Source organism: Streptomyces fildesensis, from assembly GCF_016107395.1.
GTDB lineage: Bacteria > Actinomycetota > Actinomycetes > Streptomycetales > Streptomycetaceae > Actinacidiphila > Actinacidiphila fildesensis.
The window spans coordinates 1-56,416 of the sequence record NZ_JAAIKO010000003.1 but is presented as its reverse complement, the minus strand read 5'-3'; the positions used below and the strand labels follow the sequence as shown (position 1 = coordinate 56,416).

Annotated in this window: 54 protein-coding genes, 4 tRNA genes and 2 pseudogenes (1 of these 60 cut by a window edge); 27 read left to right on the top strand and 33 right to left on the bottom strand. The window is 70.6% G+C overall.

What is annotated here, in order from left to right; translation table 11 throughout:
* The 3 genes from C6N31_RS06130 to C6N31_RS06120 all read right to left on the bottom strand — a co-directional run.
* A protein-coding gene (locus C6N31_RS06130) for a DUF5926 family protein (protein WP_138351096.1) crosses the window boundary here: on the bottom strand, positions 1-595 show its 5' portion. The gene continues 368 nt to the left of window position 1, outside the view; the window shows 595 of its 963 coding nt (coding positions 1-595); the start codon lies at positions 593-595; its stop codon lies beyond the left edge, outside the window.
* A gap of 173 nt (positions 596-768) precedes the next feature.
* On the bottom strand, positions 769-1,314 hold the full coding sequence (locus C6N31_RS06125; RefSeq protein ID WP_138351095.1) for an ATP-binding protein: 546 nt from the start codon (positions 1,312-1,314) through the stop codon (positions 769-771).
* Between the two features lie 143 nt (positions 1,315-1,457).
* On the bottom strand, positions 1,458-2,288 hold the full coding sequence (locus tag C6N31_RS06120) for a glycerophosphodiester phosphodiesterase (protein WP_244809280.1): 831 nt from the start codon (positions 2,286-2,288) through the stop codon (positions 1,458-1,460).
* A 205-nt stretch (positions 2,289-2,493) separates the two neighbouring features.
* Between C6N31_RS06120 and C6N31_RS06115 the strand changes: the two genes are divergently transcribed.
* Positions 2,494-4,269 carry a S1C family serine protease gene (locus C6N31_RS06115; RefSeq protein WP_269282595.1) on the top strand — a complete coding sequence of 592 codons (1,776 nt, stop codon included), beginning with the start codon at positions 2,494-2,496 and terminating at the stop codon, positions 4,267-4,269.
* A 75-nt stretch (positions 4,270-4,344) separates the two neighbouring features.
* Here C6N31_RS06115 and C6N31_RS06110 read toward each other — a convergent pair whose 3' ends face one another.
* The 3 genes from C6N31_RS06110 to C6N31_RS06100 form a co-directional block, all read right to left on the bottom strand.
* Complete coding sequence (locus tag C6N31_RS06110) at positions 4,345-5,010, bottom strand: response regulator (RefSeq protein ID WP_138359515.1); 666 nt, start codon at positions 5,008-5,010, stop codon at positions 4,345-4,347.
* Entirely contained in the window at positions 5,003-6,052 is a 1,050-nt protein-coding gene (locus C6N31_RS06105; RefSeq protein ID WP_138359517.1) for a sensor histidine kinase, read from the bottom strand. Before C6N31_RS06105 ends, C6N31_RS06110 begins: the two co-directional genes overlap by 8 nt.
* A 164-nt stretch (positions 6,053-6,216) precedes the next feature.
* Complete coding sequence (locus C6N31_RS06100) at positions 6,217-6,759, bottom strand: hypothetical protein (protein ID WP_138359513.1); 543 nt, start codon at positions 6,757-6,759, stop codon at positions 6,217-6,219.
* 200 nt (positions 6,760-6,959) lie between these two features.
* On the opposite strand from C6N31_RS06100, the gene C6N31_RS06095 reads away from it, so the two are divergent.
* A tRNA-Ser gene (locus C6N31_RS06095) sits at positions 6,960-7,046 on the top strand.
* Between the two features lie 141 nt (positions 7,047-7,187).
* Here the strand turns inward: C6N31_RS06095 and C6N31_RS06090 are convergent.
* The 18 genes and pseudogenes from C6N31_RS06090 to C6N31_RS06015 all read right to left on the bottom strand — a co-directional run bounded on the left by C6N31_RS06090 (position 7,188) and on the right by C6N31_RS06015 (position 20,296).
* The gene (locus C6N31_RS06090) at positions 7,188-8,615 is read right to left on the bottom strand and encodes a tyrosine-type recombinase/integrase (protein WP_198357225.1); all 1,428 of its coding nucleotides are present in this window, start codon (positions 8,613-8,615) and stop codon (positions 7,188-7,190) included.
* Between the two features lie 57 nt (positions 8,616-8,672).
* Complete coding sequence (locus C6N31_RS06085; protein ID WP_198357224.1) at positions 8,673-8,864, bottom strand: helix-turn-helix transcriptional regulator; 192 nt, start codon at positions 8,862-8,864, stop codon at positions 8,673-8,675.
* 330 nt (positions 8,865-9,194) lie between these two features.
* Entirely contained in the window at positions 9,195-10,751 is a 1,557-nt protein-coding gene (locus tag C6N31_RS06080; RefSeq protein ID WP_198357223.1) for a YfjI family protein, read from the bottom strand.
* Positions 10,752-11,121: 370 nt separating this feature from the next.
* Positions 11,122-12,021: a bifunctional DNA primase/polymerase gene (locus tag C6N31_RS06075; RefSeq protein WP_198357222.1), complete on the bottom strand. Its 900-nt coding sequence runs from the start codon at positions 12,019-12,021 to the stop codon at positions 11,122-11,124.
* 87 nt (positions 12,022-12,108) lie between these two features.
* Positions 12,109-12,267 carry a hypothetical protein gene (locus tag C6N31_RS45505; RefSeq protein WP_306664957.1) on the bottom strand — a complete coding sequence of 53 codons (159 nt, stop codon included), beginning with the start codon at positions 12,265-12,267 and terminating at the stop codon, positions 12,109-12,111.
* A 23-nt stretch (positions 12,268-12,290) separates the two neighbouring features.
* On the bottom strand, positions 12,291-12,920 hold the full coding sequence (locus C6N31_RS45500) for a chromosomal replication initiator protein DnaA (RefSeq protein ID WP_306664956.1): 630 nt from the start codon (positions 12,918-12,920) through the stop codon (positions 12,291-12,293).
* A pseudogene (locus C6N31_RS45495) lies at positions 12,871-13,248 on the bottom strand (DNA cytosine methyltransferase); the annotation flags it as partial. The gene C6N31_RS45500 and the pseudogene C6N31_RS45495, both read right to left, overlap by 50 nt.
* Positions 13,249-13,394: 146 nt before the next feature.
* Positions 13,395-13,772, bottom strand: a complete 378-nt coding sequence (locus C6N31_RS06065) for a hypothetical protein (protein WP_198357220.1) — start codon at positions 13,770-13,772, stop codon at positions 13,395-13,397.
* A gap of 5 nt (positions 13,773-13,777) precedes the next feature.
* A complete protein-coding gene (locus C6N31_RS06060) occupies positions 13,778-14,392 on the bottom strand; it encodes a hypothetical protein (RefSeq protein WP_198357219.1) in 615 nt (204 codons plus the stop codon).
* A 23-nt stretch (positions 14,393-14,415) separates the two neighbouring features.
* Positions 14,416-14,610 carry a hypothetical protein gene (locus C6N31_RS06055; protein ID WP_138356247.1) on the bottom strand — a complete coding sequence of 65 codons (195 nt, stop codon included), beginning with the start codon at positions 14,608-14,610 and terminating at the stop codon, positions 14,416-14,418.
* Positions 14,601-14,897, bottom strand: coding sequence for a hypothetical protein (locus tag C6N31_RS06050; RefSeq protein WP_138356248.1), 297 nt, complete (start codon positions 14,895-14,897; stop codon positions 14,601-14,603). Before C6N31_RS06050 ends, C6N31_RS06055 begins: the two co-directional genes overlap by 10 nt.
* A 139-nt stretch (positions 14,898-15,036) precedes the next feature.
* Positions 15,037-17,289: a P-loop NTPase family protein gene (locus C6N31_RS06045; protein WP_198357218.1), complete on the bottom strand. Its 2,253-nt coding sequence runs from the start codon at positions 17,287-17,289 to the stop codon at positions 15,037-15,039.
* 100 nt (positions 17,290-17,389) lie between these two features.
* Positions 17,390-17,662 carry a hypothetical protein gene (locus tag C6N31_RS06040; protein ID WP_198357217.1) on the bottom strand — a complete coding sequence of 91 codons (273 nt, stop codon included), beginning with the start codon at positions 17,660-17,662 and terminating at the stop codon, positions 17,390-17,392.
* Between the two features lie 23 nt (positions 17,663-17,685).
* Entirely contained in the window at positions 17,686-18,057 is a 372-nt protein-coding gene (locus C6N31_RS06035) for an RRQRL motif-containing zinc-binding protein (protein ID WP_198357216.1), read from the bottom strand.
* Positions 18,057-19,133 carry a DUF2637 domain-containing protein gene (locus C6N31_RS06030; RefSeq protein ID WP_198357215.1) on the bottom strand — a complete coding sequence of 359 codons (1,077 nt, stop codon included), beginning with the start codon at positions 19,131-19,133 and terminating at the stop codon, positions 18,057-18,059. The genes C6N31_RS06035 and C6N31_RS06030 overlap by 1 nt, the downstream gene beginning before the upstream one ends.
* A complete protein-coding gene (locus C6N31_RS06025) occupies positions 19,117-19,353 on the bottom strand; it encodes a hypothetical protein (protein ID WP_198357214.1) in 237 nt (78 codons plus the stop codon). The genes C6N31_RS06030 and C6N31_RS06025 overlap by 17 nt, the downstream gene beginning before the upstream one ends.
* Entirely contained in the window at positions 19,350-20,003 is a 654-nt protein-coding gene (locus C6N31_RS06020) for a GGDEF domain-containing protein (RefSeq protein WP_198357213.1), read from the bottom strand. Before C6N31_RS06020 ends, C6N31_RS06025 begins: the two co-directional genes overlap by 4 nt.
* Positions 20,000-20,296: a hypothetical protein gene (locus C6N31_RS06015; RefSeq protein WP_198357212.1), complete on the bottom strand. Its 297-nt coding sequence runs from the start codon at positions 20,294-20,296 to the stop codon at positions 20,000-20,002. The genes C6N31_RS06020 and C6N31_RS06015 overlap by 4 nt, the downstream gene beginning before the upstream one ends.
* 929 nt (positions 20,297-21,225) lie before the next feature.
* Between C6N31_RS06015 and C6N31_RS06010 the strand changes: the two genes are divergently transcribed.
* The 5 genes and pseudogenes from C6N31_RS06010 (at position 21,226) to C6N31_RS45090 (ending at position 24,232) form a co-directional block, all read left to right on the top strand.
* Positions 21,226-21,600 carry a GntR family transcriptional regulator gene (locus C6N31_RS06010; RefSeq protein ID WP_198357211.1) on the top strand — a complete coding sequence of 125 codons (375 nt, stop codon included), beginning with the start codon at positions 21,226-21,228 and terminating at the stop codon, positions 21,598-21,600.
* A 207-nt stretch (positions 21,601-21,807) separates the two neighbouring features.
* A complete protein-coding gene (locus tag C6N31_RS06005) occupies positions 21,808-22,809 on the top strand; it encodes a P-loop nucleotide/nucleoside kinase family protein (RefSeq protein WP_198357210.1) in 1,002 nt (333 codons plus the stop codon).
* The gene (locus C6N31_RS06000; protein ID WP_198357209.1) at positions 22,809-23,396 is read left to right on the top strand and encodes an ATP-binding protein; all 588 of its coding nucleotides are present in this window, start codon (positions 22,809-22,811) and stop codon (positions 23,394-23,396) included. Before C6N31_RS06005 ends, C6N31_RS06000 begins: the two co-directional genes overlap by 1 nt.
* Positions 23,393-23,821: pseudogene (locus C6N31_RS45095) on the top strand (NAD(P)-binding domain-containing protein); the annotation flags it as partial. The gene C6N31_RS06000 and the pseudogene C6N31_RS45095, both read left to right, overlap by 4 nt.
* Positions 23,822-23,842: 21 nt before the next feature.
* Entirely contained in the window at positions 23,843-24,232 is a 390-nt protein-coding gene (locus tag C6N31_RS45090) for a DUF1932 domain-containing protein (protein WP_307811285.1), read from the top strand.
* Between the two features lie 235 nt (positions 24,233-24,467).
* Here C6N31_RS45090 and C6N31_RS05990 read toward each other — a convergent pair whose 3' ends face one another.
* Positions 24,468-24,698: a LexA family protein gene (locus C6N31_RS05990; RefSeq protein ID WP_138359511.1), complete on the bottom strand. Its 231-nt coding sequence runs from the start codon at positions 24,696-24,698 to the stop codon at positions 24,468-24,470.
* A 165-nt stretch (positions 24,699-24,863) separates the two neighbouring features.
* Complete coding sequence (locus tag C6N31_RS05985) at positions 24,864-25,784, bottom strand: bifunctional DNA primase/polymerase (protein ID WP_198357207.1); 921 nt, start codon at positions 25,782-25,784, stop codon at positions 24,864-24,866.
* 343 nt (positions 25,785-26,127) lie between these two features.
* Here C6N31_RS05985 and C6N31_RS05980 point away from each other — a divergent pair, with 343 nt between their 5' ends.
* The 9 genes from C6N31_RS05980 to C6N31_RS05940 all read left to right on the top strand — a co-directional run bounded on the left by C6N31_RS05980 (position 26,128) and on the right by C6N31_RS05940 (position 34,845).
* On the top strand, positions 26,128-26,436 hold the full coding sequence (locus tag C6N31_RS05980) for a hypothetical protein (RefSeq protein ID WP_138359143.1): 309 nt from the start codon (positions 26,128-26,130) through the stop codon (positions 26,434-26,436).
* 232 nt (positions 26,437-26,668) lie between these two features.
* Positions 26,669-27,865, top strand: coding sequence for an acyl-CoA dehydrogenase family protein (locus tag C6N31_RS05975; RefSeq protein WP_138359161.1), 1,197 nt, complete (start codon positions 26,669-26,671; stop codon positions 27,863-27,865).
* Complete coding sequence (locus C6N31_RS05970; protein WP_244809276.1) at positions 27,862-28,830, top strand: bifunctional MaoC family dehydratase N-terminal/OB-fold nucleic acid binding domain-containing protein; 969 nt, start codon at positions 27,862-27,864, stop codon at positions 28,828-28,830. The genes C6N31_RS05975 and C6N31_RS05970 overlap by 4 nt, the downstream gene beginning before the upstream one ends.
* Before the next feature lies 1 nt (position 28,831).
* Positions 28,832-29,839, top strand: coding sequence for an acyl-CoA dehydrogenase family protein (locus C6N31_RS05965; RefSeq protein WP_138359145.1), 1,008 nt, complete (start codon positions 28,832-28,834; stop codon positions 29,837-29,839).
* The gene (locus C6N31_RS05960) at positions 29,836-30,300 is read left to right on the top strand and encodes a MaoC family dehydratase (RefSeq protein ID WP_138359147.1); all 465 of its coding nucleotides are present in this window, start codon (positions 29,836-29,838) and stop codon (positions 30,298-30,300) included. The genes C6N31_RS05965 and C6N31_RS05960 overlap by 4 nt, the downstream gene beginning before the upstream one ends.
* Positions 30,297-31,481, top strand: a complete 1,185-nt coding sequence (locus tag C6N31_RS05955; RefSeq protein WP_138359149.1) for a lipid-transfer protein — start codon at positions 30,297-30,299, stop codon at positions 31,479-31,481. Before C6N31_RS05960 ends, C6N31_RS05955 begins: the two co-directional genes overlap by 4 nt.
* Before the next feature lie 61 nt (positions 31,482-31,542).
* Positions 31,543-32,388: a DUF1906 domain-containing protein gene (locus tag C6N31_RS05950; RefSeq protein ID WP_138359151.1), complete on the top strand. Its 846-nt coding sequence runs from the start codon at positions 31,543-31,545 to the stop codon at positions 32,386-32,388.
* A 207-nt stretch (positions 32,389-32,595) separates the two neighbouring features.
* Positions 32,596-33,111: a SigE family RNA polymerase sigma factor gene (locus C6N31_RS05945; protein ID WP_138359153.1), complete on the top strand. Its 516-nt coding sequence runs from the start codon at positions 32,596-32,598 to the stop codon at positions 33,109-33,111.
* A gap of 69 nt (positions 33,112-33,180) precedes the next feature.
* On the top strand, positions 33,181-34,845 hold the full coding sequence (locus tag C6N31_RS05940) for a long-chain fatty acid--CoA ligase (RefSeq protein ID WP_138359155.1): 1,665 nt from the start codon (positions 33,181-33,183) through the stop codon (positions 34,843-34,845).
* Positions 34,846-34,865: 20 nt separating this feature from the next.
* Here the strand turns inward: C6N31_RS05940 and C6N31_RS05935 are convergent, their stop codons facing one another.
* Both C6N31_RS05935 and C6N31_RS43600 read right to left on the bottom strand, forming a co-directional pair.
* Positions 34,866-38,705, bottom strand: coding sequence for a hybrid sensor histidine kinase/response regulator (locus C6N31_RS05935; protein WP_198357206.1), 3,840 nt, complete (start codon positions 38,703-38,705; stop codon positions 34,866-34,868).
* 228 nt (positions 38,706-38,933) lie between these two features.
* On the bottom strand, positions 38,934-39,593 hold the full coding sequence (locus tag C6N31_RS43600; RefSeq protein WP_232484876.1) for a hypothetical protein: 660 nt from the start codon (positions 39,591-39,593) through the stop codon (positions 38,934-38,936).
* A gap of 188 nt (positions 39,594-39,781) precedes the next feature.
* Between C6N31_RS43600 and C6N31_RS05925 the strand changes: the two genes are divergently transcribed.
* From C6N31_RS05925 to C6N31_RS05910, 4 genes are all read left to right on the top strand, one after another.
* Positions 39,782-39,872 (top strand) — tRNA-Ser (locus C6N31_RS05925).
* Between the two features lie 202 nt (positions 39,873-40,074).
* Positions 40,075-40,147, top strand: a tRNA-Arg gene (locus tag C6N31_RS05920).
* A gap of 131 nt (positions 40,148-40,278) precedes the next feature.
* Positions 40,279-40,352, top strand: a tRNA-Met gene (locus C6N31_RS05915).
* 101 nt (positions 40,353-40,453) lie between these two features.
* Positions 40,454-40,825: an MmcQ/YjbR family DNA-binding protein gene (locus C6N31_RS05910; protein ID WP_164294837.1), complete on the top strand. Its 372-nt coding sequence runs from the start codon at positions 40,454-40,456 to the stop codon at positions 40,823-40,825.
* Between the two features lie 52 nt (positions 40,826-40,877).
* On the opposite strand, the gene C6N31_RS05905 is transcribed toward C6N31_RS05910, so the two are convergent.
* Together C6N31_RS05905 and C6N31_RS05900 are read right to left on the bottom strand one after the other, a co-directional pair.
* Complete coding sequence (locus C6N31_RS05905) at positions 40,878-41,753, bottom strand: MEDS domain-containing protein (protein WP_138356288.1); 876 nt, start codon at positions 41,751-41,753, stop codon at positions 40,878-40,880.
* A 241-nt stretch (positions 41,754-41,994) separates the two neighbouring features.
* On the bottom strand, positions 41,995-42,888 hold the full coding sequence (locus C6N31_RS05900) for an LLM class F420-dependent oxidoreductase (RefSeq protein ID WP_138356287.1): 894 nt from the start codon (positions 42,886-42,888) through the stop codon (positions 41,995-41,997).
* 172 nt (positions 42,889-43,060) lie between these two features.
* Between C6N31_RS05900 and C6N31_RS05895 the strand changes: the two genes are divergently transcribed.
* From C6N31_RS05895 to C6N31_RS05865, 7 genes are all read left to right on the top strand, one after another.
* Positions 43,061-43,804, top strand: coding sequence for a response regulator transcription factor (locus C6N31_RS05895; protein WP_138356286.1), 744 nt, complete (start codon positions 43,061-43,063; stop codon positions 43,802-43,804).
* Positions 43,801-45,399, top strand: a complete 1,599-nt coding sequence (locus tag C6N31_RS05890) for a sensor histidine kinase (RefSeq protein WP_244809271.1) — start codon at positions 43,801-43,803, stop codon at positions 45,397-45,399. Before C6N31_RS05895 ends, C6N31_RS05890 begins: the two co-directional genes overlap by 4 nt.
* A gap of 25 nt (positions 45,400-45,424) precedes the next feature.
* Positions 45,425-46,732 (top strand): bifunctional glycosyltransferase family 2/GtrA family protein, encoded by a 1,308-nt coding sequence (locus tag C6N31_RS05885; protein WP_138356285.1) that lies wholly within the window; start codon positions 45,425-45,427, stop codon positions 46,730-46,732.
* Positions 46,729-48,975, top strand: coding sequence for an ArnT family glycosyltransferase (locus C6N31_RS05880; protein WP_198357205.1), 2,247 nt, complete (start codon positions 46,729-46,731; stop codon positions 48,973-48,975). Before C6N31_RS05885 ends, C6N31_RS05880 begins: the two co-directional genes overlap by 4 nt.
* A gap of 182 nt (positions 48,976-49,157) precedes the next feature.
* Positions 49,158-50,633 (top strand): MFS transporter, encoded by a 1,476-nt coding sequence (locus C6N31_RS05875; protein WP_232484875.1) that lies wholly within the window; start codon positions 49,158-49,160, stop codon positions 50,631-50,633.
* Positions 50,634-50,694: 61 nt separating this feature from the next.
* Positions 50,695-51,447, top strand: a complete 753-nt coding sequence (locus tag C6N31_RS05870; protein ID WP_198357204.1) for a TetR/AcrR family transcriptional regulator — start codon at positions 50,695-50,697, stop codon at positions 51,445-51,447.
* Positions 51,448-51,516: 69 nt separating this feature from the next.
* On the top strand, positions 51,517-51,981 hold the full coding sequence (locus C6N31_RS05865) for a PPOX class F420-dependent oxidoreductase (RefSeq protein ID WP_138356281.1): 465 nt from the start codon (positions 51,517-51,519) through the stop codon (positions 51,979-51,981).
* Between the two features lie 25 nt (positions 51,982-52,006).
* On the opposite strand, the gene C6N31_RS05860 is transcribed toward C6N31_RS05865, so the two are convergent.
* From C6N31_RS05860 to C6N31_RS05850, 3 genes are all read right to left on the bottom strand, one after another.
* Entirely contained in the window at positions 52,007-52,834 is an 828-nt protein-coding gene (locus C6N31_RS05860; RefSeq protein ID WP_138356280.1) for a YceI family protein, read from the bottom strand.
* A gap of 309 nt (positions 52,835-53,143) precedes the next feature.
* Complete coding sequence (locus tag C6N31_RS05855) at positions 53,144-55,546, bottom strand: MFS transporter (RefSeq protein WP_465269111.1); 2,403 nt, start codon at positions 55,544-55,546, stop codon at positions 53,144-53,146.
* 74 nt (positions 55,547-55,620) lie between these two features.
* Entirely contained in the window at positions 55,621-56,151 is a 531-nt protein-coding gene (locus C6N31_RS05850) for a MarR family winged helix-turn-helix transcriptional regulator (RefSeq protein ID WP_138356295.1), read from the bottom strand.
* Between the last annotated feature and the right edge of the window lie 265 nt (positions 56,152-56,416).

Here is a 56,416-nt window from a genome sequence, read left to right as displayed (position 1 = left end):
CGGCGTTGGCGCGTTCCAGCGAGGCCGCGATGTCGCCGGAGGCGTCACCGGCGTTCTCCAGCCAGAACTCGAAGCCGGTGTGCACCACGGGCTCGAACGGCGCGTCCAGGTCCAGCAGGTCCTGCATGCGCGGGCCGTCGCCGTCGGTGCGCGCGCCCTCGACGGGCGAGCCCGGCTCGGCGGTCAGCGCGCGCTGCAGGATGTCGGCGAGACCGCGGCTGAGGTCGCCGGAGGCCGTGTCGTTCTGCAGGCCCAGCAGGACCTTGCCGCTGTCGCGGCGCAGCCCCGGCCACGCCATCGGCAGCACGGTCGCCAGCGTCAGCGACGGCACGTCGGCGGGCAGCCCGCCCTTGAGCGTCAGCTCGACGGTGGCGGCCGGCACCAGCTCGCGGAGCGCCACCCAGTCGCATTCGCCGGGCAGCCCCTCGAAGGGCCGCAGGACCAGCTCGGTCACCGCGTGCGAGGCCTCGCGGCCGTGGCACGCCTTGTACCGGCGGCCGGAGTTGCAGGGGCACGGCTCCCGCGCGCCGACTACTGGGATCTCCCCGTCGACGATCTGCGGGGCATTCGTCTTCGTCGGGCGCTTCTTGGCCATGGCTCGATCTCTCCCGGTACGGCTACGTTTCGGCCGTGAGCCTAGCGCTCGCCGGGCCCCCAGCCGGAAACGCGCGGGGGAAACCTTCGACGGATCCGGGAAAGAGCGGCGAACAATCGCCGTCAGAACGCTGCCTCGCGGCCTTGTCCGGGACGGGCTCCGCCCCGGGACCGCTACGGAAGATCGTCGAACGGGTCCGCGAAATCGATGGGGATGTCCAGCCGCGGCACCAGGTCGTCGCGCCGCGCGTGGCGGCTTCTGACCGGCAGCAGGGCCCATACGGTGACCTCGCCGGGCCCGTCCCGCACGCCCCAGCGCAGCGACAGGTTGCTGACGATGCCCAGTCCGCGGCCGCCCCGTGCGGTGAGCGACGGGCTGGCCGGCAGCGGGCGGGTCGGGCCGCCGCCGTCGGTCACTTCCACGCTGAGCAGGCCGTCGTCACCGATCCGCCACGCGGCGCGGATGCCGCAGGGGTCGGCCGCGTCGTCCGCCTCGCCGGGTCGTTCGTCCGGGCCGTCGCAGAGGGGACGCGCGTGCCGGTAGGAGTTGCTCAGCAACTCCGACAGGATCAGCACCGCGTCGTCCACCACCGGCTCCGGCACCTCGTGCGCACACAGCTCACTACGGAGCCTGCGCCGTGCCTCCGCCACGCCCATCGGACCATGCGACAGGGCCATGGTCGAGGACGTCGGCACCTCTTGGGCCACCACCAACGCCACCCCCGAGACCTCCTTCACCCCACGCCACGGGATGAATGCCCCCTTGGACTGGACCGGAAACAAGCCAACTGCGATCTATTGGGGCACTCACATCGGTCGAACACGGTCCGAACGCGCCGGTGCACTCCCCGTAATACCGTTATTTACCGCCCCAATTGGGACAGCACCAGCTTCGGCCGATTGGTGATGATCGCATCGACCCCGAGCCGCACACACAGGTCGACGTCCGCCGGCTCGTTCACCGTCCACACATGGACCCGGTGCCCGGCCCGGTGCAGCCGTGCGACGTACCCCGGATTCGCCCGCAGGATCCGCATGCTCGGACCGGCGATGCGCACCCCGGCGGGCAGCCTGCCGTCGCGGTGCCGCGGCGAGACGTACTGCATCAGATAGACGGTCGGCAGCGCCGGCGCCGCCGTGTGCACGCGGCGCAGCGAACGGGACGAGAAGCTCATGACGCGCACCGCGGAGCGCTCCCCCGGCGGCGGCGCGTCGAGGCCGAAGCGGCGCAGCAGTTCCAGCAGCCGCTCCTCGACCTGGCCGGCCCAGCGGGTGGGGTGCTTGGTCTCGATCGCCAGCTCGACCCGCCGTTCGGTGTCCGCCACCAGTTCCAGCAGCCGCTCCAGGGTCAGCACGCTGCTGCGCTCGTCGTCGGTGGTGTCCGGGGCCTCACCGTCGGTGTGCTGCCCCTTCCACGAACCGAAGTCGAGCGTGGCGAGGTCGGCCAGCTCCATCGACGAGACGGCGCCGCGGCCGTTGGACGTACGGTTCACGCGCCAGTCGTGGACACAGACCAGTTCGCCGTCGGCCGTCAGCCGGATGTCGCATTCCAGGGCGTCGGCACCGTCCTCGATGGCCCTGCGGTAGGCCGCGAGCGTATGTTCGGGTACGTCCTCGGACGCCCCTCGGTGGGCGACGACCTGGATCGGGTTCCCGTCCGGGAACGCATCCCGGACCGCATGCGCAGAAGTCACCGGGCTATGGTGCCATCGCTGCGCGTCGCGGTGGAAAGCAGACCGCCCGCGCCTGGGCACCGCCACACCCCCGGCTCCATACGCGGGCCATAATCCCCGACTCCATACGCGGGCCATACACAGCTACCGCTTACGGCGGTCCGACACCCAGTGGGAAATGCTGTGTCCAGTCCGACACCCGCGCTCTGACCATAGGAGAACCGCTGTGAGCACCGAGAACGAGGCCGGCCAGGTCCCGGCTGCGCCCGAGTCCGGCGCGGAGTCGGTCGCGCCGGAGCGCGGCGAGCTCTCGAAGGCGCCCCTCCCGGCCGAACCCGCCGCTCCCGCCGCCCCGCCCGCGCCTCCGGCCGAGCCGCCGACCGCCGTCCTGCCGGTGGTGCCGCCGGCCCCGGCCGAGGTCCCCGCGCCCGCCGCGCCGGTGGCCGACGACCTGCCCGCACCGGTGCCGGCCTCCGTGTCGCACGGGGATCCCACGCCGCCCGCGGCGTACAGCGAGCCCGACACGTCGTACCGCGAGCCCGTCCCGTCCTACGGGGAGACCGCCGCGCCCGCGTCGTACCGCGAGGTCGCCGCGTCCTACACCGAGGCCGCCGCGTCCTACAGCGAGCCCGCCGCGGACCCGTACGCCACGCCTGCCGCGGACCCGTACGCCACGCCCGCCGCCGTGCTGACCGCGGCGCCCGGCCAGTCGCAGCCCGACCCGTCGCAGGCGCACGCCCAGCAGCCGTACCCGGGCGCCCCGCAGACGGCGCAGTTCCCGCAGTACGCCGGTGCCGTCCCGCAGCCCGGCCAGCCGGGCGGTCCCGGCGGCCCGGTGTGGGGCACTCACGTCCCCGTACCGCCGCCCGGTGAGCGCAAGCCGCGCGGCATGGGTTCGATGGTCGCCGCCGTGCTGGTGGCCGCGCTGGTCGCCGGTGGTGTCGGCGGTGGCGTCGGCTACTGGGCCGCACGGCACGAGGACAACTCCAACTCCACCACCGTCAGCTCGTCCTCGGACCCGAAGGTCCTGGACCGCGCGCCGAACTCCGTGGCCGGCATCGCCGCGAAGGCGCTGCCGAGCGTCGTGACGATCGAGGCGTCGGGCGGCAGCGAGAGCGGCACCGGCACCGGCTTCGTCTTCGACAAGCAGGGCCACATCCTCACCAACAACCACGTGGTGGCCCCGGCCGCCGACGGCGGCAAGCTGACCGCGACGTTCTCCAACGGCAAGAAGTACGACGCCGAGGTCGTGGGCCGAGCCCAGGGCTACGACGTCGCCGTCATCAAGCTGAAGAACGCCGGCGACGCCAAGCTCGACCCGATCCCGCTCGGCGACTCCGACAGCACCAAGGTCGGCGACGCCACCATCGCCATCGGTGCCCCCTTCGGCCTCTCCGGCACCGTCACCACCGGCATCGTCAGCGCCATGCACCGTCCGGTCGCGTCCAGCGACGGCCAGGGCGCCAGTGCCTCGTACATGAGCGCCATCCAGACCGACGCCTCGATCAACCCCGGCAACTCCGGCGGCCCGCTGCTGAACGCCAACGGCGCGGTGATAGGCATCAACTCGGCCATCCAGTCCGCCGGTGGCAGCGGCGACGGCCAGACGCAGGCCGGCAGCGTCGGCCTCGGCTTCGCCATCCCGATCAACCAGGCCAAGCGCGTCGCCACCAACCTCATCGCGACCGGCCAGCCCGTCTACCCGGTGATCGGCGTCTCCCTCGACACCCAGTACCGCGGCGAGGGCGCCAAGGTCACCGAGAACGGCAACAGCGGCAACCCGGCGATCGTCCCCGGCGGCCCCGGTGACAAGGCGGGCCTGAAGGCCGGCGACATCATCACCAAGTTCGACGACACCGTCATCGACAGCGGCCAGACCCTGATCGGCGCCATCTGGCAGCGCCAGCCCGGCGACAAGGTCACCATCACCTACACCCGCGGCGGCAAGACCTCCACCGCCACCCTCACCCTCGGCAAGCGCGACGGGGACGAGAAGAACTGACCCTGGCGGTCAGGAACGACAGGAGGTGAGGTGCCGGGCGACCCGGCACCTCACCTCCTGTCGTTTCCCGTGCGCTCAGGCGAGTCCCCCCGCGATGGCGCGGCGCACGGCGTCGGCCCGGTCGCGGATGCCCGCCTTGGCGAACAGGTTGTTGATGTGGGTCTTGACGGTGGCCTCGCTGATGAACAGATTCTCGGCGATGGCCCGGTTCGGCAGGCCCTGGCCGATGAGGGTGAGCACCTCGCGCTCGCGGCGGGTGAGGTCCGCCGGCAGCGGCTGCTCCGGCGCGGGCGGCTGGGTGCGAACGGAGGCGAGGAGCCGGTTCTGGACCTCGCGGTCGAGCACGGACTGGCCGGCGGCCGCCGCCCGGATGGCCCGGACGATGTCCTGGCGACCGGCGTTCTTGGTCAGATAGCCGCGGGCTCCGGCGCTCAGCGCGGCCAGGATCGAGTCGTCGTCGGCGAAGGTGGTCAGCACGACGACGGCCACCTCGGGGTGGTCCTCGGTCAGCCGGCGGGTCGTCTCGATGCCGTCCATGCGCGGCATGCGCAGATCCATCAGCACCACGTCGACCGGCCCGGCGGCGACCGCGGTCAGCACCTCGGTGCCGTCCGCCGCAGCAGCGACGACGTCGATGTCCTCGGCCAGCGCGAGGACCGCGGCCAGCGGTTCCCGGACGGCGGCCTGGTCGTCGGCGACGACCACCCTCAACGGCTGGTGTTCCTCGGTCCGTTCACTCATACGGGATCACTGCCTCCACCTGCCAGCCGCCCTGGTCCGGTCCCTCGGTGACCGGCCCCGCGGTGATGGTGCCACCCAACAGGGCGACGCGTTCGCGCATTCCGATCAGTCCCATGCCGCTGCCGGCGCTCACGGGCGCCGTACGGGTGGCGGGCCGGTTCCGGATCCGCAGCTCCGTCGAGACGGCGAACGCCAGCTCCACCGCGACCTCCCCGCCGGGCGCGTGCCGGGCCGCGTTGGTCAGCGACTCCTGGGCGATTCGCAGCAGGTTCTGGCCCACCTGGGCCGGCACCTCCCGCTCGGTCCCGGTGACGGTGAGGGCGTCGTGGTGCCCGGACGATGCGAGCATCGCGGTCAGGCTCTCCAGCAGCGGCAACGCGTCCTCGCGCAGGGCATGCACGGTCCACTGCGCCTGTTTCAGGCTCTCCTTGACGAGGCTGTGCGCCTTGTCGTTGGCCTCCCGGACCTTCGCCAGGTCACCGGTGTCGAGCAGCGCGTCGGCCAGCTCCAGCTGCATGTTGATCCCGGCCAGCGAGTGCGCCAGGACGTCGTGCACGTCGCGGGCGATGCGGCTGCGCTCGGTCAGCACGGCGGTCCTGGCCTCGGCCCGGGCAGCACGCTCGGCGGACTCCGCCGCCTCGAGCACCGCCTGGAGCGCCCGCTGCCGGCCGCGGCGGACGATACCGGGCAGGACCGGGATGCCGGTGGCCAGGCCGACGGTCCAGGGCAGGACGTGGTAGCCCGGACCGAGGCGGAAGTAGAGGGCGCCGGCGCACAACAGGCTGCACAGCAGCGCGAGAACGAGGGCCGGCCGGGCCTCGAGGCGGTAGCCGATGTGGCCGGCCAGGAAGAAGGCGAAGAGGTAACCCGATCCGCTGCTGCTGACGCCGATCAGCGCGGCCGCCGCGATGATGCCGAACGTCAGCCAGTACAGGGCGAAGCGCGGCGGCACGTCGGTCTCGGGCAGCGTCCGGGCCAGCAGCACCGCGCAGTTGATCACGAAGAGGACGGCGACCGCCAGGCCGCGCCCGCTGAAACCCATGGGCCGGATCGTCACGACTCCGGCGACGATGACCCCGACGGCCACCAGCCAGAGCCCCCAGGGGTCCCGCGCGGGAAACGGCCGGCGGGCCGGCGCCTGGTGGGGCGCCGACCCGGGGCCGGGGGCGTTGTCGGGTATGGGCACGGCGTGACGATAGCCCACGGTCAGGCGGCGCGTTCGAGGGTGGACCTGCCGCGGTTCATGGTCCGGGCCGGCTTCAGGTGGGCCGTGATCCGGCTCCGTATGAAGATCGTGGCGAGGCGGGTGACCACCTCGGTCAGTGCCATCAGGACGAACGCCGCGACCCAGGCCTGGTCGCTGGTGATGTGGTGGGTGATGCTGAACCGGGCCACGTCGTCGGATCCGCCGTGACTGACCCACAGCTGGAAGCCCATCCGGGCTCCCATGCCGAGCACCCACAGAGCCGCCGAGACCAGACCGGCCTTGATCAGGAGGTGCCCGCCCACAGAACGGATCCGGGTGTAGACCCCGCCGGCGATGCCGAGGACGGCGCCCGCGCCCACGAGGGCGCCGATCAGCACCAGGTCGTTGCCCGCGGTGGGGATCGAGTCGAGGTACGTGTAGGCCACGAAGCTCACGATCCCCAGCGGAATCAGGAAGGACCGGAGGTCCAGGCGGCCTTCCCGCAGCTGCCGGAAGACGACGAGGACGAGGGCGATGTCGGTGATCCACTCGGTTGTTGTCATGCCCCAAGCCTGCTGCCGCACGGCTTTTCGCACCTGGACCCATGGGTGGAACCACGGGTGGAGATTCACCGGACGGGCCCGTCGGCGGGTGCTCCGACCGCCCTTTCGGGGAGCGAGCGGGCCAGGTGCCGGCCACCGGCCCTCCCGGAGCGCGTCAGACGCTAGGCTGTAGCCGCTCCACCGCAGGTGGGCGGGGCACGGGAGGATTGCCCGAGCGGCCTAAGGGAACGGTCTTGAAAACCGTCGTGGCAGCGATGTCACCGTGAGTTCGAATCTCACATCCTCCGCCCAGGTCAGAAGGACGCAGGTCAGATGGGGTGTCTCTCTCTGAGAGGCACCCCATCTGTGCTGAGGCTGTCTCACCTCGTTCCGCCCGTATCCCACCTCTGACCAGTGCGTACGGGCCATACGCGGGCCAGTTTGACCGGCTACTCTCCGTGTTCCATGGGTTCTCTGGCCTCTTGGAGTGAGCGCGAGATGCGAGCGTTGTCGTGCTCCTGGCGGCCCTTGATGACCTTCGCGTAGAAGCGGAACAGTACGGTGACGCTGTGGCCGGCGCGACGGGCCACTTCCACCGGATCCACGCCCGCTTCGATCCAGAGCGAGACGCCGGCCTGCCGTGCCGAGTAGGGGACTTCAGCGAGGGGACTCGCGAACTCATGCGGGGTGAGCACCATCTCCCTGGCGACCCGCCACAGATCCGTGTACTCGGTCGAGCGAACGCGTCCACCTTCGACGGCTCGGAAGAGCCGTCCGTCAGCCGCAGTGCCGTATTTCTTCAGGTGCTCCCGCAGCAGGCGAACCAATTCGGGCGGAATCGGTACCGAGCGAGTGGCCTTGCGAGCGCGGTGCTTCAGGCCACGTTTTTCGTATGACAGCCCGTCGTCGGTCCATCCGGAACCCACTTCCGGGCGGCTTTCGCCTAGGATCAATTCCCCCCACGCCTCGGCATCCGCGGCGTCCGGAAGAGCACACGCTTCACGTCCGAGTGCCGCAGCCTCGGAAGGGCGCATAGCCGCGTAGTACAGGCACCCGAAGAACGCCTTCAGATGCTCGCCCCGTTCACGTTGCTCACCAACAGCATTGATGAGCTTGCGGGCCAATGCGGCGCCGGGGACGTAGCGGAAGTCAACTTCATCATCGGTCTCCGGCGGTTCCCAGTCGATCCGTGTGAGGGGATTGACTGGCAGTAGGTCACATTCCACGGCGTACCGGAGAGCATTGCTGAAGACCGTGTACTTCCGGCGGGTGGTGTTGAGAGCGGCCGTCGTTCCATCCTTCTTCCGGGCCAGTGCGTCCAGCGCGGCTCGTACGGTGGTTGACCTGCCCAGTTCGCTGACCTGCATGGAATGCTCAGCGATCCATACCAGCGCGGCGGCCACATCGTCCGGCGGCGGCTCCATGGTGGATCTGGGCTTGAGGACGGCATCGGATCCGTCGCGGATGAAGCGGAACGCCCACGCGTACAAAGCGATTCGGAGAACGTCACGGTGGGGTGCGCCTTTGGTGTCCCGGACGAGTACGGGCGTGAGCGTGGCCAAGGTCTCTGCGATGCTCGCGCGGTGTTTGGCCGAAGCATTGGGCCATTTCATCAGGGCGTATGCGCAAGCATGCGCATACCAGGTAGGTGAATTCAGCGCGCGCAGCTCTGACTCGGGGAGTCCGGTCTCTAGGTCGAATTGCTCGCGACGCCGAAGCGCTTCGAGCAATTGGGACTGCCGTCCCTCGGCTTGGGTCTTCAGTCGATAGCTCTGCGAGTGCTCGCGCTTCTCCACTCTCCAGCGCAGCTCGTACGGCTTGCGGCGGCCCGCCCGCTGACGAATCGACCACACTTCCACTTCGTAACTCAGGCTCATGGGGCTCCCAATGCAAAGGGCCCGACGCTCGGCGTCGGGCCCTTCCGTGTTGATGGATCAGTGGCAGATCTCTTCGCAGGCGCTCAGCCATGCGTCGAGGTCGCGGCGGCGGACGCGAATCTGTCCGTTCGGCAGCTTCATGGTTTTGGGCGCCTTGCCCCGCGCGCGCATCCGGTAGAACGCGGCACGGGAGATGCCGATCTCGGTCAGGACTTCGGGGAGCTTGAGGTTCGGGCAGGTGGTCGCCACGGTGGCACTCCTTGCTGTCCGGGCGGGGTGGTGCCGCAGAAACCGCAGAATCCGCAGAAATACGCGACGGGTGGGCTGACCTGCGGCGATGGTGTTTCGTCGGCGGGCGGTCGGTGAGCCGCAGAAACCCGTGGAAGTCCCGCAGAAATAACCGGGTGGGTGCCGTGTCGGAGTGGATGCCCCAACGGCAGGGTGGTGGGCCCGGGTATTTCTGCGGGGGTTTCCGGGGTTTCTGCGGCGGCGCCCGCTGTGGCGCGTGTTGGTGCGTGTGTGCAGGTCAGGGGTGGTGCGGGGTATTTCTGCGTATTCTGCGGTTTCTGCGGCGGCGGGTCAGGCTTCGGGGTCGGTCAGGTGCGGGTGGACGGTGTAGCGGGGGGAGGGCGGTCGGCCGCGGCCGGTGGTGCGTGGGGCGGCTTGGACGCGTACGTAGCCGTGGTCTTCCAGTACGTTCAGGGCCGCGTCCAGGTCGGTGACCGCGGGGAACTCGGCGCGGCTGACCTTGGCGAACAGGTCGCGTTTGCTGACTTCGGGCCAGTGGTTGGCGCGTAGCAGGTCCAGGACGGTGCGGGCGCGGTCGGCGGCTTCGTTGGCGCCCATGCGGTCGAATACCGCGAGCGCGTGGCCGGCGAAGTAGTCGGCGAGGGTGATGGCGGCCTTCATGGTGTCTGCGGTGACGGGTTGGTTGTGGCCGCGGTCGAGGTGTTCGGCCAGGTGGAGGAGTCCGGCGATGCGGACGGCGGCGCCGGGGAGTTTGGATGCCCAGTCGGAGATGTGCCCCAAAGACCCGCCGCGGGCGGCGAGTTTGGGCTCCAAGCGCTCCTGGAAGCCCTGTAGGACCGTGTCGGCGTCCGGGGTGAGCTGAAGTAGGGCGGGGTCGGTCCAGCCCGCCAGGGACAGCGTGAGCGTGACGACGTTGCGCTCGTACGCGTCCGCAACCGCTTCGGTCACCGGCTCGGGCAGGGTCTTGCGCTGCCCGAGCAGGGATTCCGGCAGGGAGTACAGGAACCTGCCGAGCAGTCCGCGGCCCTTGGCCCCTTTGATCTTGGCCATGCCGTCCAGGACGGCCGGTTGCACCGACAGGCCCATGGTGAGCGCGGGGTGGTCGATGTACTCCTTGCGGGTCTGCCGGTTGACCCGCAGCCGGTCTCCCGCGTGCCCGGCGAGGAAGGGGCCCATGTTGGGGGCGCCGGAGTAGCGTCCGGCGATGATGTCGAAGATCTCGCCTTCCGCGGACATCAGCGAGATGCGTCCGCCTTGATCGGCCATCAACGACGTGATGGTTTCCGCGGTGGCGTCGTCGGCGAGCAATTGGGGTTCGGGCGGGATGGAGAGGGATTCGGCGGCCTGAGCCATACCGACCGCTTCGGCGATCAATTGATCGCGCCCTGTGCCGGATGCTGCGGCGGCCTTGCGGGTGGCTTTGTCCGCAGCGTCCTCGGCGAGTTTCGCGGTCAGGGTGGCTTCGATGATCGCGGGCATGGCCTGGGCTTTGAGCTGCTTTTCCGCTTCGTAGAGCGGGTCGCTCATCGCGGCGAACACGGCGGACTTGCGGTTACCGGGGGGTAGCGCGCACACGGTGAACAGGTTCGTGGGCTCGCGCCAGCGCCCCCGGACGTGCACCACGGACCGGCCGCCCGCGGCGGTGGCCAGCACGGCCAGTGCGACGCACCCGGCCAGGTCTACGGGGGTCTGTGTTTCCTCGGCCACGGCGGCGGTGAAGTCCCGCAGCCATGCGGGGAAGGCCATGACGGGGAAGTCGGGGAGTTGGCGGCGCCGTTTGAGCGGTAGCGGGTCTTCCCACGGCGCGTCGGTCGGCACGGTGTCGGGTGCGTCCACGGCGGGGAATGCGGCCCACAGGTCGGCGTCGTCCACAGGTTGAGTGGTCATGCGGCCTGCCTCCCTTCGACGGGGTTGCGGAGCGGGCATTGGGTGCGGCGCGCGACGTGCTGTTCCACCAGGCGCAAGACGCTTCGCCGGTCGCGGGCGCGGCGCTCGAAGCCGCACGCGCACCACGCGTGCGCGGATACCGGGGCCGTCCAGGGCTTGGGGGCCACGATGTGGATCCACCCGACCACCCACGCGGGCCCGGCGGGGGTGGTCGGGTCAGGGCAGACAGGCTTGAAAGGACGGCCTGCGGCCGGCGACTTTCGGGCAACCACCGCCCGGCCGGCGGTGGGCTTGGCAGGGGACGCGTCCGGGCCGCCGGTGAGGCTCAGTTGTTGGCTCTTAATTGCTTCGGATTCCGCGCCGGTGGCCGTCATGCGGCCCGTCCCGAGTTGCGGGCGATAGACCAGTTCAGGGCCTGCGTGACCGTGGCCCTGCACTCGCGCTCCGACAGCCCGGCCGCCAAACCGGCGCAATTAAGAGCCTGCTCCACTTCGGCGCGGTCGAGATCACCGGAGGCGACGAACCGGCCCATTGCACGGGCGGCGCGGGTGAGCTTGTCGTTCCGCTCACCCACCACGGCGCCCCGCACCGCGGCTTCCTCGTTGCGCAGCCCCACCGCGGCGTAGGAGGAGGCGTCGCGCGCTACCCGGACCGTGGGAGTGTGCCGGGCGGCCGATGTGGGGGTGAGTGCTTCCTGAAGCCATGCGGGCAGTGGTGCTACCGGCAGGTCGTCCAGGACGGTGTACGCCCCGGCCCGGGTGGCGCTGCCGGCGGCGACGACGTACCCGCCCCACGCCCGAGTGTCGATCTTCTTGCCCAAATGGTCGCGGGTGTTGTGCAGCCGCACCGCGTGCGGGGCGGTGAAGTACAGGTGCTGGCCACCGCTCGCAGTCCGCACCCGGTAGGTGGCGGGCACGGCCTGTCCGGCGCGCTCGCAGAGCGCTGCAAAGGTCGTCACGCCGCACGGCGTGCCCTTCGGGTCCTTCGCCTTGGGCATGTCCAGATCGACCACGACCAGCCCGGCCGGGCCGGTCGCAATCCCGATGTTGAACGGGCGCACCGCCCACGCGGCCCGAAGGCGCCCGGTGTCGGTGGTGGCCTGCTGTTCCCACTTGCGGTGCCCGGCCGCACACGGGCCGGACCCGGTACAGGAAGTCTCGCCATGCAGGGCGGGGGGCTTGTCGCCGACGCGCAGGGGGAAGACGGGCCAGCCCCGTTCAGAGGCTTGAAGGGCTGCCGTCAGGAATGGATTGGGGGGTTGATGGGTCATGCTGGGGGTTCTCCTGTTTCTTCGAAGGGACGGAGAAACCGGGGCGGTCGCGGTCTTTGGCGAGAGGCGACCGCCCCGGGCATGTGTTCAGGCGACGTCGGACAGAGCGTCACCATGGGCGGGTTGGAGCAAGGAGCGCAGGGCGTGGGTGGCCTGTTGCGGTACCACCCCGTTGCCCAGCGCTTTGAGTTGAGCGGTGCGCGACAGTGCGGGCACGTCGGTGACGTGACCGGCGGGCAGGCCCATGAGCCATTCGACGAATACGGGGTTCAGGCGTCCCAGAGCGTTGGTTGGAGCGGGTGCGGACCGCCCGCTGAGGTGTTCCCAGCGAGTGATGGCGGGGCCGTAGGCGCCCCAATCCGGTGCGCCGCCGACGGGAGCGTCAGATCCCCCTTGGAACCCCGCTGGTTCGGGCCGCCCTTGTCCCCGTCCGACGCGCGTGGCGTCGGCAGCAGCGCCCCCTTCAGGGTCGGATTGCCCCGCCCGTAGGTGGTGCTGGTCCGGTCCGCGTCGGCTGCCGCGGGTGTCGGCAGTAGCGAGCACACTTCCGCTGCCAGGCTCAGGCCGTGCGTCCCGGCTTCCTGCGAGGGGCTGCGTTTGGTCTGCCGGTTCTCGTTGGCCGACGCCCGTGGGGTGGGAAGCAGCGAGACGACGTGTCGCAGGTTCATCCCGCCCTGTGCCGCGTGCCCTGCTCCGGTCGCCTCCGACGTCGAGGGCGTCGGGAGCAGGGATACCGCGGTGGGAAGCTGTCCGCTCTGCCCGCCACCGCGCCAGTCCCGGGCGGCCGGTGTCGGCAGGCCAGGCGAGGACGAATAGCCGGTTGCGCTGGTGGGCGGCGCCGACATCGGACGCGCGAACAGTGCACCACCGCGCATCGAACCCGAGCGCGGCAAGGTCACCGAGGACGGCATCGAATCCGAGAGAAAGGTGCCCTGCGACGTTTTCAAAGACCGCGAGCTGGGGTCGTAGAACGCCAAGGGCGGTGGCGATGTGGGGCCAGATGTGGCGGGCATCGGCTGTTCCCTTCCTGCGGCCGGCGGTACTGAACGGCTGGCACGGATACCCGCCCAGCACGATGTCGACGGGTTCCACGTCCGTCCAGCGGACGGACGTGATGTCGCCCAGGTTCGGGACGCTCGGGTGATGGTGGGCGAGGACCTTCGCGGCGCCCGGGTCGTTGTCGGCGACCCACGCGAGGTCACCGCCGAACACGGATCGGACGGCCATGTCCAGACCGCCGTAACCGGTACACAACGAACCCAGCCGCAAGGCGGTGGGAGGGCTCATGCCGGGGGTTCTCCTGTTTCTTCGAAGGGACGGAGAAACCGGGGCGGTCGCGATCCTTTGGCGAGAGGCGACCGCCCCGGGCACATTCAGGTGACGGGCGGGCCGTCGGAGTAGGCGGCGTACTGCTGCCGGACGTAGCGGCGTGGTCCGCCACCCCGAATCCAGTCGTTCATTTGCCCGTACAGCGTCCGCAGCACTTCGTCCTGCGGATGGTCGCCGGAGGTCTTGACTTCCCCGTTGTCCAGGTCGAAGAGGGCTTGTGCGGCGTCGGCGGCCACATCGGCGGCGTCGGTGTCGTCGGGGGTGGCCAGGGCGATGCGGTCCAGCAGCGCGGCTTTGCGGAGCTGCAACTCCCGCTCCCGTTCGGGGGTGTAGGAGATCCGCAGTGCCGCTACGAGGTGCAGGACGGTGTTGATCTCGCGGATGATCGGCGGGGCATCGGCGTACTCCTCAGGCGACAACATGCGGGTCACCACTTCCTGTCGGGGTCGTCGTCGGATGCGGTCAGTTCGGGCAGCCCGGCGCGGTCGAGTGCGGCGGGGTCGAAGCCCGGCAGGGCGGCGCGGGCGGTGAGGGCTGCGGCCAGCGCGGTGGCGTAGGCGCCCCCGGCCTGCGCGCTTTCGACCTGCGCCCGTGCGCGGATGACCTCGACTGTTTCGATGTGCCGGTGGTCCTCGTGGCGTTCGGTGGTGCGGCGGTCGTAGGCGAGGGTTTCGCGGCGGTCGGTGCGCCAGTACCGGGCTGCCAGCGTGTAGGCCAGGACGGTGGCGATCGTCCAGAGCGGCAGGGGGAGCGGCAGGCCGTCCGCGTAGGCGGCGACTCCGGCGAATGCCAGGGTTCCGGCGGCGGTGAACGCCATGGCGGTCGCGGTGCCGTCGCCGTTGTACCCGGAAGCCGAGTACCCGCCGGCGATGGCCGCGCCGGTGGCGAGGATTCCCATCAGCCACGCGTCGCCGGTGCTGTGTTCGGCGCCGTTGGCGTTCCAGATGCGGGCCAGGATCAGCACGGTGGACGTGGCGATGGCCGGGGCTGCCTTCGGTGCCGCGTCGGTGAGCCAGTGCCGGGCGGTGGTCTGTTCATTCACGGCGTGGTGCTCCGTTCCGGTGGTCAGGGGCGCATGTGGCCGATGGTCTGGGCGGTGGAGGCGATGCCGTGGTTGATGGGTCCGGATGCGCCGGTGGAGGCGAGCAGGAACCCGAACATCACGGCGACGAAGCAGGCGCCGGCCTTGAGAGAGCCGAACTTGAGCAGCAGGGCAAGGAAGGCTCCGAACAGCAGGACGAGGGAGACGGTCACAGCCACGGGCGGGACTCCGTTCGGGGGGTGGCGGTCGGGGTGGGTCGGGTGCCGCGTTCGTAGGTGCGGCGCCACAGGTTCCACAGGTGGCGTCCGCGGCGTATGCGAATGCCGTGGCCGTCGCAGCGCCGGCAGTGCTTGCCGCGCTTGGGCTTGCCGTTGCGCTTGTGCGTGAGTTGGAAGCCCAACCCGTCGCACTTGTGGCAGCGACCGAAGGGCTGTGCGGCACACACAGCGATATAACACAGTGTGACGATGGCGAGGAAGGTGCTAGCAAGCAGTGGGAGGGTCATGAAGGGGCTCCAGGGCCGGTTTTCGGGGTTTTCGCAGGTCAGTCGCTAGGTGCTAGGTCCCTGCTCAGATGGCGAATGGGTTGCTAGCGAGGTTGCTAGGTCTAGCGAGGGGGCTTGCTAGACCTAGCAACCCTTCGGGCTACTTCTCGGCCCGTTCCTTGTTGCGCTGAGTAATCGCGTCGATGATGTGCTGACGCTCGATCCCGCGCCGGTTGGCGTCCTTACCGGCCTCGGTCTGGCCCCACACTTGGCCGGTGGTGATGCCGAACGGCTTCAGCGCGGTCGCCAGTTGGTCAGCCTTCGCGCGGCCCTTGAGCGCCTTCCAGTCCCCGTACGCGTCGGGGTTCAGCTCAGCGAGGCGGTCCACCACCACTTCGGACCACACCTTGGCCTCCGAGCGACCCAGCACGGCCGCCACCTCGTCCAAGATGGCGTCCGCCCGGCGCGTGGCCCGCTCCTCGCCCGCGGCATCTCCGGTCAGGGTGCCTTCGGCTTCGCGCAGGGCTGCGGCGCGGGTCAGGATCGACTCGGCGTCGCGGCCGTCCGCGAGGTAGGTGCGCACGATCCCGGCGTCGTCGGACATGCCCTTGAGCAGGCCCACACCCTTGTGGGACTTCAGCAGCCGGGACGCGTCCAGCCCTTCGCCGTAGGAACCGGCACCCAGCACCACTTCGGAGACCTGGTAGGAACCGACCCGCAGGCAGAAGCGCGCTTGGTGCTGGTCACGGAGCTTGGACGGGCACGCGGTGTCATCCGGCTTCTGCGTCGAAAGCATCACCGACACCCCGACCGCCGGGGCGACACGGGCGAGGTAGACCAGCAGATCCAGGATGACGTTGCCGTAGACGGGGTGCTGCAAGTACTCCTGCACCTCATCGACCACCACCAAAGTGAGCGGCATGTTCAGCTTCCGGTCCCGGGAGATTTCCGGGGTGAGCTTGCCCTCGGGGCAGATGTGCAACGGCAGCTCCGACAAGCGGTGGTACCGGTCCTCCACATCCCCCTTCAGCTCCTCCAACGCGCGCACCAGCAGCTCGACCGGGTCCAGGCCGTTGCGCGGCACGATCCCGAAGCCGATCCGGTGCGCGACCAGGGAGAACTTGCGCCAGTCCGGAGAGGCTTTCCCGTCGAACACGATCAGCCGCACGAACGGATCGAGCGCCGCGGCCAGCGCGATGGTGCGAGCGGAGAACGTCTTGCCCTGCCGCGGAACGGCACCGACCAGCAGCGACAGCCACAACACCGTGGCCATGACCGGGTTGCCGCGCTCATCGACACCCCACGGGAACGGCTTCCAGAAGTCCACCCGCGTCGCCCCCAACAGCGGGGAACGCCCGGCCGGCACCGCCAGCGGGTCGCGGTCGGCGATCCACATCGACACCCGCCGCTCCGAGGACACATCCGGGTCGAGAAAGAGTTGCGTGGTGGCGATGTCGATCCCGGACGCGAGCGCCTTGCGCTTGCCCAACGCGTCGTTGAAGGACTTGCCGTAGGGCAGGTCGACGATGACGCGCCACCCGTCCCCGTCCCGGCCGATGGGCCGCGGGAACGCGATCCCCTGATCCTTGACGGTCAGCCCGGCCGCGGTGAACGCGCGGGTGATGATGTCGGACGACAGCTTCCGCTTGCGGAACGTGACCTTCGCCCGGTCGATCAGCGGCCGGTCCGCCGGCGCACCCGACACCCCCAACGTGGTCGTCATCGTCGCCACGGCCAGGGCCAGCAACCATGCGGGCGCCATCACCCAGAGTACGAGCGCCCCGGTCAGACCGACGATTCCCGTGAGACTGGCGAGGATGCCGCGCAGGCGAACCCGCGCATCGCGCTGCCGGGACAACTTCAGGTACTCGCCCGCGTCCTCGGCAGCAACCGCGGCCAGGCGCAGGTTCTTGCCTTCGGCGTCGAACACCCAGTGCCCGGCGGCCGTCGACCACCGCCAGGCCCCGCGCGGGGCGTAGGCGAGGAGCTTGGGTGTGTAGATGCACGGCAGGCGCCACGCGTGGTACCCGGCCATGGTCGAGTAGTGCCGCACCGCCCAACGGCGCACCGCCGTGCGCTGGTCAGGCAGCTTCACCCAGTCCGGGAAGACCGGCTGTCGCGCTTTGTCGTGGGCCTGCATCCACTCGGCGATCGAGGGCGGATACACGGCCTTAGGCGGGTCAACCGGGTCACCCTCCGACACCTCCCCCTCGTCGTCGGGGGTCTCGTCGGGAAGGTCTGCCTGCCACTCCCCGGGCTTGATCTCCTCCGGCACGGGCGGCGCCGGGGCGGTGGCCGTCTTCCGGAGCGGGAACGGTAGTACCGAAGCCGAGTCGGTGAGGGTGTCGGTGTCGTCCGGCTGCGGGCCGTCCGGCTTTCCTCGCGGCTGGTCAAAGTCGTGGGTCTCAGACACGGTGGTGGTGCTCCTCATGGTGGGAGTGGAAGGGGGTCCGGACGGCGCTTTGGTCGCCGACCGTCCGGACCCCCGCTTGGCGAAGCAGTGCCTGCGCAGCTCAGATATCGGTGAGCGCGGCGGTCGGGATCTCGTAGATGTCGGTCACGAACTCGGCGTTGGACCACCGGCCCGGGCCGAAGTGGACGTACGCGAGGTGGACGCTGTTTCCGTCCCGGTCGGTCGTCTCGTAGACGAGGACGGTTGCGGCACCGCGCCGACCCCGGCGGATGCACTGGCGGGCGGTATCGACCGTCATCCGCTCGGGACGCCAGTGCCCCGTTCGGCTGCTGCCCGTGTAGCGGACCAGGGAATTGAAGGTGACGGGACGCATGGTGATGCTCCTTCGAGGTGGGGTCAGGCGGCGCGCTGTTCCTCGGGATAAGCGCAGGCCACGCAGGCACCGAGCGACGTGGGGATGACGTGTCCGGCATCCGTGTGGCAGTGCGGGCACGTGCGCCGGGCGGTGTTGGCCGCGGCGAGAGCGGCCCACTTGGCCGGCGTCATGGGCCGGACCGGTAGGGCCCGGTCGATGCGGTACAGGTACGCGACGCGGATGCCGCGGCCGTAGCGGCGCGATGCCCACATCACCTGCGCGCAGATGCCCTGCCCGCCGGGCCGCAGCCCGGTCGCGCGCAGTTGGCGGCGGGTCGCCAGGCCGTCAGGGGCGAGACGGAACGGGTAGGTGGGGATGCCGAACCGGACCCCGTCCGGGTCGTAGAAGCGCATCAGGGCGCGTGAACGAGGACGCGCTCAGCCTTGAGCGCATCGCGCACCACCCGCGCTTTGGCCGGCGCGGTCCGCAGCTCTTTGCGGATCGCTTCGGCGGTCAACTCGGCGTCCGACCATCCCGCGGTGGCTTCCCGGGCTTCGGTCAGGAGTTGATCGGGGGTGCGGGTCGGTCGGGGGTTGCGGGCCGCTGCGGGGACTCGACCGGTCGCCCGACGCTTGGACTGCGCGGCGGCCATAGTCGGCTGCACCGTGACGGGTTCGATCGGGTCGGCGGTCGGGTGCGGGTCGGCTGCTTCGAGCGCCGGATAGGACGGCTGCGGTGTGTCGGCTTCCGGGGTCGATACCGGCAGGTCAGACATCGACTGATTTCCGATTGTTACCGCGTATTCCTCCTGGTTTGCGTCGGAGGTGGTTGGGGCGGGGGTGAGTTCGCCGAACTTCAGCAGGACCCTCGATCGGCGGGAAGTCTTGTACCGCCACAGCAGCCCGTGTTCCTCGCGCAGATCGGCCCGCGCCAACAACCGGTCCCGCTCCAGATCGAGCGCCACGGCGTAGGAGGTGATCTCCCACAACGTCATCCGGCGCCACAGCGCGAACGTCGACGGGAAGGCCAGCAGCCAACGCGAGCGGCGGATCTTCTCCATCCGCCGACCGGTCACCGCACCGATCCGGGCCGCGTAGACGTGCGCGGCGACCTCGGACAGTGCCACCCACAGCAGCGGCATAGTGCCGTGCGCGATCTTCGCCGACAGGGAGTGTCCGGCGGCGATGTTGAGCCAGCAGGTCACGCCGGTCAGGAACCACGGCACGAACCGCACCCACGCAAGCGGCATGTCCATACGGATCAGCAGCAGATTCACGATGGAGAACACCGGAATCGCGGTGTCGATGCCGATCGGGAGCATCTGCGGAGGGGTGAAACCCCACCGCACCGCGGCGGCCGTCACCGTGCCGAACGACACGGCGAACCCGGTCCCCCCGACCCCGACCCCCAACACGATGGCCCCCACGAGCAGGGCCCGTTCGAAGCGGGACAGCGACGGCAACCGGAGCGGCTCAGGAACGGTCGTCATGGCCAGCCCCCTCGATGTCCTCAGGGCCGCACATGCACTCATCCTCGGTGGCGCCCTGCCCGATGGAGCAGGCGCAGCAGATCCCGAACCACCCCATGACCTCGCCCGGTGCCATCGTGCACCGGTCGCACTCGCCGTTGTCCGCGGTCCAGTCGTCGTCCTCGGTCGTCCCGGAGTAGGCGTAGTCGTAGTCGAAATCGTCGTAGTCGAAGGCGGTCACTGGGCACCTCCTGTGCGGGTCAGGTGGGTTCCTCGGCGGCCGGCGCGGCGGCCGTTGACCGTGGCGGCCGGGGCGGTGTCATCGGCGATTTGCCAGCCACCGCCAGCCTGCTTCGCGGCGTACATCGCCTCATCGGCCCGGCGCAGCAGCGCCGACAGGTCGGCGGTTTCCGTGCGGGTGTCGATGGCCACGGCGCCGATGGAGGCGCCCACGGTCAACCGGTGGCCCTCGAAGTCGATCGGCTCACGCAGACAGCGCAGCAGTTCACCGAGCATCCACAGCAGCCCAGCGCGACTGTGGATAACGTTGACGGCCGCGAACTCATCCCCACCTAAGCGGCCGATGACGGGACCGTTGATCTGCCCCCAGAGGGTGAGGCGCTGCCCCACCGTGCGCAGGACCGCGTCCCCCGCGGCGTGGCCGTGGGTGTCGTTGATCTCCTTGAACCGGTCCAGGTCCAGGACGTAGACCGCGCTGCGGCCACCGGTCAGGGCCCGGCCGGCCCGGGCGGTGAACGCGTCCCGGTTGAACAGGCCCGTCAGCGGGTCCCGGCGGGTGGCTTCGATCCGGTGGTACAGCCGCAGCCCATGGACGGACCATCCGGCCGCGAGCGGCAGAGCAGCGGCCAAAGCGGCCATCGCTTGACTCATGCCGCTTCCACCGCCCGGGATACCTGGGCGGTGTGGGTGCGAGAGGAATTCAGGAAATGCACGGTGTGGGTGAGCGCCTCGGCGTACAGCGCGTCCCACCCGGCGATCTCGTCGCCGGCCTCGCCCTGAGCGATGAGGTCCGCGAGGATGTCGCGGGCCGCAGCCTCACGCGCCGCCCGCTCTTCGCCGTTCTCGTCCGGCTCACCGAGGAACAGGGCCCGGTCGATACCGAGTGCCAGCTCTTCGAACTCTTCGCTGCCTACTACCTGCTGATTGCCGATGTACGAACGCATGGCGGAACTCCAGTAGACGAAGGGACGGAGAAACCGGGGGGCCGCGATCTTTGGCGAGAGGCGACCGCCCCGGGGTGAAGCCGAACCGGCTCCCTGCCACCCCGCCCGTACAAGACGGACTGGACGGGCGGGGGAGGCAACCGGCCGCAACGCCGTAGCGCTGCGGAAAGGCTGTTCAGCCGCGCGGGAGCGCCGGACATGAGGCCCGGCACCACCGCCGCAGCGGGTCGTTCAGCGAAGCGGTCGGCGCCGGCGCGGCGGATTGCCGCAGCGGCGCCCGTGTATGTCGTTGGAACACAACAACTCCCAGGTGGACGGAGCAGAGGTCGTGAGCGCGGTCCGCAGCACGGATGCGCTGCGGAGAGGCTGGGGTGCGCTATACGTCACCCGACGTGCCATCGGGTGACCGCCTACTTGGCCGGGGAGAGGCGGTGTGATCCCCATACGTGTCCGGCTGCCGCGGGTCGTCGCGCCCGTCTGCCCTTGCGGGTACGGGTGGCATCGCTCGCCCGGCCGGGCTGTTCCGGTATCACCCTGAAACAACCACCAACCACGTTCTCGGAGCGTTCCGGCCGCTCCGAATGCCGTTCTGATCTGCCCTGCTCACCCCGGGCCCGTCCTAGCGGGCCCGCCGGCTCAACCGCTGTCACCTCCCGGATCACCTCCGGGGTCGTCACCAGCGAGACGCAACAGATCTTCGATTTTCAAGCAACAAGCACTGCCTTCGAGCCCTCAACAAGCGGCCTCCGGGTGCCGTGCAGGTACTGCCACACCGCCGGTACAGGCGGGCACTGAGCAGCTAAAGCAGCTCCCTATCTGCCGGGATCAACTCCGTGCTGTTACGTGCCAGCATGTACCAGCACGAAGGGTTGCGCAAGATGTAGTGAGGAGAGACGTGCTAGGACGTGCTGGCCAGTACGCTCGAAGCTGTGACGATCGCTGAAGACGACCCCAGACAGCCCTTCCAGCAAGCCGCCGACACCCTCCGGCAGGAGATCCGCGGCGGTGGTATCAAGCCCGGTCAGAGGCTTGGATCCGTACGCCAGCTGGCCGACCGCTTCCAGATCTCCCCCACGACGGTTCAGCGCGCTCTCGCAGTGCTGCGGGATGAGGGCCTGCTCAAGACCACCAGCCGCGGGAACTTCGCCCGGGATGAGGAGAGTGCTTCGAAGGCGGCCGAAGGTGGGTTGGCCGGCGGGACACTCACGGACGTTCTGCGGGAGCTTTCGGATCTCCGTAGCCGCGTGGAACGACTGGAGTCCGCTCGCAGCGGGGACAGCGAGCCCGACGAGGGCTCGCAGTAGACGACTTCGCTCGATGTGGTGCATGACACACCTCCTTTGGTGTGTCATCAGTTCAGCGCTACGGCGGAAAATCCTGTATCACGGCGAGCTAACTGACTTGGCATCAGCCGTTTTACACATCCGCTTACACACGCACTATCACGAGTTTCCATACGACTACACGGGCCGCTACAGTCGCGATCCGGAGTAGCTATCTAGGAGGGGAAGATGGCTCGTAAGCACCCGGATTGGAAGCCTGAACTGCTACGTACACACCGAGAGGCGGTGGGACTAACCCTCGAAGACACAGGGGAGAAGCTGCGGGAAATCGCAGAGCGCCACAACCTCAACATCGCAGCAAATTTCCAAACGATCTGGGGTCACGAGAACGGAAGGGTGTACCCCGGGCCGCATTACCGCCGGGCGTACTCTCGACTGTATCGACTCAACGAAGCCCAACTGGGATTTCGTGGCGCCTTGCCGGGAGAGGAGGCGCACATGGAAGTTCTATCCACTCCGGATTGCAAGGACCAATCAGCGGCAGTTAGGGCAGCCCTGGGTAGCGTGCACGCCGGTACGGATGGCGTGGACAGCGACGCTTTCCGTGACCGCGTTGTGGAGGCATGGCGGCGCCACAACGCGGGATCTTCGATCGACGGGCCGACCGTGGTGCTCGTCGGCGGGTTCGCCGGATCGGGGAAATCTGAGTTCGCCAAATTCCTTGGCGGGATGACGGGTTGGCCCATTCTCGACAAAGACTCAATCACGCGCCCTTTGGTGGACCAACTTCTAGTCGCACTCGGCGGGGAAGCCAACGATAGGAGTTCTGAACTCTATCGGGAAAAGGTTCGGCCACTCGAATACCGATGCCTCATGGAGGCTACTTGGGATAATGTGGACTGTGGAATATCCACGATTCTAGATGCGCCATTCGTGTACGAGTTCTCGCGGGCCGATTGGATGCAGAGATTCCACAATCGCTGTCGCTCCAAGCGGGTTTCGGTCGTAACTATTTGGGTTAGGTGCGATCCTGAATCCATGCGTGAGTACATCGAGTTTCGCAGTGCCGCACGCGACATGTGGAAGCTAGATTCCTGGGATGAGTATGTGTCAACGCTCGACCTAGAATTGCGCCCGCAGGGACCCCACTTCGTCGTGGACAATAGGTTGGGAGCGGCGATTGCCATGGTCGATGAAGCTCGTGATGCATTGAACGGGGGTGAACTCTGATGCCGCCCGGCGTCATCCTGTATGGGCCGCCCGGTTCCGGAAAAGACACGATCACTCGGGAACTGATTCGAATCTCCCCTGACTTCGCGCTCTTCCGGAGGCTCAAGGCCGGTCCTGGCCGGTCTTCCGGATATCGAATCACTACTGTCAGCGAAATCGACCGCCTTTCAGACTCAGGGGCGCTGTTGTACCGCAACGCTCGGTATGGCGCTGAGTACGCCATCGACCGTCCGGGGCTCAGTGAACTCCTGATGAATGGGCAGGTGCCGGTCCTACACATGGGGCAGATGGCTGGGTTGACTGCCCTGACCGACTTCCCGATTGAGTGGACGAAGGTACTGCTGTGGTGCCCCCGCGCGGTCACTAAAAAGCGTTGCAAGGGCCGTGGAGACTCGGACTTGGAGGCAAGGCTCAAGGTCTGGGAAGAGACACGCGAAGACCTCTTGGCGCACACGCAATCTACGTGGACTCTGACCATTGCGACGGATAAGCAGGTGCCCACCGAAGCAGCTCAGAGCATCTTCGATGCTGTGGCTACTGGGACGGTAGTGACGCCTCAGGACATCGCGGGATTGGTGGCGGAGTGACAACCCTCGGCGTTCTACACCCCGGCAGCATGGGTGCTGCCGTAGCCGCGGAAGCGACCGGGGCCGCAACCGTCCTTTGGTGTTCGCAAGGCCGCAGCAAGGAAACCTCGGGTCGTGCTGCCCAACGCGGCCTCACGCCTATTGCCTCACTTTCAGCGCTAACGGAGCGCTGCGACATCATCTTGAGTATCTGCCCGCCCGCCAATGCGCACGAAGTCGCGGCGGCAGTCGCTGAACGTGGGTACTCAGGTATCTATGTTGACGCGAACGCAATCTCTCCACGATCGGCGGAGAGGATAGGGGCTCTCGTAGAACGAGGTGGAGCCGTTTTTGTTGACGGCTCTGTAGTTGGCTCCCCGCCTTCCCCCACGAAGGCCGCTCGGCTATACCTCGCAGGTCCGAAGGGCGCGGTCACCGAGACGGCTCGACTGTTTCAGGGAACCCAAGTGGATCCGCGCATCCTTTCCGGCGATACAGGCAGCGCCTCAGCGCTCAAGCTGGCCTATAGCAGCTACCAGAAGGCCAGCCGCGCGTTGGCCGCCGTTGCCCATGCCCTGGCGGCAGACCATGGAGTAGAAGGGGAGCTACTCGATATCGCCCAATCCCACACGACCAGCTACCTCGGCGACCCTGACTACTTCCCGAAGGTTGCCGCGCGCGCGTGGCGCTGGGCGCCGGAGATGCGCGAGGTCGGAGAGGCGCTCGCAGCGAACGGACTTCCCAGGGACTTGGCAGACGGGGCCGCCAAGGTCCTGGACCGGTGGGAAGGCGCAAAGGGCCAATCTCTGACCGTCCTGGAAGCGCTGGAACGACTGCGCTCCCAGGGTGCTCCTTGAGCGGCAGCGCGCTCCGGATTGTCTGCCATCGGGCCATACACGGGCCAGCATCACCCCTAAGGCGCCCCATCCGTGGTTACTTCGCAGGTCAGAGCTCTATTCGTCCAACGGCCGTAATCCTCTTGAAAACCGTCGTGGCAGCGATGTCACCGTGAGTTCGAATCTCACATCCTCCGCAGTACGAAGGGGCGTCCGCAGGTGCGGGCGCCCCTTCGTCGTCTCTCGGGAGCAACTCTCAGAGCCGGTGCACCTGGTAGGAGCGGTGGCGGCCCGGGACGCGGGAGAGGACGCCCTTGCTCTCCATGATCTGCAGATGGTGGGCGACCGTCGCGGGGCTGCGCAGGCCGACGGCCGCGCCGATCTCCCGGACGGTCGGCGGATAGCCGTAGAGGTCCGTCCACTCGACGATGACCTTCGCGATCTGCTCCTGGCGATCGGTCAGGTACCGGGGCCCGTCCGCGCTCATGGCCGCGCCCTCTCGTTCGTCACGCTACTCGTGGGGTCCGGTGCCGTGGCCCGGGTGGTCATCTCTCGGCGGACTCCGTGGAGCGGCGAGCCGGCGCAGGGCCGTGCGAGCTGCGGGCGCGAGCCCGAACGCGTCATGGCTCGGCAATTCAAGCACGTGTTCGAATTATGGCGCAGCCTGGCGGGCGGCGGAGGCGATGGTGGCGGCGGCTTCCTGGCGGGGGAGACCGGTCCTGGTGGCGGCGTCGATGAGGGCGGGGGCGAGGGAGTCGCCGTGGCCGGATTCGTAGGCGCGGCAGGCGGCCCAGTAGAGGCGCGTGTTGCGCTGGCCGCGCGGGGAGTCGCGGACGAACTGGACGAGGGCGAGCGCGTGGCGGGGGGCGGTGCGGCGGGGTAAGGGCGGTGGGGGCGGGGTGAGGAGGCGGAGCAGCCGGGCGGGGACCGGGGCCGCCGGGAGGCCGGGGGAGCGCGGCGCCAGCAGATAGCGGCCGGCGTTGGTGATCGAGCCGGGGCCGACGAGGTAGCCGCCGTGGCCCCGGACGTCGATGCCGGGCCCCGGCGCGGTGCCGGGCCTGCCGACGGAGTTGGGGACGGCGGTCCCGGCGGGGCCGGTGAACCACAGGTGGCGGCCGCCGCTGGGGGTGAGGACGGTGACGGTGTCCGGGACGGCGAAGCCGTGCTCTTGCGCCAGGGCGCCGAGGGCTGCGACGCCGTCCAGGCCGTGCTTGACGTCCAGGTCGAGGCCGATGAGGTGGTGCGGGGCGCGTCCGCAGGCGATGCCGTAGCCGGTGGCCCAGGGGGCGGCGGCGAACAGCGCGCGGACGGCGGCGGGTTCGGTCGTGGCGTCGTGCACCCCGTGGCCGATCCGGCCGCATTCGCCCAGGCAGCGAACGGGCGGGGAGGTGGGCGGGGAGCCGGGTGAGGAGCCGGGTGAGGAAGCGGGCGGTGGGCTGGGCGGGGATTCGCCGCGGTGCGGGGAGCGCACGGCGGGGAGCTTGGTGCGGGACAGCGGGATGACCGCCAGGTGCCGGGAAGCGGCGGCCAGGGCGTTGGCGAGCGCGGCGGCGTGCAGGACGGAAGGGGCCATGGATCCAGTTTCGTACTCACGTTCGAAAAAAGGGAGAGGGCGCAGGTGGGAGATTGCCCGGCGCGGGCGGGCGGCGCGAAGGTTGGCCGAAAATCTGCCTGAACGTTTCCGCGCTTGCGGGGGTGGTGGCGGAGGTGGAGAAAAGACGATGAAGGGTATTTCGATGGCACTTTGAATGTTTGTCGACAGATCGTCACGCTTGCGAGCTAAATAGCCCGTCCGGTCTGGTTCGCCGGGGATTGTGTGGGCAACTCTGATTCCGGCGACGTCGTACCAGTCAGTCGGCGGAGCGGTCGGCCAACCGTCCCGCACACCCCCGTTCTCGGTTCCCTGGAGGAACAACATGGCAAGCATCCGTACCTTCCGCGTCCTCGCTGCGGTGGCGGCACTTCCCCTCGCCGCGGTGCTCTTCGCGGGATCGGCAGCTGCTGACAACGGCGCCTTCGCCGGCGACCACTCGAACGCGACCATCGTGAGCAACTCCGGTGGGAACGTGGGTGGTTCGAACCACGGGAATGTGACCACCACCCAGCAGGGCGCGAGCGGATCGGGCGCTTCGAACCAGAACAACACCGCGAGCGTGAACGGTTCCGGGTTCACCGCGATCGAGCAGAGCAACGTGAACGTGCACTTCACCCCGCTGTGGTGGTGACGGGCCCGTACGACCGGGATCAGTGACACGACCGCGCGGCGGCACGCTCAGTGCCGTCGCGCGGTCGCGTTCTCCCGGGAGGATGGCTCGGTGGCTGCTCCTCCGGCCTGTCGGCGGGCGCGAACGTTCATCCACAGCCTGTGGACAACTTCTCATGCCTTGACAGGGGTGGGGCGGGGCGGAGAATCTGACGGTCAGTCAGAAAATCTGCGAACCCGTGGAGGCCGTCGCCGTGCACCTCGCCCCCACCCCGCGCCAGCACCGGCTACGGGCCGAGCTGCGCGAGTACTTCGGCCGTCTGATACCCGAGGAGACCCGCGAAGCCCTCCGGGCCGAGCCGCCCGGCGGCCCGCTCGCCCGAGGTCTCCTCCGCCGGATCGCCGCCGACGGCCTGCTGGGCCTCGGCTGGCCCACCGAGTACGGCGGACAGGGCCGCGGCCCCGACGAGCAGTTCGTGTTCTTCGACGAGTCCTACCGGGCCGGTGCTCCCGTGTCGATGGTCACGCTCAACACCGTCGGCCCGACCCTGATGAAGTTCGGGACGCCCGCGCAGAAGGAGTACTTCCTCCCGCGGATCCTCTCCGGCGACTGCGTCTTCGCGATCGGTTACACCGAACCGGACGCCGGCACCGACCTCGCCTCCCTCCGCACCCGCGCCGTCAGAACCGGACCCGACAAGGCCGACAGCGACGGTCCCGGCGGAGCCGGTGAGTGGCTGATCGACGGCAGCAAGACCTTCACCAGCAACGCCCAGGGCGCCGACTGGATCTGGCTCGCCTGCCGCACCGACCCCGAGGCCCCCAAGCACAAGGGCATCTCGATCATCCTCGTCCCGACCGACGCCCCCGGCTTCTCCTGGACCCCGATCCACACCGTCGGCGGCCAGACCACCAGCGCCACCTACTACGACGCGATCCGCGTCCCGTACGGGAACCTCGTCGGCGAGGAGAACGCCGGCTGGTCGCTGATCACCAACCAGCTCAACCACGAGCGGGTCGCGCTGGCGGCCATCGGCATGCAGGCCGAGGACTTCTACGACGCGGCCCTCGCGAGCGCCCGTACGCCCGACGAGGACGGCACCCGCCGGATCGACACCCCTTGGGTCGCGTCCCGGCTGGCCGAGGCCCACGCCCGGCTCTCCGCGACCCGGCTGCTCAACTGGCGCCTGGTCCAGGACGTCGGCGCCGGCACCCTCACCCCGGGCGACGCGTCGGGCGTGAAGTTCGCCGGTACCGAGAGCGCGATCGAGGTCTACCGCGCGCTCCAGGAAGCGGTCGGGGAGACCGCTCTCGTCAGAGGCGGGGAGAACGGCGAACTGGAACGGATGAACCGGGCCGCGCAGATCAACACCTTCGGCGGCGGCGTCAGCGAGGTCCAGCGGGAGATCGTCGCGACGATGCGGCTCGGGATGAAGAGGAGCAAGCGGTGACGGACGAGGCAGTGGCCGGGGATCTGTACGAGCGGCTCAAGGTCTACGTGGGGCGGACCGCCGCGGCCGGCGGCGAGGGCAAGGACCCGGTCAACGAGCCGATGATCCGCCACTGGTGCGAGGCGATGGGCCACCCCGTCCCCGCCGACGGATCCGCGCCCGCCACCATGCTCCAGGTGTGGACCATGGGCGGGCTCTCCGGCCACACCGCGGGCACCGCGCGCTCCAGCGCCTACGACGATGTCTTCGCGCTCCTCGACGAGGCCGGCTGCACCTCGGTCGTCGCGACCGACTGCGAGCAGGAGTACCTCCGGCCGCTGCGTCCCGGCGACCGGATCACGTTCGACGCCGTCATCGAGTCCATCTCGCCGCGCAAGACCACGAAGCTCGGCACCGGCCACTTCGTCACGACGCGGATGGACGTCCAGGCGAACGGCGAGCTGTCCGGCACCCACCGCTTCCGCATCCTCAAGTACGCGCCCGCAACCACCGCGAAGACCTCCAACACCGCAACCACCGCGAAGACCTCCAACACCGCAACCACCGCGAAGACCGCCAAGCCCGCCGCGCGGCGCCCCCGACCGGTGATCAACCGCGACAACGCCGCTTACTGGGAGGGCCTGGAGCGGCACGAGCTGCTCATCCAGCGCTGCTCCGGCTGCGGCACGCTGCGGCTGCCGTGGCTGCCGGGCTGCAACGCGTGCGGCTCACCGGACTGGGACACCGTCCGGGCCGCGGGCGAGGGCACCGTCTTCAGCTATGTCGTCATGCACCATCCGCCGTTCCCCGCCTTCGACCCGCCGTACGCCGTCGCCCTCGTCGAGCTGGCGGAGGGTGTGCGGATCCTCGGCAACGTCACGGGAATTCCGTACGACAAGGTGCGCGCGGGTCTGCCCGTGACGCTCGAATTCCTGACGGTCGACGGCGAGTTCACGCTGCCCGTCTTCCGGTCGGTGGAGGACTGACATGGACTTCGCACCCACCGAGGAGCAGCAGGCGGCCCGCGATCTGGCGGCCGGGATTCTCGACCGCAGCGCCGAGCCGTGGAAGGCGCTGTGCGAGGCCGGGCTGGTGGCCGCCGTCGAGGAGATCGGGCTGCTGGGCCTGGTGCTGCTGCTGGAGGAGGCGGGCCGCAGGACCGCCGGGATCCCGCTCGCCGCGACCTGCGCCTACGGTCTGCTGCCGGTCGCCGCGTACGGTACGGACGAGCAGCGCGCCCGGCTGCTGCCCGGTCTGCGCGACGGCTCGTACATCGCCACGGGCGCCTTCCCGCACCGGTCCGCGCGGGCCGTCGCGAGCGGTGACGGCTGGCGCCTGACCGGCACCTTCCCCGTCGTGCCGTGGCTGCGCGAGGCCACGCACGTCCTCGTCCCCGCCGCGACGGGTACCGGGACGCGGCTGTTCTGGCTGCCGGTCCCGGCCGGCGCGGAGCCCGTCGACACCACCGCCCCCTGGGCGGCCGCCCGGCTCGTACTGGACGGCACGCCCGCCGAGCCGCTCGGTGACGCGTCCGCCTACGGGGAGGTCCTCGCACGGGCCCGTACCGCCTTCGCGGGGCTGCAGGCCGGGGTCTGCGCCGGGTCGCTGGCGCGGGCCGTCGCGTACACCTCCGTACGCGAGCAGTTCGGGCGTCCGCTCTCCACGAACCAGGGCGTGCTGCTGCGCGCCGCCGACGCGCACATGGACACCGAGGCGATCCGCGTCACCGCCTACGAGGCGGCCTGGCGCCTCGATAACCACTTGCCCGCTGCCTCCCACGCCCTGACCGCCGCCTGGTGGGCGTCCGAGGGCGGCAAACGCGTCGTCCACGCCGGTCAGCATCTGCACGGCGGAATCGGCGCGGACCTCGAACACCCCGTCCACCGGCACTTCCTGTGGGGACGGCAGCTGGACGCGTATCTGGGCGGCGGCGCGGAAGTGCTCGCCGAACTCGGTGTGCTGCTGGGCGCACCCGACACCGAGGAGGCCGTATGACGCAGTCCCCGGTCCGGACGCCGGCCGGCTCCGTGCGGGCGGGTGACGGACTGCCGCCGCTGCGCGTCCCGGTGACCCGCACGCTGATCGTCGCGGGTGCCATCGCCTCGCGGGACTTCCAGGACGTGCACCACGACGTGGAGCTCGCCCGGGAGAAGGGCTCGCCGGACATCTTCATGAACATCCTCACCACGAACGGCCTGGTCGGCCGCTACATCACCGAATGGGCCGGGCCCGGGGCGGTGCTGCGGGCGGTGCGGATCCGGCTGGGCGCGCCCAACTATCCGGGTGACGAGATGGTGTTGACCGGCAAGGTGACGTCCGTCGAAGCCGACACGTCAGGAGAGAACGTCGAGATCGCCGTCCTCGGCGTCAACAAGCTCGGCCATCACGTCACCGGAACAGCCACCGTCATGCTCCCGACCCCGGTCCCGAGCCCCACCCCGGAGGCAGCCGTATGAGCGTCCGCAACCGCGACAGCCTCGGCGGCCGTGCCGCGATCGCCGGGATCGGGGCGACGGAGTTCTCCAAGGACTCGGGCCGCAGCGAGCTGAAGCTCGCCGTGGAGGCCGTACAGGCGGCGCTGGACGATGCCGGGCTGACGCCCGCCGACGTCGACGGCATGGTCACGTTCACCATGGACACCAGCCCGGAGATCACGGTCGCCCAGGCGGCCGGCATCGGTGAGCTGTCGTTCTTCTCGCGGATCCACTACGGCGGCGGGGCGGCCTGCGCGACCGTGCAGCAGGCGGCCATGGCGGTGGCGACCGGGGTGGCCGACGTGGTCGTCTGCTACCGCGCGTTCAACGAGCGGTCGGGCCGGCGGTTCGGATCGGGGGTGCAGCAGCGGGACCCCTCCGCCGAAGGGGTGGCGCTCGGCGCCAATCTGCCGTCCGGTCTCCTCACCCCCGCGTCGTGGGTCGCGATGGCGGCGCAGCGGTATCTGCACGCCTTCCGGCTCGATCCGTCGGCTTTCGGCCCGGTCGCGGTCGCCGACCGCCGCCATGCCGCGAACAACCCCGCCGCGTACTTCCACGGCAAGCCGATCACCCTCGCCGACCATGCCGCCTCGCGCTGGATCGTCGAGCCGCTGCGGCTGCTGGACTGCTGCCAGGAGACGGACGGCGGCCAGGCGATCGTCGTGACGTCGCCGGAGCGGGCCCGCGATCTGCGGCACGCGCCCGCGGTGATCGCCGCCGCCGCGCAGGGCGCCGGCCGCGCGCAGGAGCAGATGACGAGCTTCTACCGCGACGATCTGACCGGGCTGCCGGAGATGGGGGTGGTCGCCCGCCAGCTGTGGCGGACCTCCGGGCTGACGCCGGCCGACATCGACACGGCGGTGCTCTACGACCACTTCACCCCGTTCGTGCTGATGCAGCTGGAGGAGTTCGGCTTCTGCGGACCGGGGGAGGCGGCGGACTTCGCCGCCGGCGGTGGTCTGGAGATCGACGGCCGGCTGCCGGTGAACACCCACGGCGGTCAGCTCGGCGAGGCGTATCTGCACGGGATGAACGGCATCGCCGAGGGCGTCCGCCAGTTGCGCGGGAGCAGCGTCAACCAGGTGGCGGGCGCTTCGAACGTGCTGGTCACCGCCGGAACAGGCGTTCCGACGTCGGGGCTGGTGCTCTCGGCAGACGGCTGAACGGGTGGTGGGGCGGGCGTGTCTGCCCGGGGTCGCCCCGACGGGCGCGTTGACTCGCGCCATGCGTGGAACCAAGCAGATTACCCGATATGTCCTTTCGGTCCTGACGGCGGTGGCGACGCTGGCCTGCCTGGTCAGCGGCGGCGTCGCGGCGGCCGATCCCTCCGCCGAATCGCTGCAGGGGGCCCGGTTCTTCCAGGGCACCGGCTTCGAGACCTGCGAGACCCCGACCGCCGACACGTTGCAGGCCTGGCACGGCACCTCCCCGTACGGCGCCGTCGGCGTCTACTTCGGCGGCCGGGCCCGCGCCTGCGCGCAGCAGCCGAACCTCACCCCCTCCTGGGTGCGGACCGTGAACACCGGGGGCTGGAGCATCCTGCCGATCTATGTGGGCTCGCAGTCGCCCTGCACGACGAGCAGCACGAAGAAGGCGTACACGATCGACACGGCCAATCCGGGCGGGAGCGGTGCGACCGAGGCCAGGGATGCCGTCCAGCGCGCCCAGGACCTCGGCTTCGTCGAGAACAGCGCCCTGTACCTGGACATGGAGTCGTACGACATCCGCACCGCGTCCTGCACGGCGCCGACGCTCGCCTTCGTCCAGGCCTGGGACAAGGAGGTGCGCCGGCTCGGCTACATCCCGGGCTTCTACAGCAGCGCGGACTCCGGCATCATGCACATGGAGCAGGCCCGCGCCGCCGGCGCCGCCGACCTGCCGAGCGTCCTCTGGTACGCCCGCTGGAACGTCACGCCCACCCTGGAGTCCGAGCCGGTACTCCCCCGCGACGCCTGGACGCCGCACAGCCGCATCCACCAGTACACGGGGAACGTCACCGAGCAGTACGGGGGCCGGACGATCAACATCGACCGCGACCTCATCGACGCCCCGGTCGCCGTGATCGGTTAGCGCGGCCGCGTTCCTCCGGAAGCCCGGACCCCGCCCCCGACCCCGCCCCTGACCCCACCTCCTGACCCCACCCACAGGCCTGTCTTCCTCAGGGGTGGGTCCGCCTACGGGAGGTGGGGACAGCCCCCGTCCTACGACTTCAGGGTGATCCCGCTTCGGCACCTCCGGCGGATCCGCCGGGCGGGCGGCGCTCATAGCGTTGAGTGCATGACCACGCCTGTGTGCACCAGCACCAGCACGATGCAGTTCTCCAGCTACGTACGGGCCAAGGGCCCGACGCTGCTGCGGACCGCGCGCTCGCTCACCGCGAACCCGTGCGACGCAGAGGACCTGCTGCAGACCGCGCTGACCAAGACGTACCTGGCATGGGACCGCATCGACGACCACCGCGCGCTGGACGGCTACGTCCGCCGCACGCTGGTCAACACGCGCACCTCGCAGTGGCGCAAGCGCCGCATCGACGAATTCGCGACCGAGGACGTCCCCGAGCCGCTGTCCACCGCCCCCGACCACACCGAGCAGCAGGCCCAGCGCGACGCGCTGCTGCGTGCCATCTCCCGGCTTCCCGCCCGGCAGCGGGCCATGGTGGTACTCCGCTACTACGAGGACATGAGCGAGATACAGACGGCCGAAGCCCTCGGTGTCTCGGTCGGCACGGTCAAGAGCGCGGTCTCCCGGGCCCTCGGGAAATTGCGCGATGACCCTGAATTGCGCGCCAGGTAGTGACATACCGACTGGTATGGAAGCAGAATCACCGGGACCTTACCCGCACGTAACCCGTGGAGGCTTCCGGTGCTGAGCACGATGCAGGACGTACCGCTGACCGTCACCCGCATCCTGGTCCATGGTGCTCTGGTGCACGGCCGGTCCCAGGTGACCACCTGGACCGGGGACGCCGAGCCGCACCGCCGCTCCTTCCGCGAGATCGGGGTCCGGGCGATCCAGCTCGCGAACGCCCTCCGCGACGAGCTGGGGGTGGCCCGGGACGAGCGGGTCGCGACCCTCATGTGGAACAACGCCGAGCACGTCGAGGCCTACCTCGCGATCCCGTCCATGGGTTCGGTGCTGCACACCCTGAACCTGCGGCTGCCCACCGAGCAGCTGACGTTCATCGTCAACCACGCCGCCGACCGCGTCATCCTCGTCAACGGCTCGCTGCTGCCGCTCCTGGCGCCGCTGCTGCCCGCCCTGGAGTCCGTCGAGCACATCGTGGTCGTCGGCCCCGGGGACCGCTCGCTCCTGGACGGCTGTCGCCCCGCCGTGCACGACTACGAGGAACTGCTGGCCGGCCGCCCGACCACGTACGACTGGCCGGAGCTGGACGAGCGGGACGCCGCCGCCATGTGTTACACCTCGGGCACCACCGGCGACCCCAAGGGCGTCCTCTTCTCCCACCGCTCGATCTACCTGCACTCGATGCAGGTCAACATGACCGAGTCGATGGGTCTCACGGACCGCGACACGACCCTCGTCGTCGTCCCGATGTTCCACGTCAACGCCTGGGGACTGCCGCACGCCACCTTCATGACCGGCATCAACATGCTCATGCCGGACCGCTTCCTGCAGCCCGCCCCGCTCGCCGAGATGATCGAGAGCGAGCGCCCCAGCCACGCCGCGGCCGTCCCGACCATCTGGCAGGGCCTGCTCGCCGAGCTCGCGGCCAAGCCGCGCGACATCTCCTCCATGGCGACCGTCACCATCGGCGGCTCCGCCTGCCCGCCCTCCCTCATGAAGGCGTACGAGGAGCACGGCGTGCGGCTGTGCCACGCCTGGGGCATGACGGAGACCTCCCCGCTCGGCACCATGGCCCACCCGCCGGCCGGCCTCACCGCCGAGCAGGAGTGGCCGTACCGCATCAGCCAGGGCCGCTTCCCCGCCTCCGTCGAGGCCCGGCTGGTCGGCCCGGCGGGCGAGATCATGCCCTGGGACGGCGAGTCCGCGGGCGAGCTGGAGGTACGCGGCCCCTGGATCGCCAACTCCTACTTCGGCGGCGCCGGAGCCGAGCCGCTGCGCCCCGAGGACAAGTTCAGCCCGGACGGCTGGCTGCGCACCGGCGACGTCGGCGTCATCACGCAGGACGGCTACCTCACCCTCACCGACCGGGCCAAGGACGTCATCAAGTCCGGCGGCGAATGGATCTCCTCCGTCGACCTGGAGAACCAGCTCATGGCCCATCCGGACGTCGCCGAGGCCGCGGTCGTCGCCGTGCCCGACGAGCGCTGGGGCGAGCGGCCGCTGGCCACCGTCGTGCTGAAGGAGGGCGCCACCGTCTCGTACGAGGAGCTGCGGGAGTTCCTCGCCGGACGCATCGCGCGCTGGCAGCTGCCGGAGCGCTGGGCGATCATCCCGGCCGTGCCGAAGACCTCGGTCGGCAAGTTCGACAAGAAGGTGATCCGCGAGCAGTACCGGCTGGAGCAGATCGACGTGACGTACGTCGCCGGGGCGGCGAAGGACTGATCGCCGCGGCGGGTCGGGTCCTAGGCCGCCGGCCAGGACCCGATCTTGCCGAGCAGGTCCACGATGCGTGACTGCACGTCCGTACTCGTCGACCGCTCCGCGAGGAACAGCACCGTCTCGCCGGAGGCCAGCCGCGGCAGTTCCGCCGGGTCGATGTCCGCGGACGTGTAGACGACCATCGGGGTGCGGTTCAACTGGCCGTTGCTGCGCAGCCAGTCGATGATCCCCTGCCGGCGGTGGCGCACCAGCATCAGATCCATTACCACCAGGTTCGGCCTGATCTGCGCGGCCGTCGTCATCGCCTCGACCTCGGAGGAGGCGTGCGCGACCTGCATGCCGCGCCGCTCCAGCGTCGCGGTGAACGCCTGGGCGATGTCCTGGTGGCTCTCGATCAGCAGCACCCGCGGCGGATGCTGCTCGCTGTCGCGCGGCGCGAGCGCCTTGAGCAGGACGGCCGGGTCGGCGCCGTAGGCGGCCTCGCGTGTGGCCTGTCCGAGCCCGGCGGTCACCAGGACCGGCACCTCGGCCTCCGCGGCCGCCTGGCGGAGCGACTGCAGCGCCGTCCGGGTGATCGGACCGGTCAGCGGGTCGACGAAGAGCGCGGCGGGCGGCTCGGCGACCTGCGCGTCCACCTCGGCGCGGGACCGGACGATGACCGGGCGGTAGCCGCGGTCGGTCAGCGCCTGGCGCGTCGAGACATCCGGCTCCGGCCAGACCAGCAGCCTGCGCGGCTCGGCCAGCAGCTGGCCGGGCTCGCCCGCCAGTTCCTCGATGACCTCGACGGCGCCGTTCGGACCGTCCAGCGGCTCGGGGCCCTCGTCGCCCTCGGCGGGTGCCCCTATGGCGAACGCCCGGCCCGGAACGACCGTACGGAGCAGTGCCGTCTGGTGGTCGGTGTCCTGGTGCTCGACGCCCTGGCCGTCGCTCCGGTCGTCGGTGGCGGGCGGCCGGGCGATCGGGAGCTGGCCGCTGTCGGGATCCGCCTGCGGGTGCGGGCGGGCCTCCACGTCATGGCCGTCGTCCTGCTGCGGTCCGTTGAGCTTGCGCCGGCGGCCGGACCCGGAGGGGTTCTGCTGGGGGAACGGCTCGGGCTGCGGCTGAGGTTGCGGCTGGGCCTGCGTCGGGACCGGCTGGACGAAGGCGACGCCCTGGCCGAGCGTGCGCACGCTGATGGCCCGGCCGTGGCTCTGGCCCTGCTGCTGGCCCTGGTGCTGGTTCTGGCCCTGGTTCTGGGCGTAGGGCTGGGGCACGCCGCCCGAGGGCGGCATCGGGGTGCGCTGGCCCTGTCCCGGGATCACCTGGGACGGACTCTGGTTCTGGTTCTGGTTCTGGTTCTGGTGCTGTCCCTGGGCCGGGCCCTGGGGCTGCGCGCCCGGTTCGGCCGCGGGCGCCACCGGCCGGCCGGCGTCCGGCCACTGCGGACTCACCGGCTGCGGCGCGCCGTTCTGATCCTGCGGCCCGCCCTGGTGCGGAACCGGCGGGACCGGGGGCACCGGCCGGCCGGGCGCACGCTCCTCCGCCGGCATCGGGGCCGGCACATCGTGGGAGTGCTGTGCGGGCAGGGCGATGGGGCCACTGCCGTTCCCGTTGCCGTTCCCGTCCGACTCCCCCGGCTGGGGTGCGATCCGGCGGGCGCGACGGCCTGCCCCGGGCTCCTGCCCGGCGAGGGAGGCGCCGTTGCCGTCGCTCCCCTGCTGCGGTTCGTGCGGTCCCTGCGGCACGGCCTGCTCGCCGGCCGCCGGAAGGGCGTGCTGGACGGGTGCCGCGGGAAGTTCGGGTGCGGGCTGCTGGCCGTCGGACAGCGTCCGGCGGGCCCGGCGACCGCTGGGCTGCTGGCTCTGCTGCACCGGGTGGTTCTGCTGGTCCGGCTGCTCGGCCGGCGCCAGGTCGGCCGCCGCGCCGCCCGCGGTGTCCCCCGCGCTCGCCTCGTCCGGCAGCGGGCGGCGCAGCGCGCGCCGGCGACCGGTCGGGGTCTCGTGCTCGCCCGGCTGCGCCTGGCCGTGTCCCTCGTTCCGGCCGCGGCCGTCCTGCTGCTCGTCCGGTCCCGCGGTGGGGATCGCCCACGGCGCGACCACGGTGCCGCCGTCGTCCCCGGCCCGGCGCGGCCGCGCCGCACGTTCGGTGCCGGCGACTCCGGGCTCGCCGCTTCCGGCCCAGCCCGTCGCGGGCGTGCCACCGGCGGGCGTTCCGGCCGCGGGAGCGCCCTGGCCTCCCTGGCCGTTCGTACCGTCGGTGCCCGGGGGAGGTGTCGCCGCGCCGCGCGCCGGAGCCTTGGCGCCCGTGCCGTTGCCGGCCGCGCCGCCCGTACCCCGGGCGGGCTTCGCGGGCATCGGCATGACGGTCGTCTCGGACTCGCGAGCCCCGTCCTTCGCCGCGGCGGCCGCCGCACGGCCCGCGGCCGCGATGGCGGCCGAGCCCAGCGGCACCTCGAGGACGTACGCGCTGCCCTGGCCCGGCACTTCGTGCGTCTGCAGGACGCCGCCGTGCCGTTCGACGATGCCGCGGGCGATCGGCAGGTGCACCGCGTTGCCGCCGGCGTGCGGGCCCCGCACGTCGATCCTTATGACGTCGCCGCGCTGGGCCGCCGCCACCACGATCGTCGAGTCGCCGCCGCCGGTGATGACGGTGGCGTTGCCCGCCGCGTCCACACCCGCGACGTCCGCGATCAGGTGCGCGAGCGCCTGGGACATCCGCTCGCCGTCGATCGCCGCCTCGATCGGCGGCGCGTGCACGGCGTACTGCGCGCGCCCCGGGCCGATCAGCTCGATGGCGCCCTCGACGGCCGCCGCGACGACCTTGTCGAGCCCGACGGGCTCGCGCCGCAGCCGGTCCTCGCCGCGGTCGAGGCGCTGGAAGGCCAGCACGTTGTCGATCAGGGTGGTGATGCGGGCGTAGCCGGCCACCAGGTGGTGCAGGATCTGGTTCGCCTCGGGCCACAACTGCCCGGCGGGGTCGGCGGCCAGGCCGGACAGCTCACCGCGCAGCTCGGCCAGCGGGCCGCGCAGCGCCTCGTCCAGCACGGCCTGCAGCTGCTCGCCGCGGGCGACGGCGGCGTCGAACGCGGTCCGGTCGGTGAACGTCATGACCGCGCCGACCAGCTGCTCGCCGTCCCGTACGGGAGCGGTCGTCAGGTCGACGGGCACCGCGCGGCCGTCCTTGCGCCACAGCACCTGGCCGCGGACCCGGTGCTTGCGGCCGGACCGCAGCGTGTCGGCGAGCGGGGTCTCCTCGTACGGCAGCGGTGTGCCGTCGGCGCGCGTGTGGTGCGCGAGCGGGTGCAGTTCCTGGCCGCCGAGGTCGGTCGCCCGGTAGCCGAGGATCTGCGCGGCGGACGGATTGACGAGGACGACCTTGCCCTCGGTGTCGACGCCGACGACGCCCTCGGCCGCGGCGCGCAGGATCATCTCCGTCTGGCGCTGCTGGCGGGCGAGTTCCGCCTCGGTGTCCATCGTGCCGCTGAGGTCCCGCACGACCAGCATCAGCAGCTCGTCACCGGTGTAGCTCTGCGGCTCGTCGTACGGGGTGCGGCCGTCCTCGAGGTTGGCGCTGGTCACCTCGACGGGGAACTCCGAGCCGTCGGTGCGCCGCGCGACCATCCGGGTCGGCTTGGTGCGGCCGTTGTCGTCGCCGGTGTCCTGCGCGCTGCGCATCGATCCGGGGATCCGCTTGGAGTCGAACGCGGGCAGCAGGTCGAACAGGCCCCGCCCGACCAACGCCGTCCCCGGTGACTCGAAGGTCTCGATCGCTATGGCATTGGCGTTGACGACCGTGCCGTTGCCGTTGACCAGCAAGAGTGCGTCGGGGAGGGCGTCGAGTATTGAGGCGAGGCGAGCAGCGCCTCTGGATGGCCTGCTGCTCACGAGACGCGTCCTCCCTGTTACCGCACTTACCGCACTTCCTGCGGTGGCCCCGCGCAACCCGCGCGATCGGCTCTCACCGGCGGCCCATCTTGCCGCTGACGCCATGGCATGTCACTAGAGCGAGTGTACGTGCAGCGGTTGGCCGAGCGGCCGCGGATGCCCATGTACCCCTGTGGGATTCGGTGTTCGAGCGTGTGCGGTGCGAGATCGTCCCTGGTGTGGCGTGCGTCACGCACCCCCGGTGGCGGCGGGCAGAACCGGTGCCATCCGGTTCCACCGGGCGACCTCGCAGCCGTTGGCCCGGCTGTACTTCTCCGTGACGGCCGCTCCGTGCCAGGTCCCTGTGACCTGCGCGGTCTGCGATCCGCCGTAGATCATCGAGCACATCTGCCCGGCCGGAACGGGACCCACGGGACCGCCCAGCCGCTCCAGCTGATCGCAGGAGTCCGTCACGGACCTGGCCGGCCCGATCGGAGCGGGCAGCGTGGAAGGGGCGGGAAGAGGAGCGGGGAGCGTGGAAGGGGCGAGGGGCTCCGGTGCGGCCACCGGTCCGCCGGAGGTCGCGGGCCCGGCCGGCGTGTCCTGGTCGGGTCCGCAGTCCAGCCTGGTCGTGGTGACCTTCCCCGTTCCGTCGTCGACGGTGATGGTCAGCTGGTTGTTCTCCGGGGGAGACGGGGGCGCGAGGAGTGCGGAAGCGGCGGGCGCGAAGGGCGTCGCGCCGGCGTCGGTCGCCAGGAGCAGCGGCAGCCCGGCGGCGAGCACGACACCGAGGACGGCGGCGAGCGGCAGCCGCGCTCCGGGCCGGCGGCGGGCCGCGGGACGGGGCACGAGGTGGGGCACGGGGCGGGAGAGGGGACGGTCGAGGGGGCCGGGGCCGTTGAGTCGCATGCCCCAGTCCCTACCGTCCCGCGCGCCGCTTTCCCCGCAACCCACCCGAACGTGGGCGAGCCACCGCTGGAGGGCGCGCATCCTCTTTGCCCTGCACGCCGACGGGCTTGTACCCTGGTCTGCGATTGGTGACAGCCTGCCGGGCTGTGCCATCATCTGCACACGCCCTCGCTCGCGCGGGTGTGTCTGGAGGCTTCGCCTAGTCTGGTCTATGGCGCCGCACTGCTAATGCGGTTTGGGACTTCAATCCCATCCGGGGTTCAAATCCCCGAGCCTCCGCTCGTTTCCGGAGCCCCGGTCGTCCCAGGACGACCGGGGCTCCGTTGCGTGTCCCGGGCTCCTGAAGTCCCTCGCCGGTACCTCGTCAGAAGCTGTTTTCGCAGCTCAGGTGGGGTGCGGGCAATGGATTTCACCTGAAGCCGCAGGTCATGTAATGTTGTTCCCGCAACGCCAACCGGTGAGAAAACGCCGGAAAGCACAAGCACTCGTAGCTCAACGGATAGAGCATCTGACTACGGATCAGAAGGTTGCAGGTTCGAATCCTGCCGAGTGCACTCAGGTCAGGGCCCCCGAGGAGATCGTCTGAGGGGGTCCTGGTTTGCTTTTCGGAGCAATCCGGAAAAACCGCGTCGAGCGGGACTGGTAGTTGAGGGTCCCGCGGATGGCGTAGTGTTCGGTTCAACGGCGCGGGGTGGAGCAGCTCGGTAGCTCGCTGGGCTCATAACCCAGAGGTCGCAGGTTCAAATCCTGTCCCCGCTACTACGACCAGAGGCCCGACACGAAAGTGTCGGGCCTCTGGTGTTTCCCGTCCTGTGTTCCGTCCCATGGGTCTGTCGTGGGCAGGCGCTAGTGTCGGCCGGATGGTGGCGATGACTGCGCGGGGGCTGAAGGCGGCGTGTCTGGCGATGCCGGGCGCCGAGGAGGAGTTCCCGTTTCCGCGGAACCCGGATCTGTCGGTGTTCAAGGTGGCCGGGAAGATCTTCGCGTTGAGCGTGCTGGAGGCCGAACCGCTCAAAGTGAGCCTCAAATGCGATCCGGAGATCGCCGAACAGCTGCGGGCGGAGTACCCGGCGGTCATTCCCGGCTACCACCTCAACAAGCGGCACTGGAACACCGTGACGGTCGACGGGTCGCTGCCGGTCCGGATGGTGCGGGAGATGATCGAGGACTCCTACGACCTGGTGGTGGCGTCGCTGCCGCGCGCCGTCCGGCTCACCTACGACTCGCGCTGAACCGGTACCGTCCCGACCACCGTCCCACCCACCAGAACGCCCACCGGCCCGGCTACCAGCCCGCCTCGACGTAGAGCGTCAGTTGGCGGACCTCGCCCGCGCCGCACAGCCGCAGTACGCGGGCATGGGTGGCCGGGCAGTGGACGGCGAGCCTGGCGGTGGGGGGCAGGCCCGCGGCGAGCCGGATGAGGGTGGTGGCGCAGTGGGCGTCGATGAACGACAGCGCCGTCAGGTCGACGAGGCGCGGCGGCGGGCCCGGCCCGCCCAGCGACCGGCGCAGCTCCGTGTCGAACTGCTCCCGGGTGGCGAGGTCGGCGTTTCCCGCGAGGTGCAGGATGGTGCCGGTCCTGGTGATGTGCAGGGCGTCGAGGGACTGCAGGACCTCGGTGGGGTGGGAGGCGCCGACCCGGCACATCAGCTCGGGCGGGAACAGTCGGCGGTCGTACTCGCAGATCGCGGTGAAGCCGATGTCGGCGAAGAGCGGGGTGAGCCCCGTCTCGTAGTCGATGAGCTCCTCGTGGTCGACGCCGGGCTCCAGTGCCCAGGCCATGTCGCCGACGGCGCGCAGCCCGCTGAAGCCCATGACGTTCGCGTTCTCGGTGAAGTCGAGCCAGGTCGCGGCACGGCTCTCGGCGTCGAATCCGCGCTCCGGGTCGTAGCCGGGGGTCTCGTTGATGACGAGCAGCCGCTCGTCGCGCAGGGCCTGGGCGGCGGGGACGCCGTGGTCGGCGAGGCGGGCGGCCGCCTTCCCCGGGGTGGTGCCGGGGTCGACGAAGAGGATCACCCGCTCACCGCGGAGCAGGCCGGCCTCGGTGAAGGCGGCCCGGACCGCCCAGCGGGCCCGGTGGCTGTCGAAGCCCAGACAGGCGTGATCTCCGGAGGCCATGCGGTCGACGGAGACGGTGTAAGGGACGGCGCCACTGTCCATGCGGCGAACGTACCTCCGTTTGTCGCGGGGTGGAGGTGCGGCGATCGGTTTCGTACGAAGACGACATGATGCGTTTGCGTGGGTGCTGACAACTGCCGTTATTTGTCGCAAATATGACGATTGATCACATAGTGGACAAACAAGGGCAGTTGATCAACTCGGCAACCCCACAGCATCAGTTGATCAACACCGCTGAACACTCCGTCAGTTGTGGAGCGCGGTGCGCCGAACGCCGTCCGGGTCAGGCCAACACCTCGGCCAGGCGCCGCCATTCGGCACACGGCAGCACGGATCGGTCCTGGCCGGTGACGATTTGCAGGGCCACATGGTCAGCACCGGCCGCGTGGAAGGACTCGATCCGCCGCCGGATGCGGTCCTCGTCGCCCCAGGCGAAGACGGTGTCGATCAGCCGGTCGCTGCCGCCACCGGTGAAGTCCGGCTCCTCGAAGCCGAGTCGGAGGAAACTGTTGGTGTAGTTCGGCATCGCCAGATAGACGGCGAGATACCCGCGGGCGATCTCGCGGGCGACGGCCGGGTCCGTCTCCAGCACGACCTTCAACTCGGGTGCCAGCAAGGGGCCGTAGCCCAGCAGCGAGCGGGCCTGTTCGGTGTGTTCCGGCGTGACGAGATACGGGTGCGCGCCGCCCGCCCGGTCGCGGGACAGCTCCAGCATCTTCGGGCCCAGCGCGGCCAGCACGCGCCGCCCGGCCGGCACCGGCGCGGGCGCGGCGTCCAGCGCGTCCAGATAGGCCACCATCGCCGAGTACGGGCGCCGGTAGCGGTCGGCGATCTGTGCGTGGCTCACCCCGAGGCCGAGCAGGAAACGGTCCGGGTGGGCGGCCTCCACCGCCGCCGTGCTCGCGGCGACCGCGGCCGCCTCGTGCTCCCAGATGCTGAGGATCCCGGTGGCGACCGCGATCCGCGGTGTCGCGTCGAGCACCCGCGCCGCGTGCTCGACGGAGCTGCTGCCGCCCAGCCAGATCGCGCCGAAGCCCAGTTCGTCCAGCTCGGCCGCCGCCTCGGCGATCTCGCCGCGCAGCGCCGGATCGTCCGAGCGCAGCCCGGCGTTCCAGATGCCGTAGCGGCCGACGGACTCCCTGGCGGCCGTGCCGCCGCCGCTGTCGTTGCTCCCCATGTTCCCGGCTCCCTGGTTCTCGGTGCGTGCAGGTGGCAACCCGGTGATCGACTCCCGTATTCCGGCCCCCGGCGGACCCCCGCCCAACCCTCACAGGCCCCACGGGCCGTTTCTCAGGAGATTCACAGGTAGCCGAAAGAATGCTCTCAGGGCCCCCTCCCAGGCTGGTCCCATGCCTTCCTTCCCCGCTGCGGCCTCCGCCGACCTGTCCCGTCCCGACGGGTCCCCGGTGCGTGTCCTCGTCGTCGACGACGAGGCCGCTCTCTCCGACCTGCTGTCCATGGCCCTGCGCTACGAGGGCTGGGAGGTCCGTACCGCGGCCGACGGCGCCGGCGCGCTGCGCGCCGCCCGTGACGCCCGGCCCGACGCCGTCGTCCTCGACGTGATGCTGCCCGACATGGACGGCCTGGAGGTGCTCGCCCGGCTGCGCCGTGACGCCCCTGATGTGCCGGTGCTCTTCCTCACCGCCAAGGACGCCGTCGAGGACCGGATCGCCGGACTGACGGCGGGCGGCGACGACTACGTGACGAAGCCGTTCAGCCTGGAGGAGGTCGTCGCCCGGCTGCGCGGGCTGATGCGCCGCTCGGGCGCCGCCGCGGCACGGAGCGAATCCATGCTGGTCGTCGGTGATCTCGTACTGAACGAGGACAGCCACGAGGTGTACCGCGGCGACGACTCGATCCACCTCACCGCCACCGAGTTCGAGCTGCTGCGCTTCCTGATGCGCAACCCGCGCCGGGTGCTCAGCAAGGCGCAGATCCTCGACCGGGTCTGGTCCTACGACTTCGGCGGCCAGGCCAACGTGGTGGAGCTCTACATCTCCTACCTGCGGCGGAAGATCGACGCGGGACGTGCCCCGATGATCCACACCCGGCGGGGGGCGGGGTATCTGATCAAGCCGGGCGAGACGGCGTGAAGGCCCCGCGCCGGCGGCGCTGGTCGCTGCCCAGCCGCCCGTGGTCGCTCCGGCGCCGGCTCGTCGTGTCGTCCGTCGCGCTGGTCGCCGTCGTGTGCGCGGTGATCGGCACGGTCACCGCGATCGCCCTGCACACCTATCTGTACGGGCAGCTCGACACCCAGCTCGCCGCCGTCGCGCACCGCGCCGAGGGCCCGCCGCCCGGTTCGAATCCGTTGCCGCACCTGCGGTCCGGCAACGAGCTGGGGTTCGTCATCGGCGGCGGCCAGCCGCTCGGCACGATCGGCGCCAAGGTCAGCGACGGGAAGATCACCGACAGCGCGCTCAGCGCTCAGACGGAGAACAGCGAGGCCGGGCCGCAGGTGACGCCCGAGACCCTCGACGCCGCGCAGACCGCGGCGCTGGGCAGCCTGCCGCTGGACGGCGCCGCGCACAGCATCGACGTCCCCGGCCTGGGTACCTACCGCATGCAGTCGGTCACGACGCAGAACGGCACGTACCTCGTCGGCATCCGGGCCTCCGGCGCGCAGGACACCCTCAACACCCTCGTCTGGGTGGAGGTGTGCGTGACCGCCGCCGGTCTCGCGGCGGCCGGGCTCGCCGGCACCGCCCTGATCCGTATCTCCCTCCAGCCGCTGCGCCGGGTCGCCGCGACCGCCTCCCGGGTGTCGGAACTGACGCTGCACCGGGGCGAGGTGGCGCTCCACGAGCGGGTGCCGGAGGCGGACACCGATCCGCGCACCGAGGTGGGGCAGGTCGGCGCGTCCCTCAACCGGCTGCTCGGGCACGTCGGTTCCGCGCTGCACTCCCGGCAGGAGAGCGAGATGCGGGTCCGCCGCTTCGTCGCCGACGCCAGCCATGAACTGCGGACGCCGCTCGCCTCGATCCGCGGCTACGCGGAGCTGACCCGGCGTGGCCGGGAGGACGTCGGCCCCGACACCCGGCACGCGCTGGGCCGTATCGAGTCCGAGGCCGGACGGATGACGTCGCTGGTCGAGGATCTGCTGATGCTCGCCCGGCTGGACGCGGGGCGGCCGCTGAGCCTCGCCGGGACGGATCTGTCACCGCTCGTCGTGGACGCGGTCAGCGACGCGCGGGCGGCCGGGCCCGACCACGTGTGGCGGCTGGACCTGCCCGACGAGCCGGCCACCGTGCACGGAGACGCCGACCGGCTGCAGCAGGTGCTGGCGAACCTGCTGGGCAACGCCCGCACCCACACCCCGCCGGGCACGACCGTGACCGCGCGCGTCACCGGTGACCGGCACCACGGGGTGCTGCTCCAGGTGGTGGACGACGGTCCGGGCATCCCGCCCGACCTCACGCCGTACATCTTCGAACGGTTCGCACGCGGCGACGCGTCACGCGCCCGGGGTGCCGGATCGGGCTCCACGGGCCTCGGGCTGGCGATCGTGTACGCGGTCGTCGCGGCGCACGGCGGCCGCGTGTGGGTCGAGAGCGCCCCCGGCCGCACCGCGTTCACCGTCCAACTCCCGTCACCTGTACGCCAGATGACGGCACACGACGTGCGGACGGACGAACTGCCGGACGCGCGGCCGGACTCACAGCCGGGACTCAGGTTCACCACAAGGTCGTGACAGCGCGGCGGTGGAGCGTCGGGGTATGCGAACTCACCTCGGCACTCTGCCGTCCCGGCAGCACCTGCCGGTCGCACACAGCGACCCGGTGCTCGACGTCGTGATCCCCGTCCACAACGAGGAGAACGACCTGGAGCCCTGTGTCAGGCGGTTGCACGCGCACCTGGCAAACACCTTCCCCTACCCCTTCCGGATCACCATCGCGGACAACGCGAGCACCGACCTCACGGAGGCCGTCGCGAAGAGCCTCGCGACGGAGATCCCCGAGGTCGAGTCCTTCCGGCTCGACCGGAAGGGGCGCGGGCGGGCCCTGCGGGCCGTCTGGACGGAGTCCGAGGCGCCGGTGCTCGCCTACATGGATGTCGATCTGTCGACGGACCTGAACGCGCTGCTGCCGCTGGTCGCCCCGCTGATCTCCGGCCACTCCGACCTGGCGATCGGCTCCCGGCTGGCCCGCAGCTCCCGCGTCGTGCGCGGCGCCAAGCGCGAGTTCATCTCCCGCACCTACAACCTGATCCTGCGCGGCTCGCTCGCCGCCCGCTTCTCCGACGCGCAGTGCGGCTTCAAGGCGATCCGCAAGGACGTCGCCGAGCGGCTGCTGCCGATGGTCGAGGACACCGGCTGGTTCTTCGACACCGAGATGCTGGTGCTCGCGGAGCGCGCCGGACTGCGGATCCACGAGGTGCCGGTCGACTGGGTCGACGACCCCGACAGCACCGTGGACATCGTCCGCACGGCCGCCGACGACCTCAAAGGGGTCTGGCGCGTGGGCCGGGCGCTCGCCACCGGGGCGCTCGCGCTCGACCGGCTGCGCCGGCCGTTCGGCGACGATCCGCGCGACCGCGAACTGGGCGGTGTGCCACCGGGCCTCGCCCGCCAGCTGGTCGGCTTCTGCGTCGTCGGGGCGCTGAGCACCCTGGTCTATCTGGTGCTGTACTCGGGCTTCCGGCTCGGGCTCGGCTCACAGCCCGCCAACGCGGCGGCGCTGCTGGTCTCCGCGATCGGCAACACCGCCGCCAACCGCCGGCTCACCTTCGGCGTCCGCGGCCGGGAGCAGGCCGTCCGCCATCAGGCGCAGGGCCTGGTCGTCTTCGCGATCGGCCTCGCCCTGACCAGCGGCTCGCTGGCCGCCCTGCAGACGGCGAACACCCGTCCTTCGCACGGCACGGAGCTCGCCGTCCTCATCGCCGCCAACCTCGCGGCGACGGTGCTGCGCTTCCTGCTCTTCCGCGCCTGGGTCTTCCCGTCCGGAGCGGCCCCGTCCGACGCCACCCCCACCCCCACCCCCACTCCCACCTACGACTACGACTCCGATCCGAGGAGCGCACGATGACCGTGCCGTACAGCACCCCGGCCGGTCCGCCGCCGGAGCCCGCCGACCTGCCCGGTCCGGTGACCCGGACCCCGGTGCCCGAGCACGCCCCGCCGCCCGGCGGGCACCGGGCGGCCGCACCGTCCGCCCTGTCCTCCCCGTCCGGCCCCCGCGGCTTCGCGGCGCGCGTCTGGCGGGGACGGGCCGAGGACGCCCGCTGGGTGCGTCCCGCGTTCCTGGCGCTGCTGGCGGTGACCGCCGCGCTGTACCTGTGGGACCTGAGCGCGTCCGGATACGCCAACTCCTTCTACTCCGCTGCCGTCCAGGCGGGCAGCGAGAGCTGGAAGGCGCTCTTCTTCGGCTCGTCCGACGCGGCGAACTCGATCACCGTCGACAAGCCCCCGGCCTCGCTCTGGCCGATGGAGATCGCCGTCCGGATCTTCGGCCTCAACTCGTGGTCGATCCTGGTCCCCGAGGCGCTGATGGGCGTCGCGACGGTGGGCGTGCTCTACGCCGCCGTCCGCCGCCGCTTCGGCCCGGCCGCCGGACTGATCGCGGGCGCCGTCCTGGCGGTCACCCCGGTCGCCGCGCTGATGTTCCGCTTCAACAACCCGGACGCGATGCTCGCGCTCCTGATGACGGCCGCTGCCTACTGCGTGCTGCGCGCCCTCGAAGGCGCCCGGACGAAGTGGCTGGTCTGGGCCGGTGTCGCTTTCGGTCTCGCCTTCCTGACCAAGACGCTGCAGGCCTTCCTCATCCTTCCGCCGCTCGCGGTCGTCTACGCGGTCGTCGCGCCGACGGCCTTCCGCAGGCGCGTCGGCCAACTGGCCCTGGCAGGGCTCGCCCTGCTGGTCTCCGGCGGCTGGTGGGTGGCGATCGTCGAGCTGTGGCCCGCGTCGTCCCGCCCGTACATCGGCGGTTCGCAGGACAACAGCTTCCTGTCGCTGACCTTCGGCTACAACGGCTTCGGCCGGATCACCGGCAACGAGACGGGCAGCGTCGGCGGCGGGGGAGCGGGCGGCGGCCAGGGCGGTGGCCAGTGGGGAGCCACCGGCATCACCCGGCTCTTCGACGGTGACATGGGCGGTCAGATCGCCTGGCTGCTGCCGGCCGCGTTCGTCCTGCTCGCCGCGGGGCTGTGGCTGACCCGGCGGGCGCCGCGCACCGACGCCCGGCGCGCCGCGTTCCTCGTCTGGGGCGGCTCGCTGCTGATGACCTTCGGGGTCTTCAGCTTCATGTCGGGCATCTTCCACCAGTACTACAACATCGCCCTGGCGCCCGACATCGCCGCCCTCGTCGGCATGGGCGCGACGCTGCTCTGGGAGAAGCGCACGCACCTCGCGGCGGCGGCCACGCTCGCCGCGACGTCGGCGGGCACCGGGTACTGGGCGTACGTCCTGCTGGGCCGGGCGACCGACTGGCACCCGTGGCTGCGCTGGACGGTACTGGCGGGCGGGCTGCTGGCGGCGGCCGGACTGCTGCTCGCCGTACGGCTCGGCCGGCGGTTCGCGGCCGCCGTGGCGGGTCTCGGTATCGCGGCGGCGCTCGCGGCACCGTTCGCGTACACCCTGAACACCGTCGACACCGGTCACAGCGGCTCGATCGTGACGGCGGGCCCCGCCGTCCAGGGCGGCAGGGGCGGTCCCGGCGGGATGCGCGGCGGCGCTCCCGGCGGCATGCCGGGGCAGGCGGGCCAGAACGGCCAGGCCCTGCCCGGCGGCGGCGGGCAGCCGCCGACGGTTCCGGGCGGCGGCCAGAACGGCCGGCCCGGCCAGCAGGGTCAGCAGGGTCAGCCCGGCCAGGGCGCGCAGGGCTTCCCACGCGGCGGTACGGCCGGTGGCGGTACCGGCGACGGCGGCACGGCCGGTGGTCGCGGTGGCGGCGGGATGGGCGGGCTGCTCGGCGGCGCCACCGTCAGCTCCGCGATGAAGACGCTCATGGAGCAGAACGCCTCGGACTACACCTGGGTCGCGGCGGCCATCGGTTCGCAGAACTCCGCCAGCTACCAACTGGCCACCGGCGACCCGGTCATGGCGATCGGCGGCTTCAACGGCAGCGACCCGTCACCGACGCTCGCGCAGTTCAAGCAGTACGTGGCCGAGGGGAAGATCCACTACTTCATCTCCTCCTCCGGCGGAATGGGCGGTGGCATGGGCGGCCAGGGCACGTCCTCGGCGATCACCACCTGGGTCACCTCCGCGTTCACCGCGAAGACGGTCGGCAGCACGACGGTCTACGACCTGACGAGCCCCGCGAAGAGCTGACGCAGGGCGTTCGGGAGAGCGATCGAGAGGACGCCCGAGAGGACGATCGAGAGGGGTAGGGCGGTATCCGCAGGCATCGTGACCTGCGGGTACCGCCCTTTCCGTGAAATCTCTTGTACACCGTACAGGGACAGCTGTACGGCGTACAACGTATTGCCCCGTACACCGTATAAGGAGTCCGCTTGCCAGCCACGGCAACCACCGCCATCCCGCGAGCGGCCAAGGAACGCCACCCCCAGCGCTGGCTGATCCTCGGCGTCATCTGTCTCGCCCAGCTCACCGTGCTGCTCGACAACACGGTCCTGAACGTCGCGATCCCGTCCCTCGGCACCGAGTTGGGCGCGACCACCTCCGACATCCAGTGGATGATCAACGCCTATGCGCTCGTCCAGTCCGGCCTGCTGCTCACCGCGGGCAGCGCCGCCGACCGCTACGGCCGCAAGCGGATGCTGCTCGTCGGTCTGGCGCTCTTCGGCGCCGGCTCGTGCAGCGCCGCCTTCGCGCACTCCGCCGGGCAGCTCATCGCGGCCCGCGCGGGCATGGGCATCGGCGGCGCGCTGCTGATGACCACCACCCTGGCCGTCGTCGTCCAGATCTTCGACGACGAGGAACGGCCCAAGGCGATCGGCCTGTGGGGCGCGATCAGTTCGCTCGGCTTCGTCGCGGGACCCCTCATCGGCGGGGTCATCCTCGATCACTTCTGGTGGGGTGCGATCTTCCTGGTCAACATCCCCGTCGCACTGCTCGGCGGCGCCGCCGTGGCACGGCTCGTCCCCGAGTCGAAGAACCCGTCGGGCGACCGCCCCGACCTCCTCGGCGCGCTGCTCTCCATGGTGGGGATGACCGGCATCGTCTACGCGATCATCTCCGGTCCCGGGCACGGCTGGACCTCGGCCGACGTCCTGCTCCCGGCCGTCGCCGGCTGCGCCGGGCTCGCCGCGTTCGTCCGCTGGGAGCTGCACACCCCGCACCCCATGCTCGACATGACCTTCTTCCGCGACCGCCGCTTCGTGGGCGCCGTCGCGGGCGGCATCCTCGTCTCGTTCGGCATGGCGGGGTCGCTCTTCCTGCTCACCCAGCAGCTGCAGTTCGTGCTCGGGTACACGCCGTTGGAGGCGGGGCTGCGCACCGCGCCGCTCGCGCTGAGCATCGTCGTACTGAACCTCGCGGGCATCGGCGCCCGGCTGCTGGCGAAGGCCGGCACCCCGGTCGCCATCCTCGCCGGGATGTCGATGCTCGCCGCCGGCCTGGCCGCCGTGGCGCTGCTCGGCGGCCACGGCTATCCGGGGATGTGCGCGGGTCTGGTCCTGATGGGCGCCGGTATCGCCTTCGCGATGCCCGCCATGGCCAACGCGATCATGAGTGCCATCCCGGTGGAGCGGGCCGGTATCGGCGCGGGCGTCAACGGAACGCTCACCGAGTTCGGCAACGGGCTCGGCGTCGCCGTCCTCGGTGCCGTCCTGGCCTCCTCCTTCGCGGCGGGCTCGCTGCCGGCCGCCCTGGCCGGCGCCCGTACGGCCGCCGAGCGCACCTGGCTGGTCGACGACTTCTCCGCCGGCCTCGAAGCCAGCCAGCTGATCGGCGCCGCCGCCGTACTGCTCGGCGGTCTCCTCGCGGCACTCCTGCTGCGCAGGGCCGAGCGTTCGGAAGCGGCATAGCATCGGGGGCGGGCAGCCCTCAGGCCCGACGACCCGGAACACCCGAAGGGAACCGCCCGCCATGGCCGAGGACAGCCGCGCGACCACGCCCGGTGCCAGCGTGTGGCTGCACGAACGTCCGGCGGCCAAGCGCCGCAGCGAGCAGCCGGCCGGACTGGACCGCGACAGGATCGTCGCGACCGCCGTCCGGCTGCTCGACACGGACGGTCTCGCCAAGTTCTCGATGCGCAAGCTCGCCGCCGAGCTGGGCGTGACCGCGATGTCCGTCTACTGGTACGTCGACAGCAAGGACGACCTGCTGGAGCGCGTCCTGGACGCGGTCCACGGCGAGATCGCGCTGCCGGCCGAGGAGCCGGACGCCGACTGGCGCGACGAGGTACGCCAACTCGCCGTCGGCTACCGCGCGATGCTGGTGCGCCATTCCTGGACGGCGCACCTGATCGGCGAATACCTCAACATCGGTCCGTTCGCGATGGACTTCGCGAACCTCTCGATGCGCGCCCTGGCCCGTTCCGGCCTGGCGGCCGAGCAGATGACCGGCGCGCTCGGCTGCGTCTTCCAGTTCGTCTACGGCTACGGCACCGTCGAGGGCCCGTGGGGCGAACGGTTCCGGGCCAGCGGCCAGGACGAGGACGACTTCTACGCCGACTGGGCCGGCACCGTCGCGGACCGTCCCGGCTTCGAGGAGTCGCTCGATCTGCTCAAACACCGCACCGTGTCCGTCGCCGAGCAGCGCGAGCGGGATTTCACCTTCGGGCTGGAGTGCGTGATCGCCGGTATCGAGACGATGCGCGACCGGCACCTGCGGACCTGAAGACCTGAGGCCTCCGGGGACCGGCGTGCGCACCGGCCCGGCAGGGAGCCGCGCCGCTAGTGTTTTGGCATGGCTCCCAAAACGATTGCCACCAACACCAAGGCGTCCCTCGACGAGCTGCTGGAGTTCGTCCGCCCACGCCACCGCGCGATCCTGCTCACCACCCGCGCGGACGGCCGGCCCCAGGGCTCGCCGCTGACCTGCGGTGTCGACGACTCCGGGCGGATCGTCGTGTCCACCTACCCGGAACGCGCCAAGACGAGGAACGCCCGGCGGGATCCGCGCGCCAGCGTCATCGTCCTCTCCGACGACTGGAGCGGGCCCTGGGTGCAGATCGACGGCTCTGCCGAGGTCATCGATCCGCCGGACTCCGTCGAGCCGCTCGTCGAGTACTTCCGCAACATCTCGGGTGAACACCCGGACTGGGACGAGTACCGGGCCGCGATGATCAAGCAGGGCAAGTCGCTGATCCGCATCACCCCGGAGCGCTGGGGCCCGATCGCGACCGGCGGATTCCCGGCCCGCCTCGCGTAACGCCCCCGGCACCCTGGCTCTCGCGCTACGACCCGGGCAGTTCGGTGCCGCGCACCGCCTGGATGGCGAGTTCGACCTTGAGTGTGGTGCCGATGGCGGCGATCCCGGCCTGGACGACCTGGTTGTAGTTCATCGCGAAGTCGGCGCGGCGCAGCTCGGTCGTGGCGCGGAAGGCGGTGCGCACCCCGCCCCACGGGTCGGGGCCGGTGCCGAGGTACGCGAGGTCGAGATCGACGGGCCGCGTGACGCCGTGCAGGGTCAGTTCGCCCTGCACGGTCCAGCGCTCCTCGCCGGCCGGCTCCAGGCCGCCCGTGCTGCGGTAGGTGATCTTGGGGTGGACCTCGGCGTCGAGGAAGTCGGAGGAGCGCAGATGCCCGTCCCGCAGGGCGTTGCCGGTGTCGATCGACGCGGCCTCGATGACGGCGTCGACGGATGACGCGGCGGTCCGCCCGTCGATCTCGATCCGCCCGCCGAACACGGTGAACCGGCCCTGCACGCTGGAGATCCCGAGGTGCTGGGCGGTCGCGGTGACGGAGGAGTGCGCCGGGTCGATGGTCCAGGTGCCGGGCGGCGGCAGTTCCACGCCGCCCGCGCGGTTGAGCGTCACGGTGCCCGCGTCGGCGGACCCCGACGCGGTGACGATCGCGGTCGAGGCGGCCGGCAGATACCCGATCGCCGTCACGATGGCGGTGTAGGAGCCGGCGGGCAGCGGTCCGGTACGGACGACGCCGTCGGAATCGGCCTCCTGGCGGTCGACCTGACTGCCCGTCATGTCGGTGACGGTCAGCACCGCGTGCGAGACGGCCCAGCCGTCCCTGGTGCGTACGCGGGCCCGCAGGCCGTGGCTGCTCATCGAGGTTCGCCTCCCGTGACGTGCCGGTGTCCCGTGGGCCCGGCCGTGGTGCTCTGGTGCGGTGGTGCAGTGGTGCCGCGCTGCTGTCGATCGCCGGGCGGGCCCGTTCGACGGAGCCCGCCCGGCGAGGGGATCCGGTGCGACGGCCTCGGCCGTCCCCTGCTCCGGCCGTCGCTCGGATCCCGATCCCTCCGGACCGGCCCGCACCTCTCCGCAAGGCACGCGGGCCGATCGTCCGGAAGCCTGTCCCCCGAAGTCCGAAGTCCGAAGTCCGACGGTCCGGAGTCCGGGGGCTGGGGGCTGTTCCCGTTACCCCTCGGGGTGGTTGAGCTCGACGTCGAACTCCTCGGCCCCGCGCCCCTGCACGCTCAACGCGGTGGCCAGCGGCGGGTAACCGCTCGCGACGAGCGAGTACTCGCCCGCGTCGAGGTCCGTGAACGCGTACGCGCCGTCCGCACCCGTGGTCGTGGTACCGGCCACGTTCCCGGCCGCGTCGACCAGGACGACCTTGGCGTCCGGCAGCGGCCGCCGGTCGGCGCCCGCCCGTACGACGCCGCGCACCTGCGCGCCGGGCTGGAGCACGACCTCGACGCGGGTGGCGCCGGTGCCGCCGACCTCGACGGGCAGCGCGGCCGGCCGGAAGCCGGGGGCGTTCACGGCGACGGTGAAGTCGCCCGCGGGCAGTTCGGCGAAGGCGAACCCGCCGCCGTCACCGGTCTTCCCGGTGCCCAGCACCTCGCCGCGCACATCGGTCACGACGACCATCGCCTCGACGACCGGCAGGCTGTCGACCGCGCCCAGCACGGTCCCGGTGAGCCCGCCGGCGCCGCTGAGCACCACGTCGAACGGCAGGGGCGCGTCGCCGACCAGCACGGTCGACGCCTGCGGCTGGTGGCCGTCGGCCGCCGCGATCAGGACGTACGAGCCGGCGCCGGGCGCTTCGAGAAGGTAGCGGCCGTCGGAGCCGGTGACGGACCTGCCCAGCTGCTGTCCCTGGAGCGAGATCAGCGTGACCTTGGCGTGGTTGATGGCCGTACCGTCGGTGATGCTGACGATGCCGTGCACGGGCGTGCCGTCGTCGCCGGACGACACCGGCCGGTCGTCCAGTATCGCCACCGGTGTCATGGCGGCCACCTCCTTGGCGAAGGAGGTCGCGGGCAGGGTCACCTCGGCACCACGGGCACTTCCACCGGCGGCGGCAGCCGCTTCCGCTCCCGCGACCTGCTGCAGACCGCTGTTGGTCTTGAGCGCCACCTCCTTGACGAAGATCACCAGCAGCAGCGCGATGAGTGCGAACGGTGCCGCGTACAGGAAGACATCGCCGATGCCACGCCCGTACGCGCTCTCCACGACGCCCTTGACCGGGGCCGGGAGCTTGGCGACGTCCGGGATGCCGCCGCCGTCGCCGCCCTTGATGCCGAGGGCCGCCAGGCCGTCGGACACCAGGCTCGTGACGCGGCTGCCGAGGACGGCGCCGAGCGCCGAGACGCCGACCGCGCCACCGAGCGAGCGGAAGAACGTGACGAGCGAGCTGGCCGCGCCGAGGTCCTCCGGCTTGACCTGGTTCTGCACGGCGAGCACGAGGTTCTGCATCATCATGCCGATGCCGAGACCCAGCAGCGCCATGTAGATCGCGACCTGCCAGTACGGGGTGTCGTAGCGCAGCAGGCCCAGCGTCGCGGCGCCCGCGGTGAGGAGGACTCCGCCGCCGACCAGGAATCCCTTCCAGCGGCCGGTCCTGGTGATGATCTGGCCCGAGACGGTCGAGGAGATGAACAGGCCCGCGATGAGCGGGATGGTCATCACGCCGGACATGGTCGGGGTCTTGCCGCGCGCGAGCTGGAAGTACTGGCTCAGGAAGACGGTGCCGGCGAACATCGCGACGCCGACGAAGAGGCTCGCGAGCGAGGTGAGAGTGATCGTCTTGTTGCGGAACAGCCGCAGCGGAATGATCGGCTCGGACGCCTTGGACTCGACGAACAGGAAGACCAGGCCGAGCAGGAAGGCGCCGGGCACCATCACATAGGTCTGCCAGGACATCCACGGGTAGTTGGTGCCGCCGAGCGAGACCCAGATCATCAGCAGGCTGACGGCCGCGGAGATGAAGAACGCGCCGGACCAGTCGATCTTGACCTTCCGCTTGACCACCGGCAGGTGCAGCGTCTTCTGCAGCACGATGAGCGCGATGATCGCGAACGGTACACCGACGTAGAAGCACCAGCGCCAGCCGAGCCAGTCGGTGTCGACGATGACGCCGCCGACCAGCGGGCCGCCGACGGTCGCGACGGCGAAGACCGCGCCGAGGTAGCCGCTGTAACGGCCGCGCTCCCGCGGGGAGATCATCGCCGCCATGATCACCTGGGTGAGGGCCGACAGACCGCCGGCGCCGACGCCCTGGAGCACCCGGCAGGCGATCAGCATGCCGGGGTTGGTGGAGAACCCGGCGATGATCGAGCCGAGTACGTAGATGACCAGGGCTATCTGGATCAGCAGCTTCTTGCTGACCAGGTCGGACATCTTGCCCCAGAGCGGGGTGGTGGCGGTGACCGCGAGCAGGGCGGCGGTGACCACCCAGGTGTACGCGCTCTGCCCGCCGCCGATGTCCGCGAGGATGGTGGGCAGGGCGTTGGAGACGATCGTGGACGACAGGATCGCCACGAACAGGCCGAGCAGCAGCCCGGACAGCGCCTCCATGATCTGCCGGTGCGACATGGGGGCCGCGGGCCCACCGTGGGCTTCCGCCTCCCGCACACCGGTCGGTGTGGTTGTAGCCATCTTCGTCCTCGTCAATTCGCGTGTGTACGGGGTGTGTGGGCCGTGCCGGTGCCGGCCGTGGTGGCCGGGTGCGCTGCGTGGGCCGTCCGGGCGTGCGGGGCGTGGGCCTTGGGCCGGCAGTCGCCGAAACTCAGGCGCAGCCGGTCCAGCAGGCCGGACAGCAGGTCGACGTCGTCGTCTGACCAGTCGCTCAGATGGGCCGCCAGCACCTCGGCGGCACGGTCCGAAGAGGCGGCCAGCACCTTTTCGCCGTGCGGGTTCAGGCGCAGCAGCCGGGATCGTTTGTCGAGGGCGTCGGGAGTGCGGTCGATCCAGCCGCGCTCGGCGAGATAGGCGACATGTCTACTGGTGACCGATATATCGATATCGAGATATTCGGCGAGCCGGCTCATCCGCATCTCGCCGTACCGGCCGAGCACGGTGAGCACCGCGACGGTCGAGGGCGGGGTCTCGGGCGGCAGTGCCCGGCCCACTTCCCTGCCGACGCCCATGACGACGCGCAACTGGCGGGCGAGCTCCGCGCAGTGCTCCTTCGTCGCCACAGCCCCGCCGATCGTCTCATCGTCCAATTGGTTGCCTTGAGCAACTGTAGGGGTGGTTGGTTGCTACAGGCAAATGAATCTGCGCCCTAGGCGGTCAAGAATCCCCAAAGGAATCGCCCGCCTCCAGTAAAGCGAGACGGGCGATCCCCCCGATGGGATAAGCGAGTGCTACGTCATATCCGCAGGTCAGGCGGACGCGGCCGTCAGCCGCAGGGCTGATGCGTTCTCAGCTGGCGGGATGAGCGTTTTCGCCCGTTTCGCTGCG

Coding starts and splice junctions, on each gene's coding strand:
- C6N31_RS05870 (WP_198357204.1), top strand. CDS start 50,695: ATGGCCGAGGACAGCCGCGCGACCACGCCCGGTGCCAGCGTGTGGCTG.
- C6N31_RS06035 (WP_198357216.1), bottom strand. CDS start 18,057: ATGCGCTTCTACGACCCGGACGGGGTCCGGTTCGGCATCCCCACCTAC.
- C6N31_RS43600 (WP_232484876.1), bottom strand. CDS start 39,593: ATGCGACTCAACGGCCCCGGCCCCCTCGACCGTCCCCTCTCCCGCCCC.
- C6N31_RS05945 (WP_138359153.1), top strand. CDS start 32,596: ATGACCACGCCTGTGTGCACCAGCACCAGCACGATGCAGTTCTCCAGC.
- C6N31_RS06105 (WP_138359517.1), bottom strand. CDS start 6,052: ATGGGTTTCAGCGGGCGCGGCCTGGCGGTCGCCGTCCTCTTCGTGATC.
- C6N31_RS05980 (WP_138359143.1), top strand. CDS start 26,128: ATGGCAAGCATCCGTACCTTCCGCGTCCTCGCTGCGGTGGCGGCACTT.
- C6N31_RS05965 (WP_138359145.1), top strand. CDS start 28,832: ATGGACTTCGCACCCACCGAGGAGCAGCAGGCGGCCCGCGATCTGGCG.
- C6N31_RS06110 (WP_138359515.1), bottom strand. CDS start 5,010: ATGAGTGAACGGACCGAGGAACACCAGCCGTTGAGGGTGGTCGTCGCC.
- C6N31_RS06065 (WP_198357220.1), bottom strand. CDS start 13,772: ATGTTGTCGCCTGAGGAGTACGCCGATGCCCCGCCGATCATCCGCGAG.
- C6N31_RS05910 (WP_164294837.1), top strand. CDS start 40,454: ATGGTGGCGATGACTGCGCGGGGGCTGAAGGCGGCGTGTCTGGCGATG.
- C6N31_RS05880 (WP_198357205.1), top strand. CDS start 46,729: ATGACCGTGCCGTACAGCACCCCGGCCGGTCCGCCGCCGGAGCCCGCC.
- C6N31_RS05900 (WP_138356287.1), bottom strand. CDS start 42,888: ATGGGGAGCAACGACAGCGGCGGCGGCACGGCCGCCAGGGAGTCCGTC.
- C6N31_RS05905 (WP_138356288.1), bottom strand. CDS start 41,753: ATGGACAGTGGCGCCGTCCCTTACACCGTCTCCGTCGACCGCATGGCC.
- C6N31_RS06090 (WP_198357225.1), bottom strand. CDS start 8,615: ATGAGCCTGAGTTACGAAGTGGAAGTGTGGTCGATTCGTCAGCGGGCG.
- C6N31_RS06100 (WP_138359513.1), bottom strand. CDS start 6,759: ATGACAACAACCGAGTGGATCACCGACATCGCCCTCGTCCTCGTCGTC.
- C6N31_RS05960 (WP_138359147.1), top strand. CDS start 29,836: ATGACGCAGTCCCCGGTCCGGACGCCGGCCGGCTCCGTGCGGGCGGGT.
- C6N31_RS06075 (WP_198357222.1), bottom strand. CDS start 12,021: ATGACCCATCAACCCCCCAATCCATTCCTGACGGCAGCCCTTCAAGCC.
- C6N31_RS06015 (WP_198357212.1), bottom strand. CDS start 20,296: ATGCGTTCGTACATCGGCAATCAGCAGGTAGTAGGCAGCGAAGAGTTC.
- C6N31_RS06005 (WP_198357210.1), top strand. CDS start 21,808: ATGGCTCGTAAGCACCCGGATTGGAAGCCTGAACTGCTACGTACACAC.
- C6N31_RS06000 (WP_198357209.1), top strand. CDS start 22,809: ATGCCGCCCGGCGTCATCCTGTATGGGCCGCCCGGTTCCGGAAAAGAC.
- C6N31_RS06080 (WP_198357223.1), bottom strand. CDS start 10,751: ATGACCACTCAACCTGTGGACGACGCCGACCTGTGGGCCGCATTCCCC.
- C6N31_RS05855 (WP_465269111.1), bottom strand. CDS start 55,546: ATGTCGCACCGGCAGATCATGGAGGCGCTGTCCGGGCTGCTGCTCGGC.
- C6N31_RS45505 (WP_306664957.1), bottom strand. CDS start 12,267: ATGGGCCTGCCCGCCGGTCACGTCACCGACGTGCCCGCACTGTCGCGC.
- C6N31_RS05955 (WP_138359149.1), top strand. CDS start 30,297: ATGAGCGTCCGCAACCGCGACAGCCTCGGCGGCCGTGCCGCGATCGCC.
- C6N31_RS05885 (WP_138356285.1), top strand. CDS start 45,425: ATGCGAACTCACCTCGGCACTCTGCCGTCCCGGCAGCACCTGCCGGTC.
- C6N31_RS05860 (WP_138356280.1), bottom strand. CDS start 52,834: ATGAGCAGCCACGGCCTGCGGGCCCGCGTACGCACCAGGGACGGCTGG.
- C6N31_RS06020 (WP_198357213.1), bottom strand. CDS start 20,003: ATGAGTCAAGCGATGGCCGCTTTGGCCGCTGCTCTGCCGCTCGCGGCC.
- C6N31_RS05895 (WP_138356286.1), top strand. CDS start 43,061: ATGCCTTCCTTCCCCGCTGCGGCCTCCGCCGACCTGTCCCGTCCCGAC.
- C6N31_RS05985 (WP_198357207.1), bottom strand. CDS start 25,784: ATGGCCCCTTCCGTCCTGCACGCCGCCGCGCTCGCCAACGCCCTGGCC.
- C6N31_RS06050 (WP_138356248.1), bottom strand. CDS start 14,897: ATGACCCTCCCACTGCTTGCTAGCACCTTCCTCGCCATCGTCACACTG.
- C6N31_RS06030 (WP_198357215.1), bottom strand. CDS start 19,133: ATGACGACCGTTCCTGAGCCGCTCCGGTTGCCGTCGCTGTCCCGCTTC.
- C6N31_RS06040 (WP_198357217.1), bottom strand. CDS start 17,662: ATGCGTCCCGTCACCTTCAATTCCCTGGTCCGCTACACGGGCAGCAGC.
- C6N31_RS05950 (WP_138359151.1), top strand. CDS start 31,543: ATGCGTGGAACCAAGCAGATTACCCGATATGTCCTTTCGGTCCTGACG.
- C6N31_RS05990 (WP_138359511.1), bottom strand. CDS start 24,698: ATGAGCGCGGACGGGCCCCGGTACCTGACCGATCGCCAGGAGCAGATC.
- C6N31_RS05865 (WP_138356281.1), top strand. CDS start 51,517: ATGGCTCCCAAAACGATTGCCACCAACACCAAGGCGTCCCTCGACGAG.